At 58.3% G+C, this 57671-nt stretch carries 51 protein-coding genes and 1 pseudogene (1 of these 52 only partly in view); 21 read left to right on the top strand and 31 right to left on the bottom strand.

Annotated features, from left to right (window positions below; all coding sequences use genetic code 11):
• From ybgF to aspS, 12 genes are all read right to left on the bottom strand, one after another.
• On the bottom strand, positions 1 to 403 hold the 5' portion of the coding sequence (gene ybgF / locus ABNH18_RS01535; RefSeq protein WP_349381121.1) for a tol-pal system protein YbgF. 350 nt of this gene lie to the left of the window's left edge; 403 of the gene's 753 nt are visible here — the first part of the coding sequence; its start codon is at positions 401 to 403; the stop codon falls past the left edge of the window.
• 15 nt (positions 404 to 418) lie between these two features.
• Positions 419 to 991, bottom strand: coding sequence for a peptidoglycan-associated lipoprotein Pal (gene pal / locus ABNH18_RS01530; RefSeq protein ID WP_349381120.1), 573 nt, complete (start codon positions 989 to 991; stop codon positions 419 to 421).
• A gap of 45 nt (positions 992 to 1036) precedes the next feature.
• The gene (tolB, locus tag ABNH18_RS01525) at positions 1037 to 2341 is read right to left on the bottom strand and encodes a Tol-Pal system beta propeller repeat protein TolB (RefSeq protein WP_349381119.1); all 1305 of its coding nucleotides are present in this window, start codon (positions 2339 to 2341) and stop codon (positions 1037 to 1039) included.
• Between the two features lie 14 nt (positions 2342 to 2355).
• Positions 2356 to 3180: a cell envelope integrity protein TolA gene (gene tolA / locus ABNH18_RS01520; RefSeq protein WP_349381118.1), complete on the bottom strand. Its 825-nt coding sequence runs from the start codon at positions 3178 to 3180 to the stop codon at positions 2356 to 2358.
• Positions 3173 to 3610, bottom strand: a complete 438-nt coding sequence (gene tolR, locus ABNH18_RS01515) for a protein TolR (RefSeq protein ID WP_349381341.1) — start codon at positions 3608 to 3610, stop codon at positions 3173 to 3175. The genes tolA and tolR overlap by 8 nt, the downstream gene beginning before the upstream one ends.
• A 2-nt stretch (positions 3611 to 3612) precedes the next feature.
• A complete protein-coding gene (gene tolQ, locus ABNH18_RS01510) occupies positions 3613 to 4299 on the bottom strand; it encodes a protein TolQ (protein ID WP_349381117.1) in 687 nt (228 codons plus the stop codon).
• A complete protein-coding gene (gene ybgC, locus ABNH18_RS01505; RefSeq protein ID WP_349381116.1) occupies positions 4292 to 4735 on the bottom strand; it encodes a tol-pal system-associated acyl-CoA thioesterase in 444 nt (147 codons plus the stop codon). Before ybgC ends, tolQ begins: the two co-directional genes overlap by 8 nt.
• Entirely contained in the window at positions 4728 to 5756 is a 1029-nt protein-coding gene (ruvB, locus tag ABNH18_RS01500) for a Holliday junction branch migration DNA helicase RuvB (protein WP_349381115.1), read from the bottom strand. Before ruvB ends, ybgC begins: the two co-directional genes overlap by 8 nt.
• A 111-nt stretch (positions 5757 to 5867) precedes the next feature.
• Positions 5868 to 6470 carry a Holliday junction branch migration protein RuvA gene (ruvA, locus tag ABNH18_RS01495; protein WP_349381114.1) on the bottom strand — a complete coding sequence of 201 codons (603 nt, stop codon included), beginning with the start codon at positions 6468 to 6470 and terminating at the stop codon, positions 5868 to 5870.
• A 40-nt stretch (positions 6471 to 6510) separates the two neighbouring features.
• On the bottom strand, positions 6511 to 7029 hold the full coding sequence (gene ruvC, locus ABNH18_RS01490; protein WP_290493839.1) for a crossover junction endodeoxyribonuclease RuvC: 519 nt from the start codon (positions 7027 to 7029) through the stop codon (positions 6511 to 6513).
• A 245-nt stretch (positions 7030 to 7274) separates the two neighbouring features.
• A complete protein-coding gene (locus tag ABNH18_RS01485) occupies positions 7275 to 8027 on the bottom strand; it encodes a YebC/PmpR family DNA-binding transcriptional regulator (protein WP_349381113.1) in 753 nt (250 codons plus the stop codon).
• Positions 8028 to 8126: 99 nt separating this feature from the next.
• Positions 8127 to 9890, bottom strand: coding sequence for an aspartate--tRNA ligase (gene aspS / locus ABNH18_RS01480; protein WP_349381112.1), 1764 nt, complete (start codon positions 9888 to 9890; stop codon positions 8127 to 8129).
• A gap of 366 nt (positions 9891 to 10256) precedes the next feature.
• Between aspS and ABNH18_RS01475 the strand changes: the two genes are divergently transcribed.
• From ABNH18_RS01475 to ABNH18_RS01440, 8 genes are all read left to right on the top strand, one after another.
• Positions 10257 to 10631, top strand: coding sequence for an HU family DNA-binding protein (locus ABNH18_RS01475; protein WP_349381111.1), 375 nt, complete (start codon positions 10257 to 10259; stop codon positions 10629 to 10631).
• 159 nt (positions 10632 to 10790) lie between these two features.
• Positions 10791 to 11090 carry a PA4642 family protein gene (locus ABNH18_RS01470; protein ID WP_349381110.1) on the top strand — a complete coding sequence of 100 codons (300 nt, stop codon included), beginning with the start codon at positions 10791 to 10793 and terminating at the stop codon, positions 11088 to 11090.
• A 190-nt stretch (positions 11091 to 11280) separates the two neighbouring features.
• Positions 11281 to 12501 carry a hypothetical protein gene (locus tag ABNH18_RS01465; protein WP_349381109.1) on the top strand — a complete coding sequence of 407 codons (1221 nt, stop codon included), beginning with the start codon at positions 11281 to 11283 and terminating at the stop codon, positions 12499 to 12501.
• 10 nt (positions 12502 to 12511) lie between these two features.
• A complete protein-coding gene (locus tag ABNH18_RS01460; RefSeq protein WP_349381108.1) occupies positions 12512 to 13129 on the top strand; it encodes a class I SAM-dependent methyltransferase in 618 nt (205 codons plus the stop codon).
• Between the two features lie 216 nt (positions 13130 to 13345).
• The gene (locus tag ABNH18_RS01455) at positions 13346 to 14548 is read left to right on the top strand and encodes a HAMP domain-containing histidine kinase (RefSeq protein WP_349381107.1); all 1203 of its coding nucleotides are present in this window, start codon (positions 13346 to 13348) and stop codon (positions 14546 to 14548) included.
• Positions 14545 to 15198, top strand: a complete 654-nt coding sequence (locus ABNH18_RS01450; RefSeq protein WP_349381106.1) for a response regulator transcription factor — start codon at positions 14545 to 14547, stop codon at positions 15196 to 15198. Before ABNH18_RS01455 ends, ABNH18_RS01450 begins: the two co-directional genes overlap by 4 nt.
• 68 nt (positions 15199 to 15266) lie before the next feature.
• Positions 15267 to 17027 (top strand): autotransporter assembly complex protein TamA, encoded by a 1761-nt coding sequence (locus tag ABNH18_RS01445; protein ID WP_349381105.1) that lies wholly within the window; start codon positions 15267 to 15269, stop codon positions 17025 to 17027.
• Positions 17027 to 20524 (top strand): translocation/assembly module TamB domain-containing protein, encoded by a 3498-nt coding sequence (locus ABNH18_RS01440; RefSeq protein WP_349381104.1) that lies wholly within the window; start codon positions 17027 to 17029, stop codon positions 20522 to 20524. Before ABNH18_RS01445 ends, ABNH18_RS01440 begins: the two co-directional genes overlap by 1 nt.
• 244 nt (positions 20525 to 20768) lie before the next feature.
• Here the strand turns inward: ABNH18_RS01440 and ABNH18_RS01435 are convergent, their stop codons facing one another.
• Positions 20769 to 21176: a PaaI family thioesterase gene (locus ABNH18_RS01435; RefSeq protein ID WP_349381340.1), complete on the bottom strand. Its 408-nt coding sequence runs from the start codon at positions 21174 to 21176 to the stop codon at positions 20769 to 20771.
• A gap of 147 nt (positions 21177 to 21323) precedes the next feature.
• Here ABNH18_RS01435 and ABNH18_RS01430 point away from each other — a divergent pair, with 147 nt between their 5' ends.
• The gene (locus tag ABNH18_RS01430; RefSeq protein ID WP_349381103.1) at positions 21324 to 23036 is read left to right on the top strand and encodes a proline--tRNA ligase; all 1713 of its coding nucleotides are present in this window, start codon (positions 21324 to 21326) and stop codon (positions 23034 to 23036) included.
• A gap of 154 nt (positions 23037 to 23190) precedes the next feature.
• On the opposite strand, the gene ABNH18_RS01425 is transcribed toward ABNH18_RS01430, so the two are convergent.
• The gene (locus tag ABNH18_RS01425) at positions 23191 to 24228 is read right to left on the bottom strand and encodes a DUF4062 domain-containing protein (protein WP_349381102.1); all 1038 of its coding nucleotides are present in this window, start codon (positions 24226 to 24228) and stop codon (positions 23191 to 23193) included.
• A 263-nt stretch (positions 24229 to 24491) separates the two neighbouring features.
• Here ABNH18_RS01425 and ABNH18_RS01420 point away from each other — a divergent pair, with 263 nt between their 5' ends.
• Positions 24492 to 25238, top strand: a complete 747-nt coding sequence (locus tag ABNH18_RS01420) for a ParA family protein (protein ID WP_349381101.1) — start codon at positions 24492 to 24494, stop codon at positions 25236 to 25238.
• A gap of 212 nt (positions 25239 to 25450) precedes the next feature.
• Here ABNH18_RS01420 and ABNH18_RS01415 read toward each other — a convergent pair whose 3' ends face one another.
• The 3 genes from ABNH18_RS01415 to chrA form a co-directional block, all read right to left on the bottom strand.
• A complete protein-coding gene (locus tag ABNH18_RS01415; protein WP_349381100.1) occupies positions 25451 to 27142 on the bottom strand; it encodes an acyl-CoA dehydrogenase family protein in 1692 nt (563 codons plus the stop codon).
• Positions 27143 to 27223: 81 nt separating this feature from the next.
• Positions 27224 to 27859 carry a TetR/AcrR family transcriptional regulator gene (locus ABNH18_RS01410; protein WP_349381099.1) on the bottom strand — a complete coding sequence of 212 codons (636 nt, stop codon included), beginning with the start codon at positions 27857 to 27859 and terminating at the stop codon, positions 27224 to 27226.
• 277 nt (positions 27860 to 28136) lie between these two features.
• Complete coding sequence (chrA, locus tag ABNH18_RS01405) at positions 28137 to 29273, bottom strand: chromate efflux transporter (RefSeq protein WP_349381339.1); 1137 nt, start codon at positions 29271 to 29273, stop codon at positions 28137 to 28139.
• 96 nt (positions 29274 to 29369) lie between these two features.
• On the opposite strand from chrA, the gene recQ reads away from it, so the two are divergent.
• Entirely contained in the window at positions 29370 to 31511 is a 2142-nt protein-coding gene (gene recQ, locus ABNH18_RS01400) for a DNA helicase RecQ (protein ID WP_349381098.1), read from the top strand.
• Positions 31512 to 31646: 135 nt separating this feature from the next.
• Here the strand turns inward: recQ and ABNH18_RS01395 are convergent, their stop codons facing one another.
• Positions 31647 to 32081, bottom strand: coding sequence for an MgtC/SapB family protein (locus ABNH18_RS01395; RefSeq protein WP_349381097.1), 435 nt, complete (start codon positions 32079 to 32081; stop codon positions 31647 to 31649).
• 171 nt (positions 32082 to 32252) lie between these two features.
• Here ABNH18_RS01395 and ABNH18_RS01390 point away from each other — a divergent pair, with 171 nt between their 5' ends.
• Both ABNH18_RS01390 and ABNH18_RS01385 read left to right on the top strand, forming a co-directional pair.
• On the top strand, positions 32253 to 32387 hold the full coding sequence (locus tag ABNH18_RS01390; protein WP_349381096.1) for a hypothetical protein: 135 nt from the start codon (positions 32253 to 32255) through the stop codon (positions 32385 to 32387).
• A gap of 90 nt (positions 32388 to 32477) precedes the next feature.
• The gene (locus ABNH18_RS01385) at positions 32478 to 33863 is read left to right on the top strand and encodes a DEAD/DEAH box helicase (protein ID WP_349381095.1); all 1386 of its coding nucleotides are present in this window, start codon (positions 32478 to 32480) and stop codon (positions 33861 to 33863) included.
• An 89-nt stretch (positions 33864 to 33952) separates the two neighbouring features.
• Here ABNH18_RS01385 and ABNH18_RS01380 read toward each other — a convergent pair whose 3' ends face one another.
• A complete protein-coding gene (locus ABNH18_RS01380) occupies positions 33953 to 34627 on the bottom strand; it encodes a hypothetical protein (RefSeq protein ID WP_349381094.1) in 675 nt (224 codons plus the stop codon).
• Between the two features lie 351 nt (positions 34628 to 34978).
• Positions 34979 to 35884, bottom strand: a complete 906-nt coding sequence (locus ABNH18_RS01375; protein ID WP_349381093.1) for an aspartyl/asparaginyl beta-hydroxylase domain-containing protein — start codon at positions 35882 to 35884, stop codon at positions 34979 to 34981.
• Between the two features lie 259 nt (positions 35885 to 36143).
• Here ABNH18_RS01375 and ABNH18_RS01370 point away from each other — a divergent pair, with 259 nt between their 5' ends.
• From ABNH18_RS01370 to yecR, 4 genes are all read left to right on the top strand, one after another.
• Positions 36144 to 37850, top strand: coding sequence for a mechanosensitive ion channel family protein (locus tag ABNH18_RS01370; RefSeq protein WP_349381092.1), 1707 nt, complete (start codon positions 36144 to 36146; stop codon positions 37848 to 37850).
• A 112-nt stretch (positions 37851 to 37962) separates the two neighbouring features.
• Entirely contained in the window at positions 37963 to 38136 is a 174-nt protein-coding gene (locus tag ABNH18_RS01365; protein WP_349381091.1) for a hypothetical protein, read from the top strand.
• 332 nt (positions 38137 to 38468) lie between these two features.
• Complete coding sequence (locus ABNH18_RS01360) at positions 38469 to 39755, top strand: LssY C-terminal domain-containing protein (protein ID WP_349381090.1); 1287 nt, start codon at positions 38469 to 38471, stop codon at positions 39753 to 39755.
• Between the two features lie 92 nt (positions 39756 to 39847).
• Positions 39848 to 40174, top strand: a complete 327-nt coding sequence (yecR, locus tag ABNH18_RS01355; RefSeq protein WP_349381089.1) for a YecR family lipoprotein — start codon at positions 39848 to 39850, stop codon at positions 40172 to 40174.
• Positions 40175 to 40534: 360 nt separating this feature from the next.
• Here the strand turns inward: yecR and sat are convergent, their stop codons facing one another.
• The 7 genes from sat to ABNH18_RS01320 form a co-directional block, all read right to left on the bottom strand.
• A complete protein-coding gene (gene sat / locus ABNH18_RS01350; protein ID WP_349381088.1) occupies positions 40535 to 41740 on the bottom strand; it encodes a sulfate adenylyltransferase in 1206 nt (401 codons plus the stop codon).
• A gap of 199 nt (positions 41741 to 41939) precedes the next feature.
• A complete protein-coding gene (locus tag ABNH18_RS01345; protein ID WP_349381087.1) occupies positions 41940 to 42998 on the bottom strand; it encodes a succinylglutamate desuccinylase/aspartoacylase family protein in 1059 nt (352 codons plus the stop codon).
• A gap of 139 nt (positions 42999 to 43137) precedes the next feature.
• Positions 43138 to 44046 carry a 30S ribosomal protein S6--L-glutamate ligase gene (gene rimK / locus ABNH18_RS01340; RefSeq protein ID WP_349381086.1) on the bottom strand — a complete coding sequence of 303 codons (909 nt, stop codon included), beginning with the start codon at positions 44044 to 44046 and terminating at the stop codon, positions 43138 to 43140.
• Positions 44043 to 44501 carry an ATP-dependent zinc protease family protein gene (locus tag ABNH18_RS01335; RefSeq protein WP_349381085.1) on the bottom strand — a complete coding sequence of 153 codons (459 nt, stop codon included), beginning with the start codon at positions 44499 to 44501 and terminating at the stop codon, positions 44043 to 44045. The genes rimK and ABNH18_RS01335 overlap by 4 nt, the downstream gene beginning before the upstream one ends.
• Positions 44501 to 44884, bottom strand: coding sequence for a lactoylglutathione lyase (gene gloA, locus ABNH18_RS01330; protein ID WP_349381084.1), 384 nt, complete (start codon positions 44882 to 44884; stop codon positions 44501 to 44503). The genes ABNH18_RS01335 and gloA overlap by 1 nt, the downstream gene beginning before the upstream one ends.
• Positions 44885 to 45075: 191 nt before the next feature.
• Complete coding sequence (locus ABNH18_RS01325; RefSeq protein WP_349381083.1) at positions 45076 to 46491, bottom strand: YncE family protein; 1416 nt, start codon at positions 46489 to 46491, stop codon at positions 45076 to 45078.
• Between the two features lie 217 nt (positions 46492 to 46708).
• The gene (locus tag ABNH18_RS01320; RefSeq protein ID WP_349381082.1) at positions 46709 to 47932 is read right to left on the bottom strand and encodes an argininosuccinate synthase; all 1224 of its coding nucleotides are present in this window, start codon (positions 47930 to 47932) and stop codon (positions 46709 to 46711) included.
• A gap of 227 nt (positions 47933 to 48159) precedes the next feature.
• Here ABNH18_RS01320 and rnt point away from each other — a divergent pair, with 227 nt between their 5' ends.
• Positions 48160 to 48828, top strand: a complete 669-nt coding sequence (gene rnt / locus ABNH18_RS01315) for a ribonuclease T (protein WP_039926955.1) — start codon at positions 48160 to 48162, stop codon at positions 48826 to 48828.
• Positions 48829 to 48944: 116 nt separating this feature from the next.
• Here the strand turns inward: rnt and ABNH18_RS01310 are convergent, their stop codons facing one another.
• From ABNH18_RS01310 to ABNH18_RS01295, 4 genes and pseudogenes are all read right to left on the bottom strand, one after another.
• Complete coding sequence (locus ABNH18_RS01310; RefSeq protein WP_349381081.1) at positions 48945 to 49547, bottom strand: peroxiredoxin; 603 nt, start codon at positions 49545 to 49547, stop codon at positions 48945 to 48947.
• 357 nt (positions 49548 to 49904) lie between these two features.
• Positions 49905 to 50237, bottom strand: a complete 333-nt coding sequence (gene grxD / locus ABNH18_RS01305; RefSeq protein ID WP_349381080.1) for a Grx4 family monothiol glutaredoxin — start codon at positions 50235 to 50237, stop codon at positions 49905 to 49907.
• A gap of 165 nt (positions 50238 to 50402) precedes the next feature.
• A complete protein-coding gene (locus tag ABNH18_RS01300; RefSeq protein ID WP_349381079.1) occupies positions 50403 to 52586 on the bottom strand; it encodes a TonB-dependent receptor family protein in 2184 nt (727 codons plus the stop codon).
• Positions 52587 to 52679: 93 nt separating this feature from the next.
• Positions 52680 to 54172 (bottom strand): annotated as a pseudogene (locus ABNH18_RS01295) (hydantoinase B/oxoprolinase family protein).
• 261 nt (positions 54173 to 54433) lie between these two features.
• Between ABNH18_RS01295 and ABNH18_RS01290 the strand changes: the two are divergent.
• From ABNH18_RS01290 to ABNH18_RS01280, 3 genes are all read left to right on the top strand, one after another.
• On the top strand, positions 54434 to 55618 hold the full coding sequence (locus ABNH18_RS01290) for an aspartate aminotransferase family protein (protein ID WP_349381078.1): 1185 nt from the start codon (positions 54434 to 54436) through the stop codon (positions 55616 to 55618).
• Positions 55615 to 56523, top strand: a complete 909-nt coding sequence (gene argF, locus ABNH18_RS01285; protein ID WP_349381077.1) for an ornithine carbamoyltransferase — start codon at positions 55615 to 55617, stop codon at positions 56521 to 56523. Before ABNH18_RS01290 ends, argF begins: the two co-directional genes overlap by 4 nt.
• Positions 56524 to 56608: 85 nt before the next feature.
• On the top strand, positions 56609 to 57661 hold the full coding sequence (locus ABNH18_RS01280) for an ABC transporter ATP-binding protein (protein WP_349381076.1): 1053 nt from the start codon (positions 56609 to 56611) through the stop codon (positions 57659 to 57661).
• The last annotated feature ends 10 nt before the right edge of the window (positions 57662 to 57671 follow it).

Genomic DNA, 57671 nt, shown 5'->3' with positions numbered 1-57671 from the left:
CCTTGGCGGCATTGTAGGCGGCACGGTCCGCTTCCGGGTCATTATCCCCTTCAGCGCCGTCCTCTGGCTGCTCGGTCTGTCCCCGTTCAGCCAGCGTATTAATTCGGGTATCCAGATCCAGATAACGCTCGCGTTCGGCTTCCTTGAGAGTGGAAAGCTCGTGGCGCAATTCTTCCAGCTGCCCTTGCAGCTGCTGAATCTGTTCTTCAAATTGTTGCTGCTGTTGCATCAACACCATCAACCCATCCTCGTTCACCGCAGCAGACGGTGTGGAGGTATTGCGCATTTGCGACTGCGCTTGGGCGAGGCTGCGCTCTTCAACGGCCAGCGGCCCAGTGCTCTGTGCATGCGCACAGAACACCAGGGAGCTGAGCATCGCGCCTGCGAGCAGGCGCGCTGTCATCACTACCTTCATGCCTTACGGACGGCCGGACAGGTAGTTAATTTCTACGCGGCGATTCTTGGCCCAGTCCATTTCACCGTGGCCAAAGGCTGCCGGCTTCTCTTCACCGTAGGAAACGATTTCCAGCTGTGAAGAAGCAACACCCTGTACGCGCAGGAACTTCTCTACCGCTTTGGAACGACGCTCAGACAGAGCAACGTTGTATTCACGGGTACCGCGCTCATCAGCGTGACCTTCCATGCGAATTTTCGCGTTAGCGTTATTCTTCAGGTAGGTCGCGTGGGCACGCAGGGTTTCGAAAGCCGCAGCCGGAACGGTGTTGCTGTCGAACGCGAAGTAGATAACGCGAGAATCGGTAGTACCGTCATAGTTAGACGGATGGTTGTAGAAGTTGTCAGCAGTCAGCGGGATGCTGCTGGTGTCCGGCTTAACCGGCTCTGACGGCTCAACCGGAGTGACCGGAGAAGTGTCAGTCTGCTGGGACATGTTGTCCGTGGCAGAAGAGTCGTCTTCAGTCGGGGTGCTGGAACAGGCTGCCAGGGCAGCTGCCAGCACAATGGCAAACAGCGGGTTAAGTAATGAACGCATGCGAAAAGCTCCTATAATTTCCTAGTATTGGATTCCGAGAACCACTCAGAGGAACGGCGACCATGCCGGTTCTCTGACTTCCCCTTCCTTCGACGGCAGCTCAACTTTCACTCTGCCATCGATGGATACGGCTTCCAGAACCCCCGTTCCCCCGTGTTGCGTCCCGTAAATTACCATACTTCCATTGGGTGCAACACTGGGCGATTCATCCATATCGGTGCGGGTCACAATATTAAATGTGCCACGCTGGAGGTCCTGCACACCGACATTGAAATTTCCATTTCGCCGATGCACATAAACGAGATAGCGGCCATCGGGGGTAACATCCGAGCGCGCATTATAGGCACCCTGGAACGACACCCGCCGGACCGACTTATCATTTATGTTCAGTTTATAAATCTGTGGGCCACCAGAACGGCTGGAAGTGAACACCAGGTGTTCGCCATCCGGTAACCAGCGCGGCTCGGTATCAATGCCGTAATTGTTGGTTAACCGGGTCAGCCCTTTGGTGGACAGATTTAACATATAAATTTCGGGATTACCGTCGCGCGACAGCGTCAGCGCCAGCTTCTGGCCATCCGGCGACCAGTCCGGGGCACCGTTAATGCCACTAAAACTGGACACTTTTTCCCGCTCGGTGGTGGCCAGGCTATGAATATAAATCGCCGGGCGCCCCTGATCTTCAAACGATACGTAAGCAATTTTCCTGCCATCAGGCGACCAGGTGGGGCTCATGATGGGCTCTTTACTGCGCAGAATCGTAGTCACTCGATGACCATCGGCGTCCGCATATTGCAGCTGATACGGGTTGGCATCATGGCGATTGTGCGTCACGTAAAGAATTTTGGTGGAGAAGGCGCCGGGAATGCCGGTGAGCTGCTCATAAATACGGTCACTGATGGCATGAGCCACATCACGCAACTGCGATTCTGGCGGACGATAGGTTTCCGACATCAGTTTTTTCTGCCGGGCCACATCAAATAGCGCATAGCTGACTTCGTAGCCACCGGTCTCCTGACGCTTCATGCTGCCAGTGATCACATATTCCGTGCCCAGCACCTTGAAGTCCCGGTAAATCATTTCCTGCTCGTTGCGCGGGCGGCTGAGCATGTCTTCCGCTGGCAACGGCTTGAACTGGCCGCTGCGATGCAGGTCGGCCTGAATGATTTCGGACACATCTTCCGGCGCATTTTGCGCACCATCAAAGGGCACAACGGCAATAGGCACCGCATCCACGCGGCCTTCCGTCACCTTGATCAGCAACTCTGCCTGGGCATTTACCATCCACAGGGCCGCCATCAAGGCGATGCTGACTTGTGTCCACATTTTGCGTTTACAGGTTTGCTGCATCCTTAACACACCTATCATCGTGCAACTCCAGGATCAAATTCGATCACCAGTGAGCGAAACTGTTCGTTAAACAGCTGACCATCCGGTACGGGTAGCGGGCTGGCCAACTTGACGGCATTCATGACCGATTCGTCGAAATCCGGGTAACCACTGCTTTGTGCCACCGATACATTGATCACTTCACCGCCCGGGATCATCTGTATTCTTACCTGCGTTTTGATGTCATCCCGGTTACGGTAATTGCCGGGAATTCGCCATTTCTGCCCTACATGGGCGGCAATGGCATCGGTAAAACTTGCCACTTCAGCGTCGGCCTGGTCCGCATTACTGGCCGCTTCCTGATCGGGCTGGTCGGACGCCTTGCTCTTGCTGTCCATTTCCAGCTCTTCCTCGGCCAGCATTTCTTCAACACTCTGTGTGTCGATGTCCGGCACCACGGGTTCCGGATCAGACTTGGATTCTGGCTTCGGATCCGGCTTCTTTACCGGATCCGGTTTTTTCTCCGGCGCAGGCTTGGGCTTGGGTTTTGGCTCAGGCTTGGGCGTCGGTTTCGGCGCGGGTTTGGGTTTCGGCTTTGGCTTGGGCTCCGCTTTTGGTTCAGGTTTTGGCTTGGGCTTGGGCTTCGCTGCCGGTTTGGGCGTCGGTTTCACTTCCGTTTTCGGCTTCGCCACTGGCGCCTTTTGTTGTTTCGACCGCTCGACCATGGTCGCCTTTACATGGGGCGGCACCACCGGGGCCTTGTGCAGGGACGGGTCTGTACTCCAACTGAACACCAGCAACCCGAACACCAGCAGGTGGATAAACAGCGTAAACAGCAACGCAACGCGGCGATCACTCATTGCGTCCCTGCGGTTCGGTCACCAACCCAAGCTGGGAAATACCCGCTTCCTGTAACGCACCCATCAGCGATACCACCCGGGAATAGGCCACGTTGCCATCCCCTTCCACCAAAAACAGGGTGGACGGCTTGTGCTTGTGGATGCGCAGCACATGGCCTTTCACGGTTTCCAGGCTGGACGATTTCTGGCTGTCGCCACCCACATCGATGAAATAACTGCCATCGGCAGTAACGGAAATAACCACCGGCTCGTTTTTGGTGGTATCAATGGGGTCGCTGTTACTGTCCGGCAAATCCACATTGATGCCTTGAGTCATCATCGGCGCCGTGGCCATGAAGATCACCAACAGCACCAGCATCACATCGATGTAGGGCACCACGTTCATCTCGGCAACGAGCTTGCGTGGCACCCGTATCTTTACGCCGCTCATGCTCATGCTTCGCGCCCATGGGCCTGACGGTGCAGTACGGAAGAGAACTCTTCCGCGAACATTTCATTTTCCGTCAGCAAAGCATCACTCTGGGCGGAGAAGCGGTTATAGGCCATCACCGCCGGGATCGCCGCGAACAAACCGATGGCCGTCGCAATCAACGCTTCCGCAATGCCCGGTGCCACCACACTCAGCGTGGCTTGTTTCACGTTAGCCAGCGCCATAAAGGAATTCATGATGCCCCAGACCGTACCGAACAGGCCCACATAAGGGCTGGTGGAGCCAACCGTGGCCAGAAACGGCAAATGCTTGGTGAGGCGAGTCTGTTCACGCTGCAGGGCAACGCGCATGGCCCGCTGGGCACCATCCATAACGGCTTCGGCACCACGGGTACTTTTGGAAAGCCGAACAAACTCCTGAAAACCGGCACGGAAAATGGCTTCAGTACCGGAATCCACGTCTGGGTCTTTACGGCTCTGGTTGTAGAGGGACGCCAGATCATCGCTGGACCAAAACTTTTCCTCAAAGGCACGGCCCGCACGATGGGCACGCCCGAGCACGCGGAAACGACCAACGATCATGTACCAGGACGTCAGCGACGCCAGAATCAACAGCGCCATCACCAGCTGCACCACTATCGTGGCGTGACTGATCAAACTGACGATAGACATGTCGGATGCCTCAACCATGTAGCCGTTCTCCTTTGCTGGCCGCGCTAAATGTCTTATACAGTGCCAGCGGCATGGCCGCCGGCTTAAGGGTGTCGGCACTGACACAGGCGACTTTAATTTCCGCCTGACAGATCAGTGTTCCCGCCTTGCGCACTTGCTGATCGAAAAACAGCGTGGCCTTGCCCAGTTTTTTTAGTGTCGCGGTCACGGTCAACGCATCATCAATGCGCGCCGGCTGGCGATACTGCACATTCGCGGAATGAACCACAAACTGAAAATTCTCATCCGCCAGTGCATAGTGCTGGTACCCCAGCGTACGCAGAAACTCGGTGCGCGCCCGCTCCATGAATTTCAAGTAATTCACGTAATAGACAATGCCACCGGCATCAGTGTCTTCGATGTAGACGCGCACAGGCAGGGTAAATTCCCCGTTTTCTTCATTTTTTTCAATCATTAAACAAATCGCCGTCACGCCGGGGACGTTGCAAACCAAAATGTCGCCAAGCGTGATTGGTCACCGCACGCCCGCGCGGGGTGCGCTGAATGAAGCCCTGCTGAATAAGGTAAGGCTCCACCACCTCTTCCAGGGTGCCGGAATCCTCGTTGAGGGCCGCGGCCAAGGATTCCAGCCCCACCGGCCCACCATCAAATTTATGCATTATCATGTCCAGCAGACGGCGGTCGGTGCCATCCAGGCCGCAACTGTCCACTTCCAGCATATCCAGTGCCCGCTGAGCGATATTCTCAGTAATCCGTCCATCGCCTTTCACTTCCGCGTAATCGCGCACCCGCCGTAACAGACGATTGGCAATACGCGGCGTACCCCGGGCGCGACGAGCCACTTCCATGGCACCCGCCGTTTCGATGGGAATAGCCAGGATATCGCAGGCGCGGCTGACAATGCCGGACAGGTCATCCACGGAATAAAACTCGAGGCGCTGCACAATGCCGAAGCGATCGCGCAATGGAGCGGTAAGCAAACCGGCGCGGGTGGTTGCACCCACCAAGGTAAAGGGGGGCAAGTCCAGCTTGATGGAGCGAGCGGCCGGACCTTCGCCGATCATAATATCCAGCTGATAGTCTTCCATGGCCGGGTAGAGGATTTCCTCCACCACAGGAGAGAGGCGGTGAATTTCATCCACGAACAGCACGTCGCCTTCTTCCAGATTGGTCAGAATAGCGGCCAAGTCCCCAGCTTTTTCCAACACAGGTCCTGAAGTCGACTTCAGCTCGCAACCCATTTCACGGGCGATAATATGCGCAAGGGTGGTCTTGCCGAGACCCGGCGGGCCGAAAATCAAGGTATGGTCAAGAGCCTCACGGCGTCCGCGAGCGGCATCAATAAAGATTTCCATGCGCTCGCTGACTTTCGCCTGCCCGTGATAATCCGCCAGGCTGGCCGGACGAATAGCCCTGTCCTGTTGCTCTTCCTGGCTGCCAACCGCAGCCGCGGTAATCACTCGTTCGTTATCCATGCCTGCGGCGGGCTTGCCTCTACATCGTTGAATGTCGCTAGCGTATCGCACCCTGATACCGTACTGCTATTACTGTTATCACAAAGTGAAGGGCGACACCGGATTAAGACACTAGCGGGCCAGGCTTTTGAGCGCCTTGCGGATCAATTGCTCACTGCTAAGGCCATCCTCATCCGCAGCCTTCCCCACCGCAGCGGCAGCGTCCTTATTGCGATAGCCCAGCGCTTCCAGGGCAGCAATGGCATCGCTGCGGGCGTCATCAGGCTGACGTGTATCCACCCGACCGGGCAAATTCACCGGGCCACCGTCAATCTTGTCGAGCCGATCACTCATTTCGATCACCAGCCGCTCGGCGGTTTTCTTGCCGATGCCCGGCACCTTTACCAACGAGGTGGTGTCCTGATCCTGAATACAGCGAGCCAGTCGATCCGCTTCGATGCCGGACAGAATCGCCAAAGCCATTTTCGGCCCAACCCCGTTCACCTTAATCAAGGCGCGGAACAGCTCACGCTCATAGCGATCGGCAAAACCGTACAGCAATTGGGCGTCTTCGCGGACAACAAAATGGGTATGCAGGGTCAATTCTGCGCCCGCCTCTGGCAGGTCGTAAAACACCGTCATGGGGGCTTCCACTTCGTAGCCAACGCCGTTCACATCCAGCAGCAATACCGGGGGACGCTTTTCCAGCAGGGTTCCGCGAAGTTGTCCGATCATGGGTTTATCCGTGTTGTTAGCGTGTGATTAAGGCGCAAGCTTAACGAAGCCGCCCTCGTCTGACAGCCGTTGCACCGCCCATTCTGGCCAGAGAAACACGCATATGGGCGTGACAGAGAGCGATGGCCAGCGCATCGGCAGCGTCTTCCTGGGGGCGCTGCTCCAGCTTCAACAGATACTTCACCATTTCCCCCACCTGGTTCTTTTCCGCGCCGCCTTTGCCGACCACTGCCTGCTTTACTTGGCGAGCGGAATATTCGAACACCGGAACATGGGCCTGCATAACGGCCGCAATGGCGGCTCCTCGGGCCTGCCCCAGTTTCAGGGCAGAGTCCGCGTTGCGAGCCATAAAGACTTTTTCGATGCTGACTTCCGCCGGACCAAACTCTTTCACCACCTGATCAATGCCAGCGAAGATCTCCCCCAAACGGGGCGGAATTTCCTTGTGGGTGGTGGCAATAGTGCCGAATGCCACGGCCCGGGAACGGTTCCCCACCTGCTCCACCAGCCCGTAACCGGTGCGGCGCGAGCCGGGATCGATACCTAAGATAAGCGCCATATTTCTCTGACCGATGATAAAAAGACAGCTGCTCGATAGCTGGCCCAGTTCTACCCGAGCACTGTCCAAATGTCCAGCTTGATTAAGAGGCGCCTCACGCCGCACGCCTGATGCAACACGCGACAAACCCAGGGATGGATTACAACTGCGCCCGAGAATCCATCCATCAAACGCCAGATAACAAAAAGCCCCAAACTATTCGGGGCTTTTGATTTTCCTTGCAGCTTGTAGCTTGAAGCTTACCGCTATTCCTGTTCTTCTGGCGCTGGCCAGCTGGCGTTGGTGTAGACGTTTTGCACGTCATCCAGATCTTCCAGCATGTCGATCATCTTTTGCACGGTTTCGGCGGTGTCGATATCCATTTCCGCTTCCGTAGACGGGTGCATGGTGACTTCCGCCTCGGCAAATTCCAGCCCGGCGCCGCGCAGGGCATCCACGACTTCACCGAAGCTATTGTCCGGAGTGGTAGTGACGACAAAGCCATCACCGCCCTCTTCACCAACCTCTTCCACGTCTTCAGCGCCAGCTTCCAGGGCCACTTCCATCAACTTTTCTTCGTCCACGCCCGGCTCAAAGAAGATCTCGCCGCGCTTGGTGAACAGGAAGGCTACGGAACCACTGGTGCCCATATTGCCGGCAAACTTGGAAAACGCATGGCGCACTTCGGCCACGGTGCGGTTTACGTTGTCGGTCATGGTTTCTACCAGAACCGCCACGCCACCCTTGCCGTACCCTTCGTAGGTGATTTCGTCCATGTTGGCATCATCATCACCGCCAGCACCACGCTTAACCGCCCGATCGATGGTGTCACGGGTCATGTTCTGGCCAAGCGCTTTGTCGATGGCAGCGCGCAAACGCGGATTATCGTTAGGCTCCCCGCCGCCCATTTTCGCGGCCACGGTGAGTTCGCGGATCAGTTTGGTGAAGACCTTACCGCGCTTGGCATCCTGGGCCGCCTTGCGGTGCTTGATGTTGGCCCACTTACTATGTCCTGCCATGTTACCTCCGCCAGCACGCAGCATGCGTCACGCAACACGTTTGCGGCACGCCTCTTTGCGTGAGGCGTACTTCGTGATGCATGCCTGCGTCTCTTGATATCAACCTTCTTCTTTTCGTACCTGTACGCCCACTTCACGCAGCTGCTTATTGTCCACCGGTGACGGCGCATTAGTCATGGTGCAGGCTGCGGTCTGGGTTTTCGGAAAGGCGATCACATCACGGATCGACTCGCAGCCGGTCATTAGCATCACCATACGATCCAGACCGAAGGCCAAGCCACCGTGAGGCGGCGCACCGTACTTCAGGCCGTCGAGCAGGAAGCCGAACTTCTCATCCGCTTCTTCATCGGAAATACCCAACGCCTCAAACACGGTGCGCTGCATGGCCGGGTTGTGGATACGGATAGAACCGCCGCCCAGCTCGGTGCCGTTGAGCACCATGTCATAGGCCCGCGAGAGCGCCTCTGCCGGGTTACTTTTAAGCTCTTCCGCGCTACAGCTGGGCATAGTGAAGGGGTGATGCAGGGCGTGATACTGGCCTTCGTCTTCCTCGAACATGGGGAAGTCGACCACCCACAGCGGCGCCCAGTCGCCTTCAACCAGATTCAGGTCGTGGCCTACTTTGACGCGCAAAGCACCCAGCGCTTCGTTGACGATCTTGGCCTTATCGGCACCGAAGAAAATCAGGTCGCCGGTTTCCGCACCGGTGCGCTCCAAAATGCCCTTGATGGCATCCTCGGTGAGGAATTTCAGGATCGGCGACTGCAGGCCTTCCGCGCCTGCTGCCAGATCGTTGACCTTGATATAGGCCAGACCCTTGGCGCCATAGATGCTGACAAACTTGGTGTAGCCGTCGATATCCTTGCGCGACAGGCTGCATCCGCCCGGCACTCGCATGGCAGCTACACGGCCTTTCGGATCGTTGGCCGGGCCGGAGAATACCTTGAAGTCCACGCCGGCCAGCAGATCGGCGATGTCGATCAGCTCCAGCGGGATGCGCAGGTCCGGCTTGTCGGACCCGAAGCGCTGCATGGCTTCGGAGAACGGCATGCGCGGGAACTCAGGCAAGTCCACCGCCAGCAGCTCTTTAAACACCGAACGCACCATCCGCTCGGTAATACCCATGATGTCTTCTTCTTCCACGAAGGACGCTTCCAAATCGATCTGGGTAAATTCCGGCTGACGATCAGCACGCAAGTCTTCATCACGGAAACACTTGGCGATCTGGTAGTAGCGGTCAAAGCCCGCCACCATCAACAGCTGCTTGAACAGCTGCGGGGACTGCGGCAGCGCAAAGAAACTGCCGGGATGAGTTCGGCTGGGTACCAGATAGTCACGGGCACCTTCCGGGGTCGCCCGGGTCAGGATCGGGGTTTCCACATCCATGAAACCTTCGCCTTCGAGGAAGGCACGCACCACGTGGCTCAGGCGCGAGCGAAACTGGAAGTTGCGCAGCACTTCCGGGCGGCGCAGGTCCATATAACGGTATTTGAGGCGCACTTCTTCGCCAGCGGCGGAGTGGGCATCCAGCTCAAACGGCGGCGTTTCGGCCTCATTGAGAATGGTCAGCTCCTTGCCCAACACTTCGATGTCGCCGGTGGACATCTTGCTGTTACGCACCGCTTCGTCGCGCATACGTACCCGACCGCTCAGGCGCACCACATACTCGCTGCGCACTTTATCGGCCAGGGCAAAGGCATCCACGGTATCCGGGTCGAACACCACCTGTACCAGACCATTGCGATCGCGCAGGTCGAGGAAGATCACCCCACCGTGGTCACGGCGGCGACTAACCCAACCGCAAAGCTCTACTGTTTCTCCGTCGTGGGAGGCTCGCAAATCACCGCAATAATGGCTTCGCATGCTTAACGTCCGCTTGTATTTCTGATGTTACGGCCCGGGCCAGGACCAGCCTGATGCCCGCCATACCCCGAACCGTTGAAAAAGGCGCCACAGTATAGCGATTCAACCGTCCCCGAGCCATGCCAGACGGCAATTCACTGCCAAACGGGGCACATGCCTACCTAATTTCACAAAATACCGTGAAAAATAGTGTCTCTACGCCTTGTGCCCTGAAAATCCATGGCATATAAAAGATGCGAACCACATCAGTGACCCTCTGTGTCGTGCAGTCCAGGGGCGTACCTGACAAGGAAGCACCGCCGGTTATCCGTATCACTGCGGAACCAATACAACATCAGGAAGACACCAAAAAGGGGTAAGCAATCCATGGCTGCAAAGAAAAAGACAGCTGCTAAAGCTTCCAGCGCTACAGCGGCTCGCAAGGTGAAAACCATCACCGAACCGATGAACAAAACCCAGATCGTTAACCAGATCAGCGAAACCACCGGCCTGACCAAGAAAGACGTCAACGCGGTTTTCGACGAACTCGGCGATATCATGGAAGGTCACCTGAAAAAGCGTGGCGCCGGCCAATTCACTCTGCCGGGCCTGCTGAAAATCGTGACCCAGAAGAAACCTGCCACCAAAGCACGCAAAGGCATCAACCCGTTCACCGGGGAAGCCACCACCTTCGCAGCCAAGCCTGCCCGCACCATGGTCAAGGTACGTCCGCTGAAGAAACTGAAAGACATGACTGCCTGATCCGCGTTCGCCATCGGGCGCCTGGCGCCCGGTGGCCGACACCTTTACTCTCCCCGTCAGCACCCTTCCTCCACGCCGCCCCTTGCCAGGCTGCCTACCTGCACTGGCCCCCAAAGGCCGCAAGCCTCTATAATGCCGCCGCATACGGAGGAGACCCCCATGGCTGAACGTAAAGACAAGCAAAAGGTGATCGGCGAGCCGATGACTGATGAACAGATTGCAGTGTTTCTGGACTTCCCTCCCGAAGAGGGCGTAAACGGGGACTTCCACCTGCTGGAAAAAGCGTATCGCGCTCTGCGCGCTGAGGACTTCACCCGCTTTCTGACTTTCTTCAAGGAACAGAACCGGGACCTGGATGCCCAAGACCCACAAGGCCGCACCCTGCTGGATCAGATCGCCCAGCACCCGAAAGGTGACGATTACGCACAAGCCCTGCGCGACGCCGGCGCCAGCGCCTGATTACTGCCCTCTCCCTCGCCTGCCCGCCAAACCGGGCAGGCGCCTTAACGTTACACTCCTGTCGACAAACTCATACTGAGCAGAACTTGTTCAGGTCCCGCCTGCGTGGCATTGTTAAGCCATCACAAAATTGGGGCCCGGCGAACCTGTTCGCCTACACGACACAACAACAACAAGAGCTGTAAATATCATGGCAGCATACTCTGTACCGTTCTGGCGCTCTCTGTGCCTGATCGCGCTTTGCGCTATCAGCTTGCAAGTCCATTCGGCCCGCGATGACGAGGCCGACGACGAAATGGATGAAGTCACCCCGGAAGAACTGCAAATGCAGGAAATCCCGGTGGATGAGCGCATCTTCGTCGAAAAATGGAACGAAGTACCCTATAAGCAAAGCTACTTCACCTATACCGACAAACAGATCCGCGACAAATGGGAATACCTGATGCGCGGCCTGAAAGTACCCTATCCCTCCGCCGCGTACATGAAGGAACAGTTCGAAAAATATCCCTTCATGAAAGAAGACATCGCGGACTGGAACGGCGACTACCAGGCACTGGAAGCTCGCAGCCTGCAAGTATGGCGCAAGTTCTTCGCCGGTAATTTCCAGGAAGCCCGCGAAGAAGGCCTGCAGCTTGGCCCCATCGGCAAGATCCCCGCCCTGTTTTCCCAGCTGATGTACGCCATCTACCTGACCGATCGCCAGAGCACCAAATACATGATGCTCCAGGACGTGGCCAACCAGGCGCAAGAGTACTTCGATGACATGGAAGAAGCGGCCGACGATCCTGCCGTGGCCCCCATTGTTGCCTCGGTAAAACTCGGTTACGCCTACGCCATTGCCCGCATCGCGGAAGAATCCCCGGTCCCCGTGGTGGTCGCCCGTCGCTATATCGGCAAGATCAAGAACAGCGCCGAGGAAGTAGTGGAAATCATGCCCGACCAACCGCTGGCACATGCGTTCCGCGCCGGCGTGGACGCGGGCATCATGCGCCGGGTGGGCAAGTTCACCGGCCGCATGACCTATGGCGCGCGCACCACCACGGTGGAAGAGTCTTTTGCCGACGCCCTGACGCTGGCCCCGGATATTCCCATCGTCAATTATGAATACGCCAACGCACTGATCTACATGAACCGCAAGCGCGACCTGAACGAAGCGATCAGCTATCTGGAAAAAGCCATGAAGATTCGTCCGGAATATTCCATGGATGCCCTGGACGTCATGTACTCCTACAAGCGCCTGCAGGAAGTGCGCTTGTATGCGCTCAACTTCCGCAGCTTCCGCAAGTTCGAGAAACTGCGTCGCAAGTACAGCAAGAAAACTGACCGGAACCTGACCAGTATTATCAGCGACCCGCTGAGCATGGATATGCTGAACAACCCGGACAACTACATCCTGCCCGAGCGCAACTAACAGGCAACATATGTCCCTTTACGAAGATAAGCTGTTCCCGGTATTACTGGATTGGGGCACCCGCCCCGTCTACCGGGACCGGCAACGGCTGCTGGCCCAGGCCAGTGGCCGAGTACTGGAACTGGGCGTCGGCACCGGCGCCAACTTCCCTTTCTACAGCCAAACTGCCACTGAAATTCACGGTATCGAGCCCGCCAGCGGGCTGCTCTCATTGGCCCGAGACAGTGCACAGCAGTGCGATTCCCCCGAACGGTTCCACCTGCAAGAAGGCGATGCCCAGCAGCTTCCCTACCCCGATCAGCATTTTGACACGGTGATTGCCTGCCTGGTGTTCTGCACCATCCCTGATCCGGAACAGGCGGCACGAGAGGCCTTCCGCGTGCTCAAGCCCGGTGGCTCCTTGTTGTCGCTGGAGCATGTACTGAGCGAACGCCCCTGGATTCAACGCTTACAAAAAACCCTGAATCCAGCCTGGAAACCGCTGGCCTGCGGCTGCCAGCTCACCCGCGACACCGCCCGTATCTTCCAAAACGCCGGCTTTAAGGCCGACACCGCCCGCCAGCACCGCCACCCGAAACTGCCCGCCTTTGCTGGCGAGTTATATGAAGGGCGACTGCTGCGGCCTTGAAGAGCAGTTGAAAGAGTAAAGTTCAAACGCGACGATAACTTCGTGCTGCTCTGAAAAGCTTTCCTCCGCGCTGCGGGGCTTTGTGCGCGGGTACTGAGCCATGGAATGGCACAACCTGTGGCGCGCTTTTAAACTTTACCCTTTGAACTTTCAACTCGCCCTCACCCGGGCAAACTGCCACACCCACCGATACCGATTTCCCTTTACAATACCGTCATGGATAACCGCTCCCCCTTATTGAACTGGCGCCTGCGACTGATCTGGTTACGCAGCTTGCTGGTCTTGGTCATTACGCTGGCCCTGATCGTGCTACAACGGTTCGGACATACCGGCTACCAGTTGGCAGAACTGGGCTGGTTGGGAGCGCTGCTGCTACCCAACCTGGTCACCCTCTTTACCCGCAAGGTTCACCATCACCGCCACAGCCAGTTGCTAACACTAGAACTTGCCATGGACGTGGTGTTGTTTGCCGGTCTGATTCAAGGCTTCGGGGGCGCGGGAAACCCGCTCTCATTCTATCTACTGGTCCCCGCGCTGATGGCTTCCCTGACCCTGCCCGTGACAGGCGGGCTGCTGGTCGCCCTGCTGGCACTGGGCGGCTACATGGTGTCGCTAAGCTGGTACCAAATGCCCGCCATGAACAGCCCGCTACACGCCCTCAGCCATCAGCTCAGCGGCCTGCACAGTGCAGGCATGGCCACCGTCTTCATTGCCTTGTTAATCATGCTCAGCTTGCTCGGGCAGGTCATTCAGCGCCTGATGCGTCAGCAGCAACGGCAACAGGAGCAGGCCCTGGATCTGGCCGGGCGCCGGGAACACATGTATCAAGTAGCTGCGACCTTGGCCGACCAGGCCCATGAACTGAATACACCGCTAGGCACCCTGGTCATGCTCGCGGACAATCTCATCCACGCCCCGGAGATGCCAGATACGTTACGCCCGGAAATCGAACAAATGGACCACCTGGCCCGCAGCGTGGCTAGTCGCCTGAAACAAGGCACACAAACCCAACTGGAGTCAGGCTTGCCGCTCAGCGTACTGATCCAGCAATTACAGCAACACTTGCGCCACCTGGCCCCCACCCTTTCCGTGACCCATACACTGGAAACCGACCCCCACGTGGCGGACAGTCAGAGCTGGTTTCGGATACTCTGCAATCTGGGTTACAACGCCATGGATGCCGGAGCCACACGCTTGGCTATCACCGTCAGCGACCACGCACCACTCTATCGTCTGCAGCTCAGTGACGATGGCCCCGCGCATCCGGATTCAGAGCGCGAAGGGCTTGGCATGGGGCTTACGCTGGTGCACTCCAGCCTGGCGCAAATTGGCGCTGAGCTGGAAATGGACTTTGGTCACAGCTGGACCCAGGCGCGGATTCGCTGGCCACAAACAGACAACCCGGGAACCGGACCATGAGCAGCGCCCCTTTCACTCGCCACCTGTTACTGGTGGAAGACGATGACTTACTGGCCGAACAAACCGCCCGGGCACTGAGCCGCCATGACGCCCTGGTCCATGTGGCCCATGATCGTGAACAGGCATTGCAGCTGCTCGCGCAGCTCACCGCGCAAAACGTCGCCCTCCACGGCGCCATTCTGGATCAGAACCTGGGCAGCGATAACGGTCTCGACCTAATTGAACCGATCCGCCAGCAGTTCCCCCTTTGCCGGGTAATTCTGCTGACCGGGTACGGCAGCATTGCTGCCGCCGTCGCCGCCACCCACCGTGGCGCCCATAATTATCTGACCAAACCCGCTGGTGCCAACGATATTCTGCAAGCGCTGGATGCAGACCCGGCCAGCCAGGCGCTACCGTTGCCAGACAGCCCGCCATCACTACAGCGACTAGAATGGGAGCACATCCAGCGCACCCTGGATGCCCACGGTGGCAATATTTCACGGGCGGCCGATGCTCTTGGCATTCACCGCCGCACCCTGCAACGGCGGCTGAAAAAGCGGCCCAGTGCCAGCGACTATTCACGCGACAGCCAGCGAGACAATCCGCAAGACACACAATCAACCCACCGGCCCGGCAGCACACCGGAAAAACCCACGCCTCAAGGCTGATCGCCCAAGCGGTTAAGGTTCTCGTTCCCCCTGCCCTTGGCTTACACTGTGGGCTGACGCAAACAGGGATGCAGAGCTTGACGCACCATCGATACCACAATCAGCAGAACAAGGCGTTCATCCTGATGCTGCTGATGCTGTTTCCTGCCCTTGCGTTCGCCAAAGACACGCCAACCTTGCACATCACCGGCAACGCCAGCGAAGCGGTGGCCAATAACATTCAGGCCCTGGTCGACCTGTCTCGTTACCCTTGCCGGCCGCCCAAGGCCCAGTACGGCCTGATCCGACGACAAATTACCGGCAACAGCACCGATGCCCTGCAGGCCATGGGTTACTACGACAGCCAGCTTTCCCTGTCCGCTGATGAAGGCGATGATTGCGTCAGCGTGACGCTGGACGTGAACACCGGTCCACCGGTAATACTCAAACACGTACAAGTGGAAATCACCGGCGATGCGGCCCAGGATCCGGCGTTCTCCCGTTTGGTGGAACAGGCGCAGCTGGCCACCGGCCAGCGGCTGCAACATGACCGCTACAGCAACCTGAAAAAAAGCCTGCAACAACACCTGATCAGCCGCGGCTATGTCCACGGCGAGCTGACTGCCCACACCCTCCAGGTGGACACAAAAGCCCACCGGGCCAGCATCACCCTGCATGTGGACAGCGGCCCCCGCTATCACTTCGGTGAAGTCACCGTTAATGGCAGCGCGCTCAACCCTTCATTGATTAACGCCTATGTCAGCTTCCAGGAAGGCGATCCCTACGACAGCGGCCGCATGCTGGAAACCCAGCAATCGTTTCTTGGTGCCGGCTATTTCAGCGCCGTGCGGGTACAAAAAGGCGAACCCAACGACACCACCCGCCGGATTCCCGTCAGCATCGCCCTGACGGACAACAACCGCTGGTCCCTGCTCACCGGCGTCGGCATCAGTACCGATACCGGGCCACGGGTCCGGCTCGGGGTAGAGAATCGCCGGGTCAACAAAGCCGGCCACCGCTTCCGGGCGGAAACTGAATTGTCCGAAGTGCAACAGGGCGCCGGTGCCAGTTACCAGATTCCGTTGAAAGACCCACTCCATGAACGACTGGACCTGCACACCAGCTTCGTCAACGAAAACACCGACAGTAATGAAAACGAGCGCTGGAGCACCGGAGCGGATTATATCGTCGAACTGGAAAACCGCTGGGTGGCCACCACCTCCCTCGAGTTCCTGCGCGAGACCTACCAAATCGCCGACCAAGTGGATCAGGCCGAGCTGCTCATCCCAGGCTTTCAATTAAGCCGCGTGAAGGCCGACGACCCGGTCTATCCCACTTTCGGTTGGCGGTTGAACACCGCGGTACGGTTTGCCGATCAAAACCTGTCCTCCACCGCATCCTTTTTGCAACTCACCAGCGGCGGTAAAATCCTCTTCCCCTTGCTGGGCGGGCGCGTCTTGATGCGCGCCGATCTGGGCTACACCGAAGTCACCGATGTCACCGAACTGCCGGCCTCTATTCGTTTCTTCGCCGGTGGCGACTCCAGCGTGCGCGGTTTCGCCTATGAATCCCTGGGCCCGGAGGACAGCAACGGTGAAGTCATTGGTGGGCGCAACCTGGCCACCGGCAGCCTGGAATACGATCACCCGCTCACCGAAAAATGGCACCTGGCAGTGTTCACGGATGCGGGTAATGCCTTTAACGATTTCGATGTCTTTGAACCACGCCACAGCGCCGGCATCGGCATCCGCTGGCGCTCGCCATTGGGGCCGATTCGACTGGATCTGGCTCGCGCGGTGGACGAACACCGCGACTGGCGCATTCACCTCAGCATGGGGCCAGACCTGTAATGGGGCGCCAACGTCAAAACGGCGCTGCCTTGCGCTCCGTCCTGACCCGCGGCCTGCTGGTACTGCTCAGCCTGTTGCTGGTCTGCGTGCTGGCCTTGGCCTTGTTGCTGGGCACCGCCACCGGCAACCGCTGGCTACTGGAAAAAGCCAGCCCGTTTATTCCCGGTGAACTCAGCCTGGGCGAGTGGCACGGCAGCCTGCTCAGCGGCATCACTCTCAATGGCATCGATTACCGCTACCAGGGCCTCACCGTGACACTGGATCGAGTCAGCGCGGACATGGTGCCCCGGACCCTTTTCAATGGCTGGCTGGAACTGGAAAGCCTGTCCCTCGGTACATTGCACATTACGCTCCCGCCCGGAGACGACACGGAACCACAACCCGCGACACTGCCAGACAGCCTGGCCCTGCCCTTCGGGATACGCATCGACCGGTTAACCGTGGACGCCTTTCAACTGAACGACACGGTATTAGTCAGCAAGCTGGAAGCGGATAGCCTCGCGGCATGGCGGCGCTTCCAGATTGCCCGCCTGCAAACCCACACCCTGGCCAACGCCTCAGTACAAGCCACCGCCCAGGGAAAATTGACATCCCCCTTCGATATGCAAGGCACGGCGAGCTGGCAACTGCCGCTACCTGAAAACGATACCCTGCAAGCGCCGCACGCCACCGGCCAACTCACCCTGGCAGGCCCACTGAACAAGCTCCAGGTACATCATCAGCTTACCGGCCCGGTGGAGATGCAAAGCCAGGGGGAATGGTTAATCAAGGATGAGCAGTGGCAAATTGCCCTGCAGCATCGCTGGGCCGCCCAGGCGCTCCCGCTTGCCTTGCCACAGCCCTTGTCACTGGGCAAAGGGGAACTGGCCACAAGCGGCCCGCTCAACGCACTGCGCCTGACCGGGCACACCGGCTTGTCCAGCGGTGAGCGTAATGTCGCCATCGCCGTGGACAGTGCCCTCATTCCCGGCGGCATTACCCTGCATAAATTCACCGTACAGGACGGCGACCAGACACTGGCCAGCCACGGCCAGGTGATGTTCAGCCCATTAAGCTGGGATCTGGATCTCAGCGGCGACCTCAACACCGCCCTGCTGCACCCGCTCTTCCCCGGCCAGCTGGCCATCGACGGTCACAGCCAGGGGCAATGGGACGGCGATCGCTGGACCCTGTCGCCCAGTAAACTGGCTTTACGCGGCAAAGTCCGCCAGCAAGCACTCTCATTGACCAGCACCCTGCAAAGCCAAACGCCCAACGGCAAACAACAACTGCAGCTGAGCACCCAAGGGCACTGGGGGGACAACCAGCTCCAGGCCAGCGGTCAGGTATGGCCACAGTGGCAACTGCGCAGCGACCTGAAACTGTCACGCCTGCAACAAGTGTATCCGGGGCTAACCGGCAACCTGGCTGGACAAATTCAACTCCAGGGCAGCTATAGCGACCCGGCACTCAGCGGCCAGCTCACCGGCAACGCCCTAGGCTGGAAAGACTGGCAGATTGCCCAGCTGCAAAGCCGTTTTACCCAACTGCGCCTGCCACAAACTACGCAACAGGGCGACATGACACTAAGCCTGAACGCAGGCCAGATCACCCAGAACAACACCGAACAGATCAACGCCCTCATGGTTACCGCCAACGGCAGCTGGGCCCAGCATCAGCTCAAGGCCAACGCCAGCCGCGATGACGTGTCCCTGGAAACCCGCCTGCGGGGCGGCCTAAACCCGGCGGGTAACGCATGGCAAGGCACCCTCTCTGATACCCGGCTGCAACACAGCCGTCTGGGCAATTGGCAGCAAGACACGGACAGCAGCGTGCGCCTCTCTGCCCAATCACAATCCCTTAGCCCCTTCTGTCTGGTGCAGGCCCCCAGCCAGCTATGCCTGCAGGGCAGCTATGGTGCCAACAAAAACGTAGTCGCCGAAGTCCAGTTGACGGACCTGCCCCTCGCCCTGGCCAATACCCTGCTCGACCCCACCCTGACCGTGCACGGCAGCGTGAATGCAGACCTGACACTCCAAGGCCCACTCGATAACCCCGAAGGCCAGTTCTCCGTGCAAACCCGAGACGCCAAGATCACCGTTAACACCGCAGATGCCCCACCGCCGGTGGAGATCGAAGAGCTCACCGTGCAAGGCAAGCTCGCCAATCAACGACTCAACAGCAACCTGACCCTAACCACCGCACTGGGCAATGCCCAGGCGCAACTGGAACACGGCCTGGACCTGGATTCGCCACTGCAAGGCGACGTGGCGTTTAACCTGGATAGCCTGGCCTTCGTGGAACTATTCACCGCTGACCTGCGCGAAGTGCAGGGTCGTATCCACGGTGATTTTTCTCTGGCCGGCACGGTCCGCCAACCCATCATGAATGGCGCCATCAAGCTGCAAGACGGGCAAGCGCTCATTCCTTTTCTCGGGGTCGATATCGCCGACCTGCAGGTGGCCATCCAGGGCAACCCCCAAGGCAAACTGGACATCACCGGCTCCGCCCAGATGGGCGCAGGCAAGCTGGCGCTGAACGGCAGCGTGGACCCCAGCCAAAACAACATTCCCCTGCAACTGACACTTGGCGGCGAGCGCCTGCTCGTCTCTGACCGGCCCGACGCCCGCATCCTGATAACACCGAATATCACCCTGGCAGGCGACCTTGAAGGGCTGAGCCTGAGCGGCTCCCTGGCCATCCCTGAAGCCGAAATCCGGCCAGTGGAAATTCCCGAAGGCGCCATCACCGTCAGTAACGATCAGGTACTGGTGCATCAGGAAGGAGACAGCAGCAGCCAACTGCCTGTGGCCATGGATGTCACCCTGACACTGGGCGACAAAGTCCACTTCAAGGGTTTCGGGCTCGACGCAATGCTCGGCGGGACTCTACAGGTAGAACAGAAAGCCCAACGGCCACCGCAACTGAATGGCGAACTGGTGATCCGCGAAGGGCGCTACCGAGCCTACGGGCAGAACTTGTCCATCAGCGATGGTCAGCTGATATTCCAGGGGCCGCCGGACAACCCCGGCCTGGATATTCGCGCCATCCGCAAGATCCCCAGCGAAGGCGTGGTGGTGGGGGTGCAGCTAAGCGGCACCCTGCAAGAACCCAATGCATCACTGTTTTCCGACCCCAGCATGGAACAAAGCCAGGCCATGTCTTACCTGCTCACCGGCCGCCCGCTGGAAAGCGGCTCAAAGAGCGAGGGCAACCAGATTGCCCAGGCACTGGCGCTATACGGGCTGGAAAAAGGCAGCGGTGTGACCGAAAAAATCGGTGACAAACTGGGCGTGGACGACATCAGTGTGGGCAGCGACTGGGAAAGCGACGACGCCGCCCTGATGCTCGGCAAGCAGCTTTCCGAACGACTCTATCTGACCTACGCGGTGGGCCTGTTCGACGCCATTTCCACCGTCATTCTGCGCTACACCCTGACCCGTAGCCTGCATCTGGAAGCCCGCTCCAGCAGCGAGTCCAACAGCATCGATTTGATCTGGGAAAAAGAGTTGAGGTAAAAGAAAGGGGCAAACATCAAGCTGCAACGCGGGCTGAGGGCGGTGCCACACGTCGACCGCTCTGCCCGCGAAACATCAGTTGAAAGTTCAAAGTGAAAAGTTGAAAAGGGAAACCCAAGGAACTTTTCCGGCTTCCCCATCCAAGCTTGTAGCTTGTAGCTTGTAGCTTGTAGCTTGTAGCTTGTAGCTTGTAGCTTGTAGCTTGTAGCTTGTAGCTTGTAGCTTGTAGCTTGTAGCTTGTAGCTCAACGCGGCAGCGCGTACGTCCCGGTGACATGGGCCACCATTTCATCGCTCCCTTCACTGAACAGCTGCACTTCCAGCACCGCCGCACGACGGCCCAAACGCAGAATCACCGCCTCGGCGATCAAGTCCGCCGGCGCCGGACGCGACAGAAAATTGATATTCAGATTCTGCGTCACCGCCATTTCAACCTGCCCCAGCTCCCCCAGAATCGCTGCATACATGGCCGCATCTGCCAGCCCCATCATGGTGGGTCCAGAGATGCTACCGCCAGGACGCAGCGTTGAAGGCCGGAACGGCGAGCGCAACCGCGCCCGCCGCTCTCCCACCACCTCAATCCGCAACCCCTCTTCAGAGGCCGCAGGAAGGCCTTGGTAAATCACGTCCTGCACCTGCTGGGCATTCAGCATATCCATCCCTCAATCAACACGGCAAACCCCAAGCATACGAGAGCCAACCGCATAAACACAGTACGAGAAGCGCCGCATGACTGGTTAGCAATGCCCTTTGCCCATAGAATGGAGCGCTCTCGAATCAACCGGCCGAAGACACCGTTTATGCGCACCTCCCAATACTTGCTTGCTACCGTTAAAGAAACCCCGACAGATGCTGTCGTGACCAGTCACCAGCTGATGCTGCGTGCCGGCATGGTGCGCAAACTGGCCTCCGGGCTGTACACCTGGTTGCCATCCGGGTTACGGGTGCTGCGCAAGGTGGAGCAGGTCATCCGTGAGGAAATGGACCGCGCCGGTGCTCAAGAGGTGCTGATGCCGGTGGTACAGCCCATGGAGCTGTGGGAAGAGTCCGGCCGGGCACCGGCCTATGGCCCGGAGCTGCTGCGCATCACCGATCGTCACAACAATCCCTTCTGCCTGGGCCCTACCCACGAAGAAGTGATCACCGATATGGTGCGTAACGAGCTGCACAGCTACAAACAGCTGCCGGCCAATTTCTACCAGATTCAGACCAAGTTCCGTGACGAAATTCGCCCGCGCTTCGGCATCATGCGCTCGCGGGAATTCATCATGAAGGACGCCTACTCCTTCCACAGCAACATGGATTCCCTGGCAGAGACTTACCAGATCATGCACCGGGCCTACTGCGCCATCTTCGACCGCCTGGGCCTGGATTACCGCCCAGTGGAAGCGGACACCGGCGCCATCGGTGGCGCCGCCAGCCACGAATTCCATGTGCTGGCCGAATCCGGTGAAGACGATATCGCCTTTTCCGATGGCTCCGACTACGCCGCCAACGTGGAACTGGCAGAAGCCCTGGCCCCCACTACAGAGCGCGCAGCCCCGGTTGCCGCCATGGAAAAAGTGGATACCCCCAATGCCAAGACCATTGAAGAATTGGTGGCCCAGTTCGATCTACCCATCGAAAAAACCATTAAGACACTGGTCGTCAAAGGCGCCGAAGAGGGCCAGCTGGTGGCCCTGCTGGTACGCGGCGACCACGAGCTGAACGACATCAAGGCCGAGAAGCTGGATGCCGTAGCCACGCCAATGGAATTCGCCAGCGAAGAGGCTATTCGTAGCGCCGTGGGCGCAGGCCCCGGTTCACTGGGTCCGGTGGGCCTGCCGATCACCGTGATTGCGGATCGCAGCGTGGCTGTGATGAGCGACTTCGGTGCCGGCGCCAATGAAGATGGCAAACACCACTTCAACATCAACTGGGAACGGGACGTGGCCTTGCCGCAAATCGCTGACCTGCGCAACGTGGTAAACGGTGACCCCAGCCCGGACGGTAAAGGCACCCTGAGCATCAAGCGCGGCATCGAAGTGGGGCATATCTTCCAGCTCGGCACCAAATATTCCGAAGCACTGGGCGCCACCGTTCTTGATGAAAACGGCAAGTCCGTGGTGATGCCCATGGGCTGCTACGGCATCGGCGTAACCCGCGTGGTCGCTGCCGCCATTGAACAGAACAACGACGACCGGGGCATCATCTGGCCGGAAGCCATTGCCCCGTTCCAGGTGGCCCTGATCCCGGTGAACATCAAGAAAAGCCCCCGGGAGCGTGAGCTGGCAGAAACGCTCTACGCGGAGCTCACCGCTGCCGGCATTGAGGTGATCTTCGATGACCGCGAGAAAGAACGCCTGGGCGTCAAACTGGCTGACAGCGAACTGATCGGCATCCCCCATCGCATCGTCATCGCCGAACGCGGCATGGACAATGGTGTACTCGAATATAAAGGGCGCGGGGATGCGGAGAATAGTGAGGTGGCTATGGATGAGGTTGTGGCGTTCCTGAAAGCGAAGCTTTCCTAAACCCACCGTAGGAGCGCCGCTTGAGGCGCGAACCTCGCGAATCGAGGAAATCGTCCGTAGGGCGATCAGTCATTGCAGCACTCGACAGGTCTTGCCAATCGGAAAGGCCTGTTCGCGCCTCAAGCGGCGTTCCTACAGGGGCGTCGTAGAGAGGCTAAAGTTTGACTGAGCGCTTTACCGCCATGACCTGGCTCATGGTGTTATCCCCATGGGCGGTCAGCTGCCAGAGCGGCAGGCCACGGTTATCTTTCTGTGCCGACCGAGCAACCAAGCCCAATGCCCGCAGATGGATTTTTACCTGGTTGAAGGCATGGGCTGCCAATACCACGTTGCGCACGGCGTGGGCACGGGGAAAATCTTTCTGCACATCACCCAGCGCCTTGCGGCCGATAAAATCTTCCAGCGCTTTCTGCAAAACCGGTTCCGCTGCCGGGTTCAGCATCAATGGAGCCACACAGGAAAAGGCCTGATCCCAGCTAATTTTCGTGGTCACCATGGCCAGCTTGCAGTCACCGCCTTCATACACATTGCAGGAATAATCCAGCGCCACCTGGTCGCCGGCACGGGCCAGGGTCTTCAAGGGAGGACGCGCCTGGCTGAGGGCTTCTTCGCGCTCTTTTTCCAATAGCTCAATGCGCGCCTTGAGCGCCTCAACCTGGGCACCACCGCCCTCGCCCGCCTGATCGGCTCGCACCCAGCCCACGGCATGGTGCTCGCGCATCAGGAGGGGGATAACCTTGCCAGCAAGCTCGTTCAGGCCCGCTTCGGTGCTCCAGCGGTAACAGGTCACTTTCTCTTCCAGCAGGCGCACAAAATCATCCCTTCGCACCTGCCCGTCACGCGTCGGCTCCCGCTGGGCTTCCGGCAATGCCGAGGGATTTTCATGGATAAAGGCAATAATCGGTTTACGCTTGGTGGCAGCGAAAATGTACTCGCGATGGATCTCACTGAGCCCCATGGGTGACAAGGTACCGTAGCGACCGCCCACAATCAGGATGAAATAATCACTGGTTTCGATCAGTTTCTGGATGACGGGCAACAGGGTATTACCGTCCGCCGCCGCACTGTCCAGGCCGGTAGGAATCAGCCCGTGCTCCAACATGGGCAGCATCAGTGCCTGGCGCGCTCCCTGCATATCGGGAAACGTGGCGCTGATAAAGACTTGATAGCGTTTGTTGGCTGTCGCGCTCACCCTGATCAAAACCTCTTTCTTTGTTATCCCGGCCCGCTGGGCCGTGCCTGTGGAGGGCTATTAAAGCGCCTGACTGCCCCGATCACAAGCCAGCCAGCTGACCCGAAAGCCTAGCCTGGGCGTGACATGGGACATTTAACCGGTTCGTGCTAGCCTGAGCCCAGCCCATAACGCGGCCGGGGCCGCTATAATGGTTGGTCGCGCGGGCAGGCAGACGGGAGCCCCGGGCACTCCACTCTCAAAGCTTACAGGAAAGGGACGCCATGCAAACCATTGCCTTTTACAACCTGAAAGGGGGCGTGGGTAAAACCACCACGGCAGTCAACGTAGCCTGGCATGCCGCACGCTGGAAACACCGCACCCTGCTCTGGGACCTGGACCCGCAAGGCGCTACCAGCTATTACCTGGGCGTGGACGATGGCGACGGCTACAAGGCCGCCAACCTGATCAAGGGCAAGCAGCCCATTGGCCGGCTGAAACGGGAAACCCGCTGGGCCAACCTGGATGCGATCCCCGCTGACCTGTCCATGCGCAATGCGGATATCAAACTGATTGAAAATGGCGGCGCCAAAAATCGCCTGAAGCAGTTGATTGCCCCGCTAGGGGAAAGCTACGAACTGGTGATTCTGGACTGCCCGCCCACGTTAAGCCCGCTGGCAGAAAGCATCTTTGCGGCGGTGGATTATCTGTTTGTCCCAGTGATTCCCACCCACTTGTCCGTCCGTGCCTTCCAACAAGTTGTGGACTGGCTGGACAGCAAGAACTACAAGAACCTGACCGTAGTGCCGTTCTTCAACATGGTGGATCGCCACCGTGATTTGCATGTGGAAATGCTGGTCAAACGCCCCAAGGTAATGAAAGGCGGGCTCAAAGGCTGGATCCCCTACTCCACCCATGTGGAACAGATGGGCGATCATCGGGCCCCCGTCGGCGAATTCGCCCCCTACACCCCCTCCGCCCAAGCGTTCCGCGCCATGTGGTTCGAGGTCGCAGGGAAACTGAAGCTCTAACTTCTCGACAGCCACCCGTAGGAGCACCTCTCGAGGTGCTCCTACGGGTGGCCACTAGCCAAGCCGTTTCTGACTACTCTCAGCGCAAAGAGAAGACTTCCCTGTCTCCATTTTATCCGTCGGTGAGCGCCGTCGAATTTGCCCTGAAGCGCAGCAGCTTGGCCTGCCAGATCGCCCCCTCGTCTCGCGCTTCAACTTTTAACTTTTAACTTTTAACTCTGCCAAGAATTAGCTCGCTGCAAGATAGTGTCCAAATCCAGCCCTTTAGGCAGAGTGCCGTAGTTGCGATCACCGTGTTCGCCCAGGCGTGACGCAATGAAGGCTTCCGCCACGGCGGTGTTGCCCGCAGCAACCAGCTGGCTGGCCTGCATGGTCAGTGAAACACGATCGACAATATCGCGGGCGCGATATTCCGCCTCGTCCATATCGCTGAACTCGCGCTTGAGCCCCTCCACCGCCTTGTCCAGGCGCGCATCGCTGCCTTGGGTCTTGCCCAGTTCCGCGAACCAGGTGTCCAGCACCGCCGGGGTCTTGCCCAAAGCGCGCAGCATATCCAGCGCCTGCACATTGCCGGAACCTTCCCAGATAGCATTGATGGGCGCTTCGCGATACAGGCGCGCCATGATGAAATCTTCCGTCACACCGTTGCCGCCGAGACACTCCATGGCCTCATAGGCATGGAACGGGGTGCGCTTGCAGATCCAGTATTTGCCGGCGGGCAGGCCCAAGCGCAACAGCAGGCTTTCGTGGCTGTTGGAAGGGTCCAGAGTGGACTGATCCAGCGCCTCCCCCATGCGCATGGCGATGGCCAGCGAGCCTTCCACTTCCAACTGCAGGTCCGCCAGCACGTTACGCATCAAGGGTTGATCCAGCAGGGTCTTGCCGAAGGCGGCACGGCCAGCGGCGTGATTCACCGCCTGAGCCACCGCTTGGCGCTGCCCGGATGCCGACCCGATCATGCAATCGAAACGGGTCATCGCCACCATTTCAATAATCGCCGGCACCCCGCGGCCCTCTTCGCCGACCAACCAACCCAAGGCACCGCGCAATTCGATTTCCGAGGAGGCGTTGGACACGTTACCCATCTTGTTTTTCAGGCGCTGTACCTGGATCGGATTCTTACTGCCATCCGGGCGCCAACGCGGCACCAGAAAACAGCTCAACCCGCTTTGTGTCTGTGCCAACACCAGAAAGCCATCGCACATGGGCGCGGAGGTAAACCATTTATGCCCCACCAGCTCATAGGCTTCGCCGGGGCCTTCATTACCCATAGCCGTAGCAACGGTGGTATTGGCGCGGACATCGGAACCGCCCTGTTTTTCGGTCATGCCCATGCCGATGGTCAGCGCCTGCTTCTCGGTATGGGGCACATTGCGCGGGTCGTAGGCGTTATTGAGAATCTTGGGCAACCACTCCTTGGCCAGTGACGGCGTCAGGCTGATGGAGGGCACCGACGCAAAGGTCATGGTCAGCGGGCAACCGTGGCCTGCATCGACCTGGGCCTGCAAATAGCTCTGCGCCGCCCGGGCCACATGGGCGCCCTGTTTGGGGTTTGCCCAGGGAGAAGAATGCATGCCGGATTCCAGGCCCAGGGCCATCAGCCGGTGGTAAGACTCGTGGTATTTCACCAGGTCCACCCGATAGCCCTGACGATCATGGGAAAAAAACTGGGGCTTGTGTTCGTTGGCCAGAAAGCCCCATCCGATCACCTCGGCACTGCCGGTGCGGGCACCGTGGGCGGACAGATCAGCCTCCGCCCAACCCGCGCCGTGACGACGCACCGCCTCACGCAGGGCGGTATCGTTGTCATAAGCGTTGTAGTCTTGCAGCGCCCCGGCCTGGTTGAAGACCTCATGGGTCTGGGCCAGCGGGTCCGCTTTCAGGGTGTCGTGCTTGGCATTCATGTGAGCTCTCCCGGTTTATTAACGCAGCATGCTTCATGCAACAAGCACCACGCAGGCGGTACGTGCTGCCGTTGCCGCTTTTTACGCAGTCTGTTGCTGCTGAATGGCCTCCGCCTGCGCCCGTGGAGCACCCACCGCGCGCAGACAAAATTGGGTCAGGGATTGCGCCAAGCTGGCTTTGGGCAGTGGTTCCGACAACGGCCCCACCAATGCTTCGGCAATGGCTCCCACCAGTGCGGCAGCGCTGACCGCCGTATCCTGCATGGGCAAGGCGCCCTGGCTGACGCCATCGCTCAACAGCTGCTGATACAACTCGGCATAACGCTGGCGATAGATAAGACGTTCCGCGTCCACCGCCGGGTCCACCGGCTCGGCGATCAGCGACCAGGCCAGCGTGGGCGCCGCTTGGGCCCGGCGTACAAACACCTGCAACACGTATCCCAGCCGCTGAGCAAAATCGCCGTCCTGATCCATCGCCTCAGCAACCGCCGCCACTTCCCGTTCCGTGGCCAGGCGAAACACCTCCGCCGCCAGCACCGCCTTATTCTCGAAATAGCGATACAAGGTGCCGACGCCCACGCCAGCCTGGCGGGCCAGCGTCTGCATGGTCAGCCCGGCAAAACCACTGTCACGCACCAGCTGCTCTGCATTACGCAGTAAGTGGGCACGCTGGGCCGCCTTGCGGGCTTTCACATTGTCGGTTTCCCGGTACGCCATGAGCGGAATCCATATTCATCTCTTGAAAGAAGTGAACCATGATTCCGACTTTCAGGCAAGCGCCGCCGGTCGTGCGATTAACTCGAGCAGTAAAACACCCACTCTTTTTCTACGAAGCGGCTGTAGGAGCGGCGCTTGAGCCGCGAAGCCGAGCCCTGGCGAGGAAATACCCTATCAGTGCTCACTAGAACGCAAAGTAAAGCGGCTGTGATGTGATACCGGATCGTCTTTTGAGTGATCCCACGCTGACGCGCGGTTCGCGGCTCAAGCGCCGCTCCTACAACAGGCCTGCCAACACTCCCAGAGCCGCCATGCCCAGCACCATTCCCCACAAGGGCACCGTCTTGCTGCGCAGCACCACGAATCCCGCCACCACGATCATCAGGTCCCACCCATCATGCACCGCAGAGATGAACACCGGTTGATACAGCGCCGCCAGCAGCAGCCCCACTACCGCCGCATTGATCCCCGCCACCGCGCCAGCCAGGGCCGGACGGGAAGACAACCATTGCCACCCATCCATCATTCCCAGCACCAGCAAAAAACCGGGCAAAAAAATCGCCAATGTGGCCAGCAAGGCGCCCCACCAGGGGCTGGCCGGCAACAAAACAGCGCCCAGATAGGCCGCCAGCGAGAACATCGGCCCGGGCACCGCCTGGGCCGCCGCATAGCCGGTAAGAAACGAATCTGGAGTCATCTGTGGCCCCACCAGCTCCTGTAACAATGGCAGCACCACATGGCCCCCGCCGAACACCAACGCACCGGCGGTGAAAAAATCATTCCAGAGGCTCAGCAACCGACCGGCGGGTAACAGCGTCAATAACGCCAGCAGCGCAAAAATCACCAACGGCAGCCAACGCCAGGCCGGCCTACCCTGCACCGGCTTGGCATGCGCAGGCCGCAACCAGCACCAACCCAACGCTGCTGCCAACAACAAGGCCGCCACTTGCCCCCAGAGCGTAGGCCAGAGCACCAGTAACAAAGCCACCCCCAGTGCCAGCCCCCGTGTCAGCGGGGCCGTACAAAAGCGCTCGCCCATATTCCACACCGCATCGGCCACCACCACCACCGCCAGCCACTTCAGACCCGTGACCACACCACCCTGCAGCCAAGCCGGCAACCCTGCTGCATAGATCGCCAGCAGCGCCATCAACAAAACAGACGGCAAGGTAAAACCGATAAAGGCCATAAAAGCGCCCACCACACCGCCGCGCAGCCGGCCAATGGCGAACCCCAACTGGCTGGACGCCGGGCCCGGCAGAAACTGGGTGAGTGCCAGCAAGCGGGCAAAGTCGGCATCGCTCAACCACTGCAGCTGCACCACAAAACGCTGATGGAAATACCCCACATGGGCCGCCGGACCACCAAAACTAATCAAACCCAGCAGCAAAAACTGACGAAAAATTTCGGTCATCACCTACACACTTTCCCGTCCACAGTACCGAGAAGCTACCACACTGCGATGTTGCCCGGATGTCATCGCTCCGGCCCCACGGGTATACTCCCGGCCATGCAATCCAATGCCCACTCCGTTCTCGAACATGTCTTCGGCTACCACCAGTTTCGCGGTGAACAGCAGACCATTATCGATACCCTGATACAGGGCGACGACGCCCTGGTGCTAATGCCCACCGGCGGGGGTAAATCCCTGTGCTACCAGATTCCGGCGCTGGTCCGTGCGGGCACCGGTGTGGTGATCAGCCCGCTGATTGCCCTGATGCAGGATCAAGTGGATGCACTGAAAGCGCTGGGCGTGAAGGCCGGCTTTCTCAACTCCACATTGTCACTGGATCAGGTGCGCGAGCTGGAAAGTGCCTTGCTAGAGGGCGAGCTGGACATGCTCTACATCGCACCGGAACGGCTGATACAGCCGCGCACCCTGGCGCTACTGAAGCAGGCCGAAATTGCCCTGTTCGCCATTGATGAAGCCCACTGTGTCTCCCAATGGGGCCATGACTTCCGCAATGACTACCTACAACTGTCCCTGCTGCACCGGGAATTTCCCGACGTGCCACGCATTGCGCTGACCGCCACTGCGGACCAGCGCACCCGCACAGAAATTGCCGAACGGCTGGACCTGACCCAGGCCCGGCATTTTGTTTCCAGCTTCGACCGCCCCAACATTCAGTACCGCATTGAGCGCAAGGACGGCGCCCGCAATCAGCTACTGCGCCTGTTGCGTGCCGAACACCCCGGTGACGCGGGAATCGTTTATTGCCTGTCTCGCAACAAGGTGGATCGTGTCGCCGATTGGCTATGCCAGCAAGGCATTAATGCCCTGCCCTATCACGCCGGGCTGTCCGCCCAGGTGCGACAAAAACACCAACAACGGTTCCTGCGCGAAGACGGTATTGTCATGGTGGCCACCATTGCCTTCGGCATGGGCATCGACAAACCGGATGTACGCTTTGTCGCGCATCTGGATTTACCTAAAAGCATCGAATCCTACTACCAGGAAACTGGCCGTGCCGGCCGTGACGGCAACCCGGCCACCGCCTGGATGGCCTATGGCCTGGAAGACGCCATTAAACTGAAACAGATGCTCGCCCAGGGCAGCGGCAACGAGCATCACAAACGCAATGAAAACCAGCGCCTGGAAAGCATGCTGGGGCTGTGCGAAATCACCCACTGCCGCCGCCAGGCATTACTACACTACTTTGCCGAAACCCTGGAAAAACCCTGCGGTAACTGCGACACATGCCTGCACCCGCCGGAAACGTTCGACGCCACCGAAGCCGCACAAAAAGCCCTGAGTTGCGTCTATCGCACCGGGCAACGCTTCGGCGTCAGCCACCTGATCGACGTGCTCACCGGCAACCGTTCCGACAAAGTCGCCAGCGCCGGCCACGATCATGTATCCACTTGGAACATTGGCAACGAATTCAACGCCAACCAGTGGAAAAGTATTTATCGACAGCTGGTGGCCCGCGGCCTGCTCACCGTAGACATGAACGGTTACGGCGCCCTGCAACTCACCGACATCTGCCGCCCCTACCTGCGCGGGGAACAGCCCCTGCACTTGCGCAAGGAAATCGCCAAAGCGAAAAAAGCCGGCACCCGCAAAAGCCAGTCCAACGTGGCGGAAGCCGACCGCACCCTGTGGGAAGCGCTACGCGCCTGTCGCAAACGGTTATCTGAAGAAGAAGGGGTGCCGCCCTACGTGGTATTCCACGACGCCACCCTGATGGACATGCTCGCCATCCGCCCGCGCAACCGCATGGAGTTTTCCGCCGTGAGCGGTGTAGGCGATCGCAAACTGGAGCGCTACGGCGACGAATTCCTGGCGGTTCTCAATGGGGATAGCAACGATGACCGCAACGCCGTGGCCGAGGACGCCGGCCCGGACAGCAACGAGATTCTCACCCTAGCCTTGGCCAACATGGATCCACCCGCCATCGCCCAGCAGCAAAACGTGAACGAACAAACCATCTATCGAGCACTGAGCCAACTGGTGGTCAACGGCAAATTGTCATTGGAACAGGCGCTGGGCCTCAGCGACGTGGAAATCGGCATCATTCAGGACGCCCTCCTTAGCCAAGCCAATCTGGCGGAAGACACCTTCAGCTACCGCCAGATCAAGGAGCAGCTCGCCGACGACTGGCCCACCGGCGTCCTTCACTGCGTCCGCCAAGCCATTCTGGCTCAGTGCTGATCCGTACTTCCCGTAGGAGCGTCGCTGGCGGCGCGATTCCATCGCGGATCAAACGCTCTCTGTGGTGACATACTGCCTTTCAGGTTATCTATCGTGTCGCTAGCGACGTTCCTACGGAAAAGGAGTGCAGACGTTTCAACTTTCCTCTTCGCCGTCCCGCTTGAATGATCGAGAAAACTGCAGGATCAGAAAATTGATCAACGACAATACCAGGGCAATTTCATAGCGGCTGTAGGCCACCGAAATCCCGATCGCCCCGGTATTCCACAGACTTGCCGCCGTGGCGGTACCGCTCACATTGGCACCATCCTTGAGAATCGCCCCACCGCCGATAAACCCCATACCGGTAATGATCCCGTACATAACCCGCGCTTCCGCATCGGAACCGGTATACACCTCCATGCCGACCAACATGTAACCGCAAGCTGCGATAGAGACGAGCGGAAAGGTACGCAACCCCGCCCCCCGCGCCTTCAACTCCCGATTCCAGGCCACCGGCAGTGCCAGCACAAAGGCAATGCCCAGCTGAATCAGGTGAGTCCCCACCTGCGCCCAATCCAGTTCCTGCATATCGCTCTCCTTGCTTGATAGTACGAAGCCTTGCACACGACACCTGACGGTAACTCGAGCCGGCTACCATTGAGACGCATATGTAAGCAAAAGCTTACACCGATACAACAGAAGCCCGCCGGCGGATCACGCTACGGTTGAGTACACAGAATAAACAGTGGGGAAGGGAAAATGGAACAAGAAGAATCTCTGGACCTGAACTGGCTCCCCGAGCAGCTTGATGGCATCTTCGAAGACTGTCATGCCGCCGCCGCCGGCCAATGGGAATTCGTACAAAGCCACGATTTCAGCCACCAGGCGGCCTAAACCGGCCGTCGGCTTTACCAAGCATTACTCGTGTTCACGCCCCGGATCAGTTAGGCTTGCCGCCCTTTTCCAGCTGATCCTCCCAACTTCATGCACTTTTCAGATCTCGGGCTGTGTGATGCCCTGCAAGCGGCCGTGGCTGAGCGTGGCTACGACACCCCTTCTCCTGTTCAGGCCCAAGCCATCCCCGCCGTATTATCCGGCCGTGATGTAATGGCCGCCGCCCAGACCGGCACCGGCAAAACCGCCGGCTTTACCCTGCCGCTTCTGGAACGACTGCGCACCGGCACGCCCGCGCGCAGCAATCAGGTCCGCGCCCTGGTACTCACGCCAACCCGCGAGCTGGCCGCCCAAGTGGCGGAAAGCGTCGCCACCTACGGCAAAAACTTGCCACTAACGTCCAGCGTGGTATTCGGTGGTGTGAAGATCAACCCGCAAATGCAGCGCCTGCGTGGCGGTTGCGATGTGCTGGTGGCCACCCCGGGCCGGCTGCTGGACCTGTATCAGCAAAATGCCGTGAAGTTCGATCACCTGGAAGTACTGATCCTGGATGAAGCCGACCGCATGCTGGACATGGGCTTTATCCACGACATTCGCAAGATCCTCTCGAAACTGCCCCCCAAAAGGCAGAACCTGATGTTCTCTGCGACCTTTTCCCCGGAAATTCGTGCACTGGCCAAAGGGCTGGTTAATGATCCGGTGGAAGTGGATATCAGCCCACGCAACACCACCACCGAACTGGTCACTCAATGGATCGCTCCGGTGGACAAGAAACGCAAACCCGCTCTGCTGACCCATCTGATTCAGGAGCACGGCTGGTTCCAAGTATTGGTTTTCAGTCGCACCAAGCACGGCGCCAACAAGCTGGCCAAGCAACTGGAAGCCAACGGCATCGAAGCCGCTGCCATTCACGGCAACAAGAGCCAGAATGCCCGCACCCGTGCCCTCGCCGACTTCAAGAACGGCAAAGTCCGCGCCCTGGTCGCCACCGATATCGCCGCTCGCGGGCTGGATATCGAACAGCTGCCCCAGGTCGTCAACGTGGACCTGCCCAATGTGCCCGAGGACTACGTGCACCGCATCGGCCGTACTGGCCGCGCCGGCGCCACCGGCCAGGCCATCTCCCTGGTCAGTGCCGACGAATTCCAGCAGCTCAAGGACATTGAGCGCCTGACCCAGCAACAGCTAGAGCGCAAAATCGTGGCGGGCTTTGAGCCCGGCGAACCGCTTCCTGCTGGCCGCGCGCCCCTGCCTCCGAAAAGCTCGCGCCCCAAGAAACCGAAAAAGCCCTCCTCCGGTGGTCACCGGGGCGGGCAGTCGTCCGGTAACGGCCAACGTGCCCAGCAAGGCAACAAGGCCAACGGCAATGGCGGCAACAATGGCGGCAATGCAGGCGCAGGAAAACCTGCCGGAAACGGTCAACGCCGGCGCCGCCCGCAGCGTAATAACCGGCCGGCAAATGGCAATAAAGCCTGAATAGCGAAATGCTACGCAAAACGCCCGACGTCTGACGCCGGACAAAAAAACGGGGCCATTTGGCCCCGTTTTTTATGCTGCACCCAACCTTAACGCTGGCGCAGCAGGTCCTGATAGTGGGCCATATAGCCTTGCAACTCGGCGTCACTTAGGTCTTTCAGCACCTTATTGTTCACCGCATGCACCGCCTTGCGGCTGCCATCCACACCCACATTCAAGGCTTTCTGGGTCACAAAACCCACCTTCACTTCCTTGGTGTTAGCGACAAAGACTTCATCGATAATCTTGTCTGCCACATCCCCCATGGCCCGGGTCACCAGCGCCACATCCTCGGTGCCTTTGCCGGCAGCACAGAGCTCAGTGGCTTTACGGAAGGTCTCGGCAAAGGCGTCATCCACCGGAAACGCAATATGGGCCTGGTTGCCGTTATCGTCACCGGCCTGCCAGTACATGGCTTTCGCATTCGCCAACACCGGCGCGAACTCCTTGCTGGTGACTTTCTTGAAGATCTGCCGGGTCAGCATGCTGGATGCCTTGCCCGCAGTAGACACGGCAAAATCGATGACTTTCTTCTGGCCACCGGACAGCTCAGTCATGTTCGCTGGCTCCACCAAAAACAGGCTGAGAACCCGGTCAGTCAGATGGTCCACCATCTGAATAAACTTCTCTGCACTGTCCTTGCGCTCGTTTTCAGCAGCGTGAATAAAATCTTCCATGCTATTTACCAGCGCCGGGTTTGCGGGAATTGCCACCACATTTTGCATTGTTATGTCCTTGCCTAATCTGTGTGCCCAGGCCACCAGACAGGCGACCGATCAAGCTGGCCATAATAACGGGGTCATGGGCGCAGGGGAAACGCCGATCAGGCCGGAATAACAAAGGTGATACGTCTTCAGGGCGAACTCACACTTTGTGTAACCGAACGGGTTTGCGGCGAATGACGGATATCCACCTGCCCTGCCAGGGCAAACCCAAGGCCTTGATGCTTTTACACAAGGGCTTTAACCCACCACGGCCGCCAGCCCCAACACGACCATCAAAGGTGGTATAGCAGCACGCCGGATCTCTTCGCCGCATGACTGCCGTTTAGCGCTCTTCGGAAAAATGAACGGCCTTTACACCAATTGGTAACTGATACTGCCCAGTACCGCCAGAACCACGGTCCACTTCGCCGTTACATAGAACGGCTTGTTCTTCCTCTTTACTGATTTGAGGAAACCTTTGTAGGCAATCACGCCTTTACCCAGTTTGTTCCCAATACCGGTGTGGCTGCTGTCCACATTGTCGATCACGAACAGGCGATTGAAAAACCAGCCGAAGAACCAGTAGCTTTTCTGCACCCACTTGAGCTTCATGGGACGATCCACGTCAGTCATTAAAATGATGCGCGGAGTGTCGGTGCGATTCCATGCAGAGTGAATATAGGTTTCATCGAAGATGATGCTATCGCCATCACGCCAGATGTAATCCTCTTCGTTCACCGTCAAACCGCAGTTTTCATCATTGGGGGTGCTCAGCCCGATGGAGTAGCGCAACGTGTAGGCAAACGGATCATGGTGACGGTTCAGTTTCTTGCCTGGCATCAGCACCGCGAACAAGGCGATATTCAGGGTCGGAATCTGCTCCAGCAGAGCCATAGTTTTCGGCGCAAGGTCGTAGGCCGAGGGCAGCTTGTTGTCGTACACCTTCAGATAAAAACTGGTCCAGCGATTATCCTTGTAGAAACTACTGGCTGGCAGATCCTCTTTCGCCGTAATCAGGCCACCGTGGTACAAGGCCACCGCCTCATCGCGAATAGTTTCCCAGTTGTCCTCGATCAGCTGTAATTCCGGTAGATGCGACAAACTCAGGCGCGGCGTGGTCGGCACCTTGGACAGTAAGTAAGCCGGGATATTGAACGGCACCATAAAGGTGGAAAAATCCGACAACTGGCGCTTCAGGCCAAGCGGTTCCCGGTTACGCATCCGAATAAAGACAATGCAGCCTGCATAAATCAGCAGACAGGCCAGAATCACGGTCATTTTTTTTACCCTTGGTTCATTGATTCCTGGTTCAAGGCAGCCCGCGCTACCCAAAAATCGACGGACGGGATTTTAAAGCAAAATCCCCCGTAAAACCGGGATAATACCTGCTAATGCCCGCCATTACTCTGCCCGGCAGGGCCGCTGGTCTGTTGTCTCCCTCCCTGTCAGGGCCACCACCATTGGCCGATACCCCGGTTAGCGGTACATTCTAGCCTTGCCTTTGCACAACAGCCGCCACCCTTGAGGAATCCACCCTGTGACGCACCGCATTTTTCCCCTGATCGCCTGCCTGCTTCTCCTGGCACCGTGGAGCCACGCCGACGATAGCTCCCTGACCATCAAAGATGTGATCGATACCGGAGAAAAAGCCGAGGCGGTGATTGCTGATTCCCTGCAGGATGACAGCATTCGTCCCGGCGATACGCCGCTATCGTCCATGCTCGCAATCATGGACGCAGCCCAGGATGGAAACTGGACCACTGCGGGAGAGTACCTGGACATGCGCTACCTGCCCGCAGACATGGCCGACAGCGACGCCGCCACCTTGATCGAACAGCTGAACATCGTCTGGGGGCAGCAACGGATACTGGACCTGACTAGGCTTTCCACCCGACCAGAAGGGCATAGTGATGACGGCCTGCCCAGTTACCGGGACAAAATCGCCACCCTGACCTTGCCTGACGACACGCTGACACTCTACCTACAACGGGTGCCCGGCGATGACGGGCGCCGTATCTGGAAAATTTCCAACGCCACGGTGCAGCAAATCCCCCGGCTCTGGGAGCTATTCGGTTACAACCCGACGATTACTCGCCTGGCGGATTATCTGCCGGATTTCACCCTTCTCTACATGCAGAATTGGCAAGTAGCCGGGCTGCTACTGATCATCATCGGGGCCTGGCTGGCCTCTTCCCTGCTGCGCCGGCTGACATTACGGCTGCTGGATTTTTCGGACCGCTACCGCGATACCCTGCACCAGTTCTTTTCCATGCCGTTTCGCTGGTACCTGTTCTTCAAAATGATGCAGCTGGGCGTCGCCGAACTGGGGCTATCCATCCGAGCCCAGGTGTACATGAACCAGTCTGCCCTGGGCTATCTGGCCACTCTGTTCCTGGCGTTGGGCTTTATCGAACTGCTCTCTGCCCTGTTCCTGAGCAGTGCCCAGAACCAGAAATACTGGTCCGGCATCATTCGCCCGATGCGCACCATCCTGAAAATGATCGCCGCGGTAGTGATCTTTCTACTTTGGCTCAGTGATTCCGGCTACGACATCACCACGGTACTGGCAGGGCTCGGCATCGGCTCCATCGCCGTGGCGCTCGCCGCACAAAAGACCCTGGAGAACGTGATTGGCGCCTTCACCCTGTACATTGCCAAACCGGTGCAACCCGGCGACTTCTGTCGGGTGGGCAGCACCGCCGGCGTCATCGAGGAAATCGGCCTGCGCTCTACCCGCATTCGCCAAACGGATCGCACCGTGGTGTACGTTCCCAACGCGGTACTCGCCAGTGCCAGCATTGAGAACATCAGCGAGTCCGATTTCCGCCGCTACCACCGCGACCTGCATATCCGCCTGGGCGCCAACACCGACCAGCTACGCCAGTTACTGGTCGACCTGCGGCGCTTGATTTACAGCCACCCACGGCTCACCGAACGTGCAGCCCGGGTGCGCTTCGAAGAAATCCTCCGTGACGGCTACCGCATTTCCCTGAACTGTTATGTGGACAGCAGTGCCTACGGCGAATTTCTGGCCGTGGCCGAAGACCTGAACCTTCGTATCCTGCAGATCCTGGAGGATAACGGCGTACACCTGGCAGTACCGGTTCAGCAATGGGTCAATAACAGCGAGGGCGGCGCCACTACAGTCCAGCGCGCCCAAGACGACTCACTGCCCTTCCCTGATTTCAGTGACGATGACAAGGCCGCCATGAAAGGCAGCCTGGAGTATCCGTATAAGGGATGACTCGAACTGTATATACATTGACTATCTATAAGATAGCCTATAGCCTCATTGAAAGTCGTGACTGAACCGGCGACGATGCGGTCTGATTTTTCATGGTGATAAGTGATAACCAATGGCAAAAACCAAAGCCAAAAAGAAAAACAGCCAGCTTATCGTCCGAATCAACGACGAGGAGCGTGTGCGCTTTATCGAGCTCTGCGAAGAGCTGGATACCAGTGCAGCAAGAGAAGTGCGCCGGTTTATTCGCGACTTTATCAAGAATCAGGAAACGCCTTCCGGCGACTGACTGAAACCGATACAAGCTGAATTCGATATAAACAACGGAGCAATACCATGTCGCAGAAAAAAAAGCTGAAGAAAGCCATCAAGAACAGCAAAGCCAAAATCAGCAAGCAGGAAAATGTTGTGAAAAAACTGAAGAAGAAGCTCAAGAAGCTTTAATCTTCATGTGGAGGGCCGGCAAAGCTGGCCCCTTCCCACCCGCCTGTTGCCTATAACTTTCTCCCGCACCACGCACCCGCCCCGGCTCCCCTTTGTACTGGCTTGGCTCTCAACCATAAACAACCAGACAAATGCAGTGTTAGTATCGAACCTCGTGGCTTCCATGGGTACTTGGGGATGATGCAACGACTCGTTTTACTATTCGGCCTTTTCACTGCTGCTTGCAGTTTCCAGCCAGGCGTCGTCGACCACGACGCTCTACGGGAAAATGCCAACCAGCATAAGGAACAAGCGCTAACGGTTCACGCCAATGTCATTAGTGACAGCGATGCCCGCGATATTTTCGGCGTGGCGCTGGGTATCCATGGCATCCAGGCCGTCTGGTTGGAGGTGGACAACAACACCGGACACCCGCTGTACTACCTCCCTGTCACAACCGATCACCAGTATTTCTCGCCTCTGGAGGTCGCCTGGAAAGTGAAGGGCAAGTTTGGCAAGGAAGGCGAGCAGGCCGTGGACAGGATGTTCGTTTCCCGCGCCATGCCGGTGAGCCTGCCCCCCGGCGAGCGCACCAGCGGTTTTGTGTTTACTAACCGCGATCTGGGCATGAAGGTGGTCAATGTGGACCTTCTTGGCGGCGGAAAAAGCTGGCAATCGTCCTTTATCATCGACGTGCCCGGCATCAAGCTGGACGTGGAGAAAGTGGATCTTTCCACTCTCTACAAGCCCCATGAATATATCCAGGTGGACCGCGATGGTCTGCGCGACTGGCTTACCGAACAGCCCTGCTGCACCAGCAACGACGACAACACCGGCAGTGGAGATCCCATCAATTTTGTATTGGTCGGCGACAGCCAGCTCCTCCTTAGCGCCATGGTGCAACGGGGCTGGGATCTGACCGAACGGATTCATGGCGGGTCCATCTGGAAAACAACCAAATCCTTCCTGATGGGCTCCAGCTACCGCTACTCTCCCGTGAGCTCACTGTATGTCCTTGATCGCCCACAGGACCTCGCCCTGCAAAAAGCCCGAGGCAACATTCACCAACGCAATCACCTGCGCCTGTGGCGGGCACCACTGTTGTGCGAAGGCGAGCCCGTCTGGCTGGGCCAGATCAGCCGTGATATTGGCGTGCGCTTTACCTTCAAATCCCCCACGCTGACCACGCACAAGATCGACCCGGACGTGGATGAGGCCCGTGACTATTTATTGCAGGACATGATCTTCTCGCAACGGCTGGCGGAATTCGGCTATGTGCAGGCCATGCCGCCCAGAAGCATCGACCAACCCGGACACAACCTGACCGGCGACCCGTTTATTACCGACGGCATGAGGCTGGTGATGTTCTTTCACAGCCCCATGACACCCATGCACAAAGTCAGAAACCTGCATTGGGCAGACCCGGACCGGGACCGGCGCAGCTGGATTGACAGCGCATCCACAGCACCCGCCGAATCACCGTGATTTTTTGATTTCTTTACAGCGCTCATCTTGAGTTCGCCCATTCAGCCCGTAGGCTTGCTACACAACCTCTGATAATAGCAATGGAGCCGACCATGCTCACACGAATGACAATGTTGTTTGCCGCTGCCTCTCTAACAGCCTGCGTAGCCACCCCCTCCCCCATCCGCGTTGCCGACGGCAACCAGGCAGAAGGCACCGTGGTGCTCTCCACCGACTACAACCTGATGCAGAGCCCACAGATGGACTGGCAGCAGGGCCTGCAAAAAGCCCGCGCCCAATGCCAGAGCTGGGGTTATAACGGCGCCATTCCCAGTGGCAATCCAAGCCAGACCTGCAGTAATGAAACCCAAGAGGGCGACTGCATCGGCTGGACAGTAAAAGCCACGTTCCAATGCACCGGGCCTGCCCAGCAACAATAAAAGCGCCATCACGGATTAGTCCGTAGGTCGAATTCACCCAAGGGCACAGAGAGCCTGAAAGGCGTAATCCGACAGGCTGCCCGCTGGGCGCCTAAAGTCCGAGGCCTGACGCTACCCCCTCTTCATCAAGGCATGTTCTGCGACTGTTGTTTCTCACAAAAAGCCGCTAGCAGCTTATTGCATGACGAGGCGACAAGGCGCTTACCCGTAACATGGCAGGCCTGCAGGGTGAATGGTTGAGCGAGCCTCAGGCATCTGGCATTGAGCGTTCCATATAAACAAAAAAAGCCTCTTTTCAGAGGCTTTTTCGCTTTTCTTTCTGATCCCGACTGAGCGCACCTGCGCTCAGGTCAGCCCTGATTACTTACCAGCATCCAGCGCCTGGTAGTAATCCATCAGGATCTGTGCCACTTCAGGACGGGAGAACTCCGGCGGCGGAGCAATACCCTGGCCCAGCATCTCACGCACCTTAGTGCCTGATAGCAGAACAAAGTCTTCCTTGGTGTGGTCAGGCACATCGCGCATCATCACCACGCGATCGAGCTTCTTCGAATAGGCGGTGTGGTCAGCCTCGAAGATTTTAATTTCCAGTGCGCCAGCCGGCACTTTTTCCTGGAAGATGGTTTGTGCATCGAAAGCGCCGTAATAATCACCCACACCGGCGTGGTCACGACCCACGATCAAGTGGCTGCAGCCACAGTTCTGACGGAACACCGCATGCAGTACCGCTTCACGGGGGCCAGCGTACAGCATGTCAAAGCCGTAACCGGTGATCATCACGGTATTGGGCGGGAAATACACGTCTACCATCTTACGAATGGAGGCATCGCGCACGTCAGCCGGAATGTCACCCGCTTTCAGCTTGCCCAGCAACATGTGAATGAGGATGCCATCGGCGTTCAGCGCTTCCTGGGCCATGCGGCACAGTTCTTCGTGAGCACGGTGCATCGGGTTACGGGTCTGGAAAGCAACCACATTATTCCAGCCGCGCTCAACGAACTCATCCCGAATGGAGACAGCGGTGCGGAAAGTCTCGGGGAAGTCGTCAGCAAAGTAGGAGTAGTTCAATACCTGGATGTCGCCGGAAACGATAAAGTTGCCTGCGGCCAGGAAATTCGCCACGCCCGGGTGCTGCTTGTCGTTGGTGGCAAAGACCTGCTCAGCCACCGCTTCCAGTTCGGCGCCAGAGGCTTCTTCGATAGCCGCCACGTCCATCACCGCAATCACCGGCTGGCCGTCCACATTGGGGTCGCGCAGGGCAATGCGCTTGGCGCCTTCGATCGCGCTGACATCCTTCAGCATATTGACGATCGGTACCGGCCAGAACAGGCCATCGGCTGTGGTCAGGTTCTCAGCCACTGAGAGCATATCCGCCTTGTTCATGTAGCCGGACAGCGGGGTGAAATAACCGGCACCCATCATCACCGCATTGGCGGCAGCTGCGGAACTGATTACCACCGATGGCAGAGACTCCGCTTCCTTCTGCAAGGCAACGCGAGCGGCTTCATCAGCGACGTACAGGGGTTTCAATGCGTCCGCACCATGCGGCTTGACCAAGGCGACCATCTATTCACTCCAAATGCTTAATCAACGAGGGTTCCATTTCGCCGCGCAGTATAGCAAAGGATCGGCATCAGGTCGGCCCGGCAATGAGAATAAGGAAAACACAAACAAGAATAAGGGAGACAGAGACCACCGCCGCCCTGGAGCGCCCCTGAACAACGCGCTTGCGTCTGACCTGAGCGGCAACAAGGACGGAGTCGAATTAAACGATCGGCAACTGCCCGGACAGCGTCGGCCCCTCTTCAATATCCGACGTAAACACTTCCAGCGACTCTGCCACTTCGCTGACTTCCTCGAAGCGGGCGATGTGGTACAGCGCTTCGCCTTCGTTCACCAGTGGCAAGTTATTGCGGCCCACCAGAATGCCGGAGGCGGGGGAAATAATATCCACGTCGTCACCACCAAACGGGCTAGAAATACGGCCGATCAAATCACCGCTTTTAATCCAGGCACCCAGCGCCACGAGCGACAAGAATACGCCATCGCGTTCCGCGCGGACCCAGCTTGAGGAGCGGGCGATATACGGTTCTCTTGGCGCCTTGGTACGGCGGTTACCGGTCATGCCCAGGTGGTGCATGACATTGAGCACACCTTTAACGCCGGCACGAATACAGGATTCGTCAAAACGCAGGGCTTCGCCGGCTTCATAGGTAATAACGGGAATGCCCTGGGCTTCCGCCACTTCACGGAAGGTGCCTTCACCCAGCACGGAATTGATAACCACCGGCACACCAAAGGCGTTGGCCATGGCACCGGTATCTTCGTTGGACAGGTTAGCGCGAATCTGCGGCAGGTTATCGCGGTGAATGGCCCCGGTGTGCAGGTCCACGGCATGGGTGGCACGGTCCAGCACTTGGGTTTTGAGCTGCCACGCCATACGGGCGCCCAGGCTTCCGGTTTCGGATCCCGGAAAGCAGCGATTCAAATCCCGGCGGTCTGGCAAGTAACGGGTTTTGTGGATGAAGCCAAAGACATTCACCACCGGCACCGCCAACAACGTCCCGGTGAGATTTTTCAACGCTGAATGGCGCAACAGGCGGCGGATAATTTCCACCCCATTCAGTTCATCACCATGGATGGCGGCGCTAACCATGAACACCGGCCCCGGTTTGCGGCCGTGAATCACATGGATTGGCACGTTCAGCGGGGTCTGCGTATAAAGTTGTGCTAGCGGCAGCTCCACCTTGGCACGGGTGCCGGGCTGAACGGTTATGCCGTTGATTTCGAAGGGCGCCCGTTTGGGTTCTTTTGTATTTTTCATTCTTCTCTGACCACTTTGCCGACCGCCTTCCCGGTCACGAGTACCGAGTACCGTGATTCTGTTTGCCTTTCGCAACTCGAAACTCGTCACTCGCTTCAGGCTGTTCGCACCTCAAAAGGTGCGCCTACAATAAACAGGTTTACCCCTTGGAGCCTTTGGTCTGCGTCCGGTAGGGGCGCGCATCTTTTTCAATGAACTTGATGATCATGCCAGCCACATCTTTGCTGGTGGCAGATTCGATACCTTCCAGACCTGGGGAGGAATTCACTTCCATGACCACCGGGCCGTGGTGTGAACGCAGAATATCCACGCCGGCCACGTTCAGCCCCATGATGCGCGCCGCACGCACTGCGGTGGCCCGCTCTTCCGGGGTGATCCGGATCAGGCTGGCGCTGCCACCACGGTGCAGGTTGGAACGAAATTCGCCCGGTGCTGCCTGCCGCTTCATGGCGGCAATCACCTTGCCTCCCACCACGAAGCAGCGAATGTCTGCGCCGCCAGCTTCCTTGATGTATTCCTGCACCATCACCGACACATTCAGGCCCATAAAGGCTTCAATTACCGATTCCGCCGCCTTGCGGGTTTCCGCCAGCACCACACCGATGCCCTGGGTACCTTCCAGCATTTTGATCACCAGCGGCGCACCACGAACCATGTTAATCAGATCGGGAATGTCATCCGGGGAGTGCGCGAAACCGGTGATCGGCAGGCCAACCCCTTTGCGCGAGAGCAACTGCAGAGAACGCAGCTTATCCCGGGAGCGAGAGATGGCTACCGATTCATTGATCGGGAAGACGCCCATCATTTCGAACTGACGTACTACCGCCGTACCGTACTGGGTAATTGAAGCACCGATACGGGGAATCACCGCATCAAAGCCTTCCAGCACTTCACCCTTGTAGTGAATTTCCGGCTTGTGGGCCACCATGCTCATATAACAGCGCAGGGTGTCGATCACATGCATTTCATGGCCTGCCGCTTCACCGGCTTCGACCATGCGTCGCGTGGAGTACAAGCGCTTGTTTCGAGAAAGAATCGCAATTTTCATGGTTGCTCTTTTGTGCCGCCCAGTAAGAAAGACGCTGTCGGGTCCACGGTAATCAAGTCCATGGCGGTTCGCCCCAACAGCATACGGAATTTCATGTTCTCACGGTCAGTGAGAGTTATTTCGATGGGCCAGTGACGCCCGCCCAAGGCAATTTCAGTGCGAATCACCGGGCGCTCTTCCTTGTGCCCACCGGAGTCGGTGACCACGCGGCGATCCAGCACCGGGGCTTCACATTCACGAATGGTATCCTGATCCTGAATCGGGTGAATGCAAAAACGCACCCATTCGGCCGCGTCTCGCTCAAAGGTTTCCACCTGATAGGCGTGTAGCGCGGAGGTACGAGCTCCGGTATCCACCTTCATCTTGATGGCGTCGATACCCAGCTCGGGCAATGTCGCCCATTCCCGCCAACCCACGGTGACCTTGTTCGTCACTTGCGACTCCTTCAATGCCATCAATCGCGTCCCAGCAATTCGATTTTATAGCCATCCGGGTCTTGCGCGAATGCCAGCACTGTCGTGCCGTGTTTCATGGGGCCCGGTTCGCGGGTGATTCGCCCGCCTTTTTCCCGAATACGCTCACAAGCAGCGTACACGTCGTCCACGGCCAGAGCCACATGGCCATAGCCGTCGCCCAGATCATAGGATGACTGGTCCCAGTTACAGGTCAACTCCAGCACCGCCCCTTCCGATTCCGGCTGGTAGCCCACAAAGACATTGGTAAAGCGGCCTGCCGGGTAGTCCTTGCGGCGCAGCTCGGTCATGCCCAGCACTTGGGTATAGAAGGCGACGGACGCCTCAAGATCGCCCACACGCAGCATGGTATGCAGGATTCGCATTGTTGGAACTACTCCTGACAACAGGGAAATGCACAGGTGCCGGAAGCGCCTGCCGTGTCAGGGCGAAGTGTGGTGGCAGAGGGAGGAATTGACAAGGAAAAACGCCGGAGGCACGACGCCGAAAGCTAGGCACAGGGAAAGGCTGTCGGGATCTCAGCGTCAGGCCTCCGGCATTAGGCGTCTAGCGTACTTCAAGGCAGGAACAGGGAACCCTGCTGCTCCACCCAGGCTTCCGGCACACTGCCCTCACGAATGCGCTGGGGGTGATCCCCCACATCCACCCGCGCCACTTCCTGGCCGCTGGCATAATTGAACACAGACATCTGGTCAGTGCCGCTCCAGGACACATAGCAGTGGTTGCCATCCTTGCTGGTGGTCACCCAATAGGGCTTTTCGCCAATGCCAGTTTTCAGCTCATAAGAAAAATCATCGCGATCCACCAATGCCACATAGTCACTCATGGTTCCGGCCACACAGAAGGTGCTGTCGTCCGCGCTCAGGGCAATACCGTGGTGGGCGGAATCGTTCACATAGGTTTCCCGGGTCACCAGCGGGCCGGTGAGATCCGGTAGCTCGGCCAAACGCAGCACTTTCTGCTCCTCCATGTCGTACTCGATAAAGCCATGCAGGAAAGACAGTTGAAAGTAGAAATAACGTTCATCCGCCGTGTGCGCCATGGGCCGCACTGCGGTGCTCAGATTGCCGTGGCCGGCTGCCTCCAAATCAGCCTCCAGATCCAGCGTTTTGAGAATCTCCAGACTGTCGGCATCTACCACCTGAAACACCCGCTCTCCCTTGGTCGCGTCCAGCAGGTTCTTGCCCAGCAGAGCGTCAGTGACGCCGCCCAACAGTTCACTGTCCAGCGGGGTGTACACGGTACCAATACTGGCGTGATAGATGCGTTTGCCATCCTCGGAGTAGATATTTTCGTGGGGCGAGTCGCCGGACGCGAACTTGCCCTGCTCCTGACCGGTTTCCACATCGAGAATGTGGACCACATTGCCGGTGGACGCTGACACAGCGACCTGGGTGCCATCCGGAGACAATGCCATGTGATCGGAACGGTAGCCGTCGACTTCAAAACGCCAGACCACGTCACCGGTGGCAATATCAATGGCGGCCACATCCGCATAGCTGGGGCGGGAAACGATCAGCAGGCGGCCGTCATTAGAGCTGTACATATCATCCACGTACTGGTGATGGCCTTCACCAATCAACACCCGGATGCCCTGGAAAAACACCAGATCCAGGGGGTTCATGGCAATCGCCTTCTCCCGCTCGGCCTGGTCCGGTATGCCATTGATACGACCCAGCCGCGTGTAGGTATTGGCGTCGATCACATCGACCATGCCTTCCCAGTTATTGCCCACGAAAATCACCTTGCGCGGGCCATCAGGCTCGACAGCCGGGTGGTCAGGCAATTCGTCTGCCGGCGCTTGCGGCTCCGCCACCTCCCGCTCTGCTTCCTGCGCCGGGCTACTGGCGGCGGGCGCATCACTGCTGCCCCCCCCACCACACCCCGACACCAGCAAGGCGGTACTCAAGGCGATAGCACCCAAAGCACGGGGGAAGAACGGGATCTCGAAGACCGGTTGGCGCAGCAGCATGGCGATTCCTCAATAAGCCTGTTGTTGTGGATATAGAGCTGTCGATATATCGCTGCCCTCAGACTAATTGAGACTAACGTACAACCTAAATGCACTTTCCTTGTTGTTATGTAACGTATTACGCCGGACGCCCGACGCCTGGCATAAAAAAACCGCCGCGAGCCAAAGGCTTGCGGCGGTTTCCGTGTTGCGTGCTGCGTGACGCGTGCGCGTCTCTTTAACCCAACTTACGACCCGTCTTGGCCGCAATACGCAACCGCAGGGCATTAAGCTTGATGAAGCCTTCCGCGTCTTTCTGATCGTAGGCACCAGCATCGTCTTCAAAGGTGGCGATGGACGCATCGAACAGGCTGTCGTTGTCAGAACGACGGCCCACCACGGTCACGCTGCCCTTGTAGAGTTTCAAGCGCACTTCGCCGTTCACGTGCTCCTGGGTGGCATCGATCAGCTTCTGCAGGGCCAGACGCTCCGGGCTCCACCAGTAACCGTTGTACAACAGCTCGGCATACTTGGGCATGACGGAGTCTTTCAGGTGCGCGGATTCACGATCCAGCGTCAGAGACTCGATGGCGCGATGGGCCGGCAACATGATGGTGCCGCCCGGGGTTTCGTAGCAGCCACGGGACTTCATGCCCACGTAGCGGTTTTCCACGATATCCAGACGGCCAATACCGTTGTCGCCACCCAGCTTATTCAGTTTTTCCAGCACCGTGGCCGGGCTAAGCGCTTCACCGTCGATGGAGACGATATCGCCCTTTTCAAAGCCCAGGGTGATGTAGGTAGGCTGGTCCGGTGCCGCTTCCGGGCTCACGCTCCAGCGCCACATGTCTTCTTCGGCTTCCCACCACGGATCTTCCAGGTTGCCGCCTTCGTAGGAAATGTGCAGCAGGTTGGCGTCCATGGAGTACGGGGATTTCTTCTTTTTGCTGGAGAAATCCACCGGGATATTGCGCTCTTCGCAGTACGCCATCAGCTTTTCGCGGGAATTGAGATCCCACTCGCGCCAAGGGGCAATCACCTGAATGCCGGGGGCCAAGGCGTAAGCGCCCAGCTCGAAACGCACCTGGTCGTTACCCTTACCGGTAGCACCGTGGGAAATAGCATCGGCGCCGGTTTCTTCGGCGATTTCCACCAAGCGCTTGGCGATCAGCGGACGGGCGATGGAGGTTCCCAGCAGGTACTCACCTTCATAGATGGCGTTGGCGCGGAACATGGGGAATACGTAATCACGCACGAACTCTTCGCGCAGGTCTTCAATGTAGATCTCTTTCACGCCCATGGCCTCTGCCTTGGCGCGGGCCGGCTCTACTTCTTCCCCCTGGCCGATATCGGCGGTGAATGTCACCACTTCACAGTCATAGGTATCCTGCAGCCATTTGACGATAACTGAAGTATCCAGGCCACCGGAATAGGCCAGTACCACCTTGTTGATCTTGGACATTGAAAGACTCCGCAAATGGGCGGCCGGCAGCGCTTGAGCCGGCCCCCGATGAATCGTGGGGCATATAGAGGGGGCGTATTGTACCCGCCCGCCGCCGTGTACGTCACCTCCGTGGCAGCCTCCTGCCCGGTTTCGCCTGTTGCCCGAGTGGGGATTCCGGTAGCATAAGCCCCGCTCGCAGCTGCGCTTGCGGTTTCTGCGGGGTCTTTGTGTTTGATGGAGTGATCATGAGCGATCAGCATCCCAGCCTGGCGCTACGTTTCCGCGGCTTTTTGCCCGTCGTTATCGACGTGGAAACCGGGGGGTTTAATTCCCAAACCGACGCGCTGCTGGAAATCGCCGCCGTCCTGATAGAAATGGACGCCCAGGGCAACCTGCGCCCGTCCACCCGCATCCAGTTCCATGTGGACCCCTTCCCCGGGGCCAACTTGGAGCAGGCGGCACTGGATTTCACCGGTATCGACCCGAGCAACCCGCTACGCGGCGCCGTCTCGGAAGAAACCGCCTTGAAAGGGGTATTCGAGCCCATACGCAAAGCGGTGAAGCAGCACGGTTGCAGCCGCGCCGTATTGGTGGGCCATAACAGCTTCTTTGACCAGGGCTTTCTGAACGCCGCCACCGACCGGGCTGATATCAAACGCAGCCCATTTCACCCTTTCTCCAGTTTCGATACCGCCACATTGGCCGGGCTGGTGTACGGGCAAACGGTACTGGCCAAAGCCTGCGAAGCCGCCGGCATCCGCTTCAGCCAGCGCGAAGCGCACTCTGCTCTGTATGACGCCACGCGCACGGCGGAACTGTTCTGTTCCATGGTCAACCGCTTCAAGACCCTGGGCGGCTGGCCACCACCACCCGCCAAAACCATCCCGCCAACCCTGGCGAAAGCGCTGGATTGAGTTAAGGCAACACGCCTCACGCTGGCACGCCTCACGCCAAACCCACCGCGTGCCCGCGTGAAGCACAAAAAAAGGGGCGCCATCTCTGGCGCCCCTTTTCTTGTGCTGCTTTCTTTTTACAGCTTGTCTGCGTTACCAGACAGGTACTCGGCCACACCGTCCGGGGTGTCCTTCATACCGGAATCGCCTTTCTGCCAGCCCGCCGGGCACACTTCACCGTGCTCTTCGTGGAACTGCAGGGCGTCAACCAGACGAATCAACTCGTCCATGTTACGGCCCAGCGGCAGATCGTTAACGATCTGGCTGCGCACCACACCGTTCTGGTCGATCAGGAATACACCGCGGAAAGCCATACCACCTTCGGACTCAACGTCGTAGGACTGGGCAATACCGTGGTTCATGTCAGCAGCCAGGGTGTATGTCACCGGGCCGATGCCGCCATCGTTAACCGGGGTGTTGCGCCATGCGTTGTGAGTGAAGTGGCTATCGATGGACACACCAATCACTTCCACGTTGCGCTCTTTGAACGCGTCCATGCGGTGATCCAGAGCGATCAGCTCGGACGGGCACACAAAGGTGAAGTCCAGCGGGTAGAAGAACACCAGGCCGTACTTGCCCTTGATGGCTTCGGACAGGGTGAACTCGTCAACGATGCTGCCATCGCCCAGTACAGCAGGAACAGTAAAATCCGGTGCAGGTTTACCTACCAGAACGCCCATTGTTTCTCTCCATTGTTTCCATTCTTACGGTATAGCCAAAGCAAAGTGCTCGCTCTGGCCGCTTGAAATTCTGTGGAGCAGCGATCATACAACGCCCGCAGCAATACTGCATGGGGCCGCTGAGTGCTACTACGCACAATCATGGGGATTCCTCTCCGGCTTTCAACAGGTTAACAACGTTGTTTGGCGCGAATGTGAATCCTTTGTGCTAAACACCGCCAATTTAGCGGCGCGAACGGCTCCAGATTACGGTCCCGGTCAGCAATGCCAGCGGCACCATGGCAAGGCCCTTGCCGCCAGTCATGCACAAAAAACCCGGCGCCGAGGCCGGGTTTTTGGGTCGCAACAGCGCCGCATTCAGGCGTTGTCATCCGACTCCACGGCAACGCCATCAACCAGCTCTTTGAGCTGACCGGAACGGTACATATCCATGATGATGTCGCAGCCGCCAACCAATTCGCCACCCACCCACAACTGCGGGTAAGTCGGCCAGTTAGCATATTCTTTCAGGTTCTGGCGAATCTCCGGGGCTTCCAGAATATTCACATAGGCAAACGGCTTGCCAACGGCGGTCATCGCTTCCACCACCTGGGCGGAAAACCCGCACTGGGGAAACTGGGGGGACCCTTTCATGTAGAGGATCACCGGGTTCTTTTCGATCTGGTCTTTAATGACCTGGATAACATCCATACTGACTACCTGGCGGTTGTAGGGTGTATTGGCTGTGGTTGGCCATTATTCTACCACTGATGGCCCTGCCCATCCCAGATGGGGTCGCAAAGGCGCAGCTTCAAGGGTCCCGAAAACAGAAAAGGGAGCCGAAGCCCCCCTTTTCCTTTGTTACAAACTGCTGCCTTAGAAATGCACTTTCATGCCCACGTAGCCGGTACGCGGCTTGTTGGGACGGGCGCCGGCAGGATCACGGGAAACGATTTCCTGATCGTCGAACACGTTATCCACCTTGGCATACACTTCCATATCGCTGCTCACCTGATAGGTCGCCACGATATCGGCAATCACGTAATCGCTGGTGCGTTTAAACGTGGTTACCTGACCAGCACGGTCACAGCTATTGTCGATGCACATACCATCGGTATGGCTGACGGACATCAGTGCAGACCAGGCTGCCGGTTTTTCCAGGCCGAACGTCAGGCTGGCCAGATGCTCAGGCAGGTAAGGCAGCACATCGCCATCCAGCACGGATAAATCATCCGCATTTTTGGTGATTTCACCGTCGGTATAGGTATAAGCCAAGCGAACCGGGGCACGAAGCCCGCTATCACCTTCCCAGACCACGCTGTTCAGGCCCACTTCCAGACCGCGCACTTCGGACTCACCAAAGCTCTGGGTTCCAGAATCATTGCCATTGGGGCATGGATTAGCCGTAGAGCAATTCTGAATGGTATTTTCATAATCGCTGTAGAATGCCACCACATCAGCACTGAAGTTTTCCTGCCAGTAGCGAAAACCGGTTTCGTAGTTAACGCTTTTTTCCGCATCGGTGCCTTTCTGCGAAGACGCACCTGCCGGGGCAAAACCCTGATGGACACCCGCCAACACCGACCAGTTGTCATTGAGCAGCCAAGTAGCCCCCAGGCCCGCCATCAACTCTTCATTACGGTTTTCAGTGCGCGAGCTCACTGCATTGCGAGCCGGGTCGCCCCAGCGCTTGCTCTTGCTCTCCACATTCTCGTAACGCAACGAGCCGGTAACGATGAAATCACCGACGTAAGCGTGGTCGATGATCCAGGCAGACATGGCATCCGCATTTTCCAGACGGTTATCACCGCCGGTGGGCAAGGTTGACGTCTGGTATACCAAGCTGCCATTGGTCTGATCAAAAGTGTCTGTGGGCTGGTAACGATCCACTTCGTCCTGATGGTAACGGGCCCCGACAATCAGATCATTGTCCACGGAACCGGTCTGGAAACGGTGGTTCAGTTCGGTCTGCACGCCTTCGGAAACGTACTCACGATTATTGTTCTTGAACACCAGATCCGTGGCATCAGCGGTGCCACGCAAAACCGCCTGGTTGGCACCACCATTGGTGTTGGCATCCGCCACAAAACCACCAATGCCCTGGCCACCAATACTGGCCAGCTTGTACCAGTTACGCTGGAATTCGTTGCGATACACCACGGAGTTCAGTTGGGTGTTCTCGTCAAACACCAAGGTATGACGCAGGGAAACCGCATCCCGGTCGTTGTCCATCTGATCGATGTCGCTCATGCCGTAACGACGGTTGGCATCACTCTCGAAATCCCGGTCGGTCAGGCCCAGATAGGTTTCGTCGGACACTTCGCTGGAATGCTCCAGTTTCAGTTCAAACGCCTGCTGGATATCAGCGGTTTCCGGGGCCTGCCAGCGCAGCTTGGCCACATAGTCGCGCTTGTCAAAACCACTGTCGCGGTTGGACCGATCAATATCCTTGAAGCCCTGGGTGCGTTGCTGGTGGGCCTCCAGCATGAAACCAAACTGGCCTTCAGTGGCACCGTAGTAGGCGTGGGCACGTTGGGCACCGTCTTCACCACCTTCCACATTGACCATGCCGGAGGCACGGGCAGGAATTGGTGTGGACAGGAAGTTGATAGCACCGCCCACGGTGAAGGGGCCGTAACGCAAGGTGTCTGGCCCTTTCAGTACCTCAATGCCGTAGAAACGACCGGCGCTGGGGAAGTAGTAGGCCGCCGGGGCAGCATACGGGGCCGGGGCAATCAGCACCCCATCTTCCATCAGAGTGACCTTGCTGGAACGGTCACGGCCGGAACCGCGGATACCGATATTCGGGCGCAGGCCATAGCCTTCTTCTTCCTGGAAATAAACGCCAGGCACGTCACGCAGCATGCGGTGCACATCGGTGTTTTCTTTTTCTTCCAGATCTTCGTTGGAGAGCACGTGGGCAGAGCCGCTAACGCTAAAGGTATTCTGGCGATCCCCGATAATCTGTACCGGTTTCAGTTCATTGGCCTGATCAGCGAAAGCCGGAACAGCTATGGCGGAGGCAATGGCGCAGCAAAGCAAGCGACGCTGTAAATGCATGATTTTTCCTTCCCGACGCAAATGCGAAAATGTAAAAATTGTAAGCACGGGAAGATACAAGGAAAAATAACCAATAGCAATTCGCCATCATTCTCATTTACATTTCCTATCGTAATACCCACCACCCCCGGGTGAAGCCACTACCAAACGATCACCAACACGGGCAGTAAAGCTGGTTTTTGGCGGCAACAACTTGCCGTTATGACGATTTTCCCCCACCGCACCATCCTGCCCACCTGCCAGTCCCCAGGGCGCATGACGGCGGCGCTCGGTGAGCAGGGTCACCTGGGCATCACCCAGAAACTCCAGCTCACGCACCAAACCATCACCACCAACAAACTGCCCATCACCGCCACTCTCCCGGCGTAGCTGATAACGGTGCACCCGCAATGGATAGTGGGACTCCAGGCTTTCAATGGGCGTATTGAGGGTATTAGTCATATGGCTATGTACGGCCGACAGCCCCGAACCGCCAGCATGGGCGCCAGTACCGCCGGCCATGGTTTCGTAATAATCCCAGCCATTGTCACCACCGGCTCCCATCGCCACATTATTCATGGTGCCCTGGCTGGCAGCGGGAATTGCCTCAGGTGCCGCCTGAGCCAGCGCCCCCAGACCACATCCACCACCCGCGAGCTGGTTTCCACATTGCCAGCGGCCACCGCTGCCGGGCGGCCAGCATTGAGCAACGAGCCTGGCGGAGCAGACAGGCTGATAGGCCGGAAGAGACCATCACAGGCAGGCACGTCATCGTCCATCAAGCAGCGAAAACAGTAGTAAGCCGCCGCTGCCGCCACGGACAGCGGGCAGTTAATATTCCCCGCCACCTGATCAGCCGTGCCACTGAAATCAAGAAAAGCTTGATCCCCGGAAATGGTCAAACTGACAGTAATGATGATGTCCCGCTGGCCCTGGCCATCGTCATCCATGTAGTCCTGGAACTGGTAACAACCATCCGGCAGAGTCGCAATGCGAGCGCGAGCACGCTTTTCACCATAAGCATTGAGGGCATCAAAGGCCGCCACCAGATCAAATTGCTGATCCGCCAGCTCCGCCAGACGCCGGGCACCCGCCTCACAGGCACTCGCCTGGGCGGAAAAGTCAGCAAACCGCGGATTCTCAACCGGCAACGCCCCGTTCACCTCCAGCCCTGCCAGATGCCGACACAATGGCACCTGCCACAGCCCGGAGCGTTTCAGCCAACTGGGAGCAATAACAATCCCTTCCTGCTCCAAATGCGTGGATACCGGCATGGATCCGGGGCTGTGGGCGCCAATATTGGCATGGTGAGCTCGAGTCACGGCGAAGCCGATCAGGGTCTGCGACTGAAATACCGGAGCAATCACAGTCACATCCGGCAAATGCGTGCCGCCCAGATAGGGATCATTCACCACCATCAAATCCCCGGGCTGCCACGTTCTGCCACTAACCAAATCCGCCATGGCATAGGCCATGGACCCAAGATGCACGGGAATATGCGCGGCCTGAGCACATAAACGGCCCTGATCATCAAAAATGGCACAGGAAAAATCGAGCCGGTCCTTGATGTTCGGAGACAGGGCACTGAGGCGCAGCACCGCCCCCATCTCATCGCAGACGCCGGCAAGGCGGTTGGCAAAAATACTCAGCTGGACAGGATTCATAAAGGCAATTAATAGCTAATAGTGGATAGTTAATAGCTAAAACCATTAACCCTTGAGGCAAACAAGCCTAACGCCAATCCATACAGGGTGTTAACTATTCACTGGAATGTGCGCTATTATCGGGGGTTCCCGGCAGCCTAACAGCTGCCGTTTTTTGTTTTGGTCACACCAAAACGGACGAATTCGCTTTAACGAGTCAGGGTAATGAGCCAGCAATTTTTGATCCCCACCTACGCGCGCCAGCCGGTGGCTTTCGTGCGGGGCGAGGGCGTGTGGTTGTACGATGAAAACGACCACAAATACATGGATGCCATCTCCGGGATTGGCGTGTGCAACCTGGGCCACTGCCACCCGGCAGTCACCCGCACCCTGGCTGAACAGGCCGGGCAGCTGATGCACACCTCCAACCTGTATCGCATTCCTGCCCAGGAATCCCTGGCCCAGCGCCTGTGCGAATTGAGCGGCATGGAGAACGTGTTCTTCTCCAACTCCGGGGCAGAAGCCAATGAGGCCGCCATCAAGATTGCCCGCCTGTATGGCTCGCGCAAACAGATTGCCCGGCCCACCGTGATCGTTATGGAAGGCAGCTTCCATGGCCGCACCATGGCGACCCTGTCCGCCACCGCCAATGCCAAGGTTCAGGAAGGCTTTGCGCCCCTGCTCGACGGCTTCATCCGTGTGCCGTTCAATGATCTGGCCGCAGTAGAAGCACTGGCTGAAAATAACGATATTGTCGCTGTGCTGGTGGAACCGGTTCAGGGCGAAGGCGGCATCCACATTCCTGCCGACGATTATCTGACTAACCTGCGCGTCCTGTGCGACCGCAATGACTGGCTGCTGATGCTGGATGAAATCCAGTCCGGCAACGGCCGCACAGGCAATTACTTTGCCTGCCTGGGCGCTGGCGTCACCCCGGATGTGTTGACCACCGCCAAAGGCCTGGGCAACGGCTTCCCCATCGGCGCCTGCCTGGTGGCCGGCAAGGCTGACGGCGTGTTTGGCCCCGGCAATCACGGCAGCACCTATGGCGGCAACCCGCTGGGCTGTGCGACCTCCCTGACGGTAGTGAACACCCTCACCGACGACATCATTGATGGCGTAGCCGATAAAGGTGCCTGGCTGAAAGACGCCTTTATCCAGTCGTTTTCCGACCTACCCATGGTCACCGAGATCCGCCAGCGTGGCCTGATGCTGGGCATCCAGCTGGATCGTCCCTGTGGCGAGCTGGTCAACCGGGCCCGCGACGCCGGCCTGCTGATCAATGTCACCGCCGGTTCCGTGGTGCGGCTACTACCGCCGCTGGTCATCAGCCAAGCAGAAATGCAGCACCTGGTGGACACCCTATCGACCCTGATCCACCGTTTCGCCGACGAGCAGGAGGTCGCATGACCCGTCATTTCCTGACCCTTACCGATCTGACTCCCGATGAGCTCGGCTACCTGATTCAGCGCGCCATCGAGCTAAAAACCATGCTGCGCAATGGCCAGCACCACGAGCCGCTACAGGGCAAAACCCTGGGCATGATTTTCGAAAAATCGTCCACCCGCACCCGCGTGTCTTTCGAAGTAGCCATGACTCACTTCGGTGGCGCCAGCATTTTCCTGTCGCCCCGTGACACCCAACTGGGCCGCGGCGAACCGATTGAAGATTCTGCACGAGTACTGTCGCGCATGGTCGATGCGGTGATGATCCGCACCTTTGACCACGCTACCCTGCAGACCTTTGCCGCCCACTCGGCGGTACCGGTGATCAACGCCCTTACCGACGATTTTCACCCCTGCCAACTGCTGGCCGACATGCAAACCTATGTGGAGCACCGTGGCAGCATTCAAGGCAAGAAAGTGGTGTGGGTCGGTGATGGCAACAACATGTGCGCCAGCTACATCAACGCCGCCAATCAGTTTGATTTCGAACTGGTGATCAGCAGCCCGGACGGCTTCACCCCGGACAACGATCTGCTGGGCCGCTACCCGGACCGGGTCAGCCTGGAACCCGACGTGGCAACCGCCGTGCAGGGCGCTCATCTGGTCGTCACCGATGTGTGGGCGTCCATGGGCCAGGAAGACGAGCAGCAAACACGCCTGAACGCCTTTGACGGTTACCAGGTCACCCCAGAGCTGATGGACAAGGCCGACCCGGATGCGTTGTTCATGCACTGTCTGCCGGCCCATCGCGGCGAGGAAGTCAGCCATGAAATGATGGACGATCCGCGCGCCGTGGTATGGGACGAAGCCGAGAATCGCCTGCACGCGCAAAAAGCCCTGCTGGAATTTCTGCTCACCGGGCAGCATTGATGGCAACGCTGCACGCACCATGCAACACGGATCACGGGGACATTTGCCCGCGTTGCGTGCAGCGTGAAGCCTGGAGCGCACGACCATGAACGAACCGTTGCTTAGCCTCAACCATCTGGCCTGTGGCTACCACCAGCAAACCGTGGTCAACGACCTGAGCCTGACACTGGCGGCAGGGGAAATTGCCTGCCTGCTTGGCCCCAGCGGCTGCGGCAAGACCACCACCTTGCGAGCCATCGCAGGGCTGGAACCGGTAACCGCAGGCTCAATCAGTATTCAGGGAAAAGCCGTCTCCGGGCCCCATCGTCAGTTACCCCCCAATCAACGCGGCTTGGGCATGGTGTTCCAGGAACACGCGCTGTTTCCCCATCTCACGGTGGCGGACAATGTGGCCTTCGGCCTGCGGCGACAAAGCCGGACGGAACGCGAAGAGCGGGTGCATGCATGCCTGCAGCGGGTACGACTCAGTGGCCTGGAGCAACGCTACCCCCACGAGCTTTCCGGCGGCCAGCAACAACGTGTGGCCCTGGCCCGGGCGCTGGCCCCCCAGCCCGCCCTGCTGCTGCTGGACGAACCCTTCGCCAGCCTGGATCTGGACCTGCGCCGGGCGCTGGCCCAAGAGTTGGGCGACATTCTCCGCCAGGAAAAGGTCACCACCCTGCTGGTTACTCACGACCAGGAAGAAGCCTTTGCACTGGCCGACCGGGTCGGCGTTATGCAGCTGGGCCACCTGGAGCAATGGGATACGCCCTACAACATCTACCATGCGCCGGCGAACCGGTTCGTGGCAGAATTCGCCGGCTACGGCACTTTTTTGCGCGGCACCGTACGCGATGGCAACACCGTTCACACCACCCTGGGCGATGTGACCGGCCGCAGCCATACTCCTCTGCAAGCAGGCACTGAAGTGGAAGTATTGCTACGCCCGGAAGACGTGATTGCCGACGAATCGTCTCCTCTCGCGCTCCCCGTCACCCGGCGTCAGTTCACCGGCGCCAGCATCCTTTATCACCTGAGAGTCGGCGCCAGCGAAACCCTGCTCTGCCAGACCGACAGCCACACCAATGTGGTGGAAGGCGACAACCTGCATGTGCGGCTGGGCACCAAGCATTTGGTCACGTTCGAAGTCAGGGGATAAAAGTTCAAAG

It is taken from the genome of Alcanivorax sp., assembly GCF_040118815.1.
Taxonomy (GTDB): Bacteria; Pseudomonadota; Gammaproteobacteria; order Pseudomonadales; family Alcanivoracaceae; genus Alcanivorax.
Note: the sequence above shows the minus strand (reverse complement) of the source record. Positions and strands in the feature narration are given on the sequence as shown.

Bases quoted from the DNA above. Each gene is read 5' to 3' on its own strand.
- ABNH18_RS01300 (WP_349381079.1), bottom strand. From the start codon at position 52,586: ATGCATTTACAGCGTCGCTTGCTTTGCTGCGCCATTGCCTCCGCCATA.
- ABNH18_RS01485 (WP_349381113.1), bottom strand. From the start codon at position 8,027: ATGGCAGGACATAGTAAGTGGGCCAACATCAAGCACCGCAAGGCGGCC.
- tolQ (WP_349381117.1), bottom strand. From the start codon at position 4,299: ATGGTTGAGGCATCCGACATGTCTATCGTCAGTTTGATCAGTCACGCC.
- ABNH18_RS01360 (WP_349381090.1), top strand. From the start codon at position 38,469: ATGATGCAACGACTCGTTTTACTATTCGGCCTTTTCACTGCTGCTTGC.
- ABNH18_RS01430 (WP_349381103.1), top strand. From the start codon at position 21,324: ATGCGCACCTCCCAATACTTGCTTGCTACCGTTAAAGAAACCCCGACA.
- ABNH18_RS01440 (WP_349381104.1), top strand. From the start codon at position 17,027: ATGGGGCGCCAACGTCAAAACGGCGCTGCCTTGCGCTCCGTCCTGACC.
- ABNH18_RS01375 (WP_349381093.1), bottom strand. From the start codon at position 35,884: ATGACCGTGATTCTGGCCTGTCTGCTGATTTATGCAGGCTGCATTGTC.
- ABNH18_RS01460 (WP_349381108.1), top strand. From the start codon at position 12,512: ATGTCCCTTTACGAAGATAAGCTGTTCCCGGTATTACTGGATTGGGGC.
- recQ (WP_349381098.1), top strand. From the start codon at position 29,370: ATGCAATCCAATGCCCACTCCGTTCTCGAACATGTCTTCGGCTACCAC.
- pal (WP_349381120.1), bottom strand. From the start codon at position 991: ATGCGTTCATTACTTAACCCGCTGTTTGCCATTGTGCTGGCAGCTGCC.
- ABNH18_RS01410 (WP_349381099.1), bottom strand. From the start codon at position 27,859: ATGGCGTACCGGGAAACCGACAATGTGAAAGCCCGCAAGGCGGCCCAG.
- ABNH18_RS01470 (WP_349381110.1), top strand. From the start codon at position 10,791: ATGGCTGAACGTAAAGACAAGCAAAAGGTGATCGGCGAGCCGATGACT.
- ABNH18_RS01325 (WP_349381083.1), bottom strand. From the start codon at position 46,491: ATGCTGCTGCGCCAACCGGTCTTCGAGATCCCGTTCTTCCCCCGTGCT.
- ABNH18_RS01420 (WP_349381101.1), top strand. From the start codon at position 24,492: ATGCAAACCATTGCCTTTTACAACCTGAAAGGGGGCGTGGGTAAAACC.
- ABNH18_RS01445 (WP_349381105.1), top strand. From the start codon at position 15,267: ATGCAGAGCTTGACGCACCATCGATACCACAATCAGCAGAACAAGGCG.
- ABNH18_RS01345 (WP_349381087.1), bottom strand. From the start codon at position 42,998: ATGAAAAATACAAAAGAACCCAAACGGGCGCCCTTCGAAATCAACGGC.
- ABNH18_RS01365 (WP_349381091.1), top strand. From the start codon at position 37,963: ATGGCAAAAACCAAAGCCAAAAAGAAAAACAGCCAGCTTATCGTCCGA.
- tolR (WP_349381341.1), bottom strand. From the start codon at position 3,610: ATGAGCGGCGTAAAGATACGGGTGCCACGCAAGCTCGTTGCCGAGATG.
- ABNH18_RS01415 (WP_349381100.1), bottom strand. From the start codon at position 27,142: ATGAATGCCAAGCACGACACCCTGAAAGCGGACCCGCTGGCCCAGACC.
- ruvC (WP_290493839.1), bottom strand. From the start codon at position 7,029: ATGGCGCTTATCTTAGGTATCGATCCCGGCTCGCGCCGCACCGGTTAC.
- argF (WP_349381077.1), top strand. From the start codon at position 55,615: ATGACCCGTCATTTCCTGACCCTTACCGATCTGACTCCCGATGAGCTC.
- ABNH18_RS01390 (WP_349381096.1), top strand. From the start codon at position 32,253: ATGGAACAAGAAGAATCTCTGGACCTGAACTGGCTCCCCGAGCAGCTT.
- ABNH18_RS01335 (WP_349381085.1), bottom strand. From the start codon at position 44,501: ATGGCATTGAAGGAGTCGCAAGTGACGAACAAGGTCACCGTGGGTTGG.
- sat (WP_349381088.1), bottom strand. From the start codon at position 41,740: ATGGTCGCCTTGGTCAAGCCGCATGGTGCGGACGCATTGAAACCCCTG.
- ruvB (WP_349381115.1), bottom strand. From the start codon at position 5,756: ATGGATAACGAACGAGTGATTACCGCGGCTGCGGTTGGCAGCCAGGAA.
- tolA (WP_349381118.1), bottom strand. From the start codon at position 3,180: ATGAGTGATCGCCGCGTTGCGTTGCTGTTTACGCTGTTTATCCACCTG.
- ABNH18_RS01450 (WP_349381106.1), top strand. From the start codon at position 14,545: ATGAGCAGCGCCCCTTTCACTCGCCACCTGTTACTGGTGGAAGACGAT.
- aspS (WP_349381112.1), bottom strand. From the start codon at position 9,890: ATGCGAAGCCATTATTGCGGTGATTTGCGAGCCTCCCACGACGGAGAA.
- ABNH18_RS01465 (WP_349381109.1), top strand. From the start codon at position 11,281: ATGGCAGCATACTCTGTACCGTTCTGGCGCTCTCTGTGCCTGATCGCG.
- rnt (WP_039926955.1), top strand. From the start codon at position 48,160: ATGAGCGATCAGCATCCCAGCCTGGCGCTACGTTTCCGCGGCTTTTTG.
- ABNH18_RS01280 (WP_349381076.1), top strand. From the start codon at position 56,609: ATGAACGAACCGTTGCTTAGCCTCAACCATCTGGCCTGTGGCTACCAC.
- tolB (WP_349381119.1), bottom strand. From the start codon at position 2,341: ATGCAGCAAACCTGTAAACGCAAAATGTGGACACAAGTCAGCATCGCC.
- yecR (WP_349381089.1), top strand. From the start codon at position 39,848: ATGCTCACACGAATGACAATGTTGTTTGCCGCTGCCTCTCTAACAGCC.
- ABNH18_RS01320 (WP_349381082.1), bottom strand. From the start codon at position 47,932: ATGTCCAAGATCAACAAGGTGGTACTGGCCTATTCCGGTGGCCTGGAT.
- ABNH18_RS01455 (WP_349381107.1), top strand. From the start codon at position 13,346: ATGGATAACCGCTCCCCCTTATTGAACTGGCGCCTGCGACTGATCTGG.
- gloA (WP_349381084.1), bottom strand. From the start codon at position 44,884: ATGCGAATCCTGCATACCATGCTGCGTGTGGGCGATCTTGAGGCGTCC.
- ABNH18_RS01395 (WP_349381097.1), bottom strand. From the start codon at position 32,081: ATGCAGGAACTGGATTGGGCGCAGGTGGGGACTCACCTGATTCAGCTG.
- ABNH18_RS01310 (WP_349381081.1), bottom strand. From the start codon at position 49,547: ATGGGCGTTCTGGTAGGTAAACCTGCACCGGATTTTACTGTTCCTGCT.
- ybgC (WP_349381116.1), bottom strand. From the start codon at position 4,735: ATGATTGAAAAAAATGAAGAAAACGGGGAATTTACCCTGCCTGTGCGC.
- ABNH18_RS01380 (WP_349381094.1), bottom strand. From the start codon at position 34,627: ATGCAAAATGTGGTGGCAATTCCCGCAAACCCGGCGCTGGTAAATAGC.
- chrA (WP_349381339.1), bottom strand. From the start codon at position 29,273: ATGACCGAAATTTTTCGTCAGTTTTTGCTGCTGGGTTTGATTAGTTTT.
- ruvA (WP_349381114.1), bottom strand. From the start codon at position 6,470: ATGATCGGACAACTTCGCGGAACCCTGCTGGAAAAGCGTCCCCCGGTA.
- ABNH18_RS01385 (WP_349381095.1), top strand. From the start codon at position 32,478: ATGCACTTTTCAGATCTCGGGCTGTGTGATGCCCTGCAAGCGGCCGTG.
- rimK (WP_349381086.1), bottom strand. From the start codon at position 44,046: ATGAAAATTGCGATTCTTTCTCGAAACAAGCGCTTGTACTCCACGCGA.
- ABNH18_RS01290 (WP_349381078.1), top strand. From the start codon at position 54,434: ATGAGCCAGCAATTTTTGATCCCCACCTACGCGCGCCAGCCGGTGGCT.
- ABNH18_RS01435 (WP_349381340.1), bottom strand. From the start codon at position 21,176: ATGCTGAATGCCCAGCAGGTGCAGGACGTGATTTACCAAGGCCTTCCT.
- ABNH18_RS01475 (WP_349381111.1), top strand. From the start codon at position 10,257: ATGGCTGCAAAGAAAAAGACAGCTGCTAAAGCTTCCAGCGCTACAGCG.
- grxD (WP_349381080.1), bottom strand. From the start codon at position 50,237: ATGGATGTTATCCAGGTCATTAAAGACCAGATCGAAAAGAACCCGGTG.